Below are 57,671 nucleotides of genomic sequence, written 5' to 3' on the forward strand. Positions count from 1 at the left end.
CCGAGCCCCCCCCACCCGCCCCCCCCCCCCCCCCCCCCCCCCCCCCCCCCCCCCCCCCCCCCCCCCCCCCCCCCCCCCCCCCCCCCCCCCCCCCCCCCCCCCCCCCCCCCCCCCCCCCCCCCCCCGCCGACCTGCCCTGGCTGGTCGAGGCGGGCGACGCCGACTTCGACGCCGTCGTGACGGAGAGCCCGCTGCCCGTCCTGGTGGACGTCTGGGCGCCGTGGTGCGGGCCCTGCCGCGCCGTCACCCCGGTCGTGGAGCAGCTCGCGCGGGACCGGGCGGGGCGGCTCAAGGTCACGAAGGTCAACGCCGACACCGCGCCCGGCGCGAGCTCCCGTCTCGGGGTGCGCGGCATCCCGACGCTGGCGCTCTTCACCGACGGCCAGGAGCGGTCACGGCTGGTGGGCGCCCAGCCCGCGACCACCATCCAGCGCTGGGTCGACCAGCAGCTGGACTCGACCCAACAGGATCGCTGAAGGAGGACCGATGACGACCATGATGCCGACGCCGCTGCGCCCGGCCGGGATGCCGGATGACCTGCGTCGACGTCGGCCTGCCGAGTACCGCCTCGCGCCGGCTGCCCGGGCCCCGCGGCATCGCGCGCCCCACGCACCGCGGCGGCGGGCCTGGAACGGGGTCAGGACGGCGGTCCTGCTCTCGGGCATGGCCGGGCTGCTGGTGCTGCTCGGGTCGCTCTTCGGCCGGACCGGCGCGGTGATCGGCCTGGTCCTCGGCGTGGCCACGGTCGCCGGGTCCTACTGGTTCTCCGACCGCGTGGCGCTGCGTTCCGCGGGCGCGGTCCCCGTCGGGCCCGCGAGCGCACCGATGCTGCACCGGATCGTGGGAGAGCTCTCCGCCGAGGCGGGGCTGCCGATGCCCCGCCTGTACGTGACGCCGGATCGGCAGCCGAACGCCTTCGCCACCGGACGCGATCCGGCGCATGCGGCGGTCGCCGTGACGCAGGGGCTGCTCGACCTGCTCACACCCGCGGAGCTGCGGGCCGTGCTCGCCCACGAGCTGGCCCACGTCCGGAACCGGGACACACTGCTCACCTCGGTGGCCGCGGCGCTGGCGACCGGTATCAGCTTCGTCGCCCAGCTCGCCGGGTGGTTGCCGTTCGCGGGCAGCTCGGAGGAGGACGAGGCACCCGGCCCACTGGCCGCCCTCGTCGCCTTCCTGGTCGCTCCGCTCGCCGCGCTCCTGCTCCAGCTGGCCCTGTCCCGCAGCCGGGAGTACGAGGCCGACCGCACGGGCGCCTGGCTGTGCCGTGACGGACGATCCCTGGCGACGGCGCTGGCGAAGATCGAGCGGGTGGCGCAGCGCCTGCCCATGGAGGTGCAGCCGGCCCAGGCGCCCAAGTACGTCGTCAACCCGCTGTCGGGCTCCCCTGGCCGATCGTTGTCGGCGCTGTTCATGACGCACCCGCCGACGGCCGAGCGGATCGCCCGGCTGACCGGGTGGTGACGCACCCGGCGGCCGCACGTCGCAGAGATCCCGACCGGACAGGCGGCGGAATCTACAGCGACCGCTACAGGTCCACCCGTACGTAGTGATCGACCAGTCCGAGAGGAGGACGACAGATGACGTTGCCAGTGCTGAATCGGGAGTCGGCTGCGGATCGGTGGGATCCCTTCCGGGAGCTGTTCGAGCTGCACGACCGCCTGGCCAGGGTGTGGGACGCCGACCCTCTCCGCGCCCTGGACCGCTGGGTCCCGTCCGCCGACCTCGAGGAGACCGACGACGCCTACGTCGTCGAGCTGGAGGTGCCGGGCCTCGCCCGTGACGACGTCGACGTCCAGCTCGACGACCGGGTCCTGACCGTCTCCGGGGAGATCCGGGAGAAGAAGCGCACCGGCATCCTGCACCGGCGCACGCGCAAGGTGGGCAAGTTCCACTACGCGGTGTCGCTGCCGGCGGAGGTGGACGACGAACACGTCGAGGCCTCGCTGCGGGACGGCGTCCTGACCATCCGGGTGCCGAAGTCCGCGCGGACCCGCCGTCGCCGCATCGAGATCACGCGCTGATCCGCAGCCGGCCCCGGGCCGCCGACGCAGGAGGGGCGACGGAGACCGGCGCGCCGGTGCCGGTCACGTCGCCTGCTGCTGCGTCCGCTGTGTCATCGCGGCGGTCCTCGCCTCGAGGGCGTGGACGACGGCGGCCATGTCCGCCGCCCCGTGCCCCAGCCCTTCCGCCTCCCCGTAGAGGGCATGGCAGACGTCGAGCAGCGGCACGGCGGCCCGGATGCGCCGAGCCGCGCCGGCCACCAGCTCGTTGTTCATCAGGACATCGGTGAGCGCCGCCTGGACGGCGAAGTCCCTCTCGACGAGCTTGGCCGCCTTCACCCTCGACACCTCGCTGGCCATGGGCCCGGCGTCGAGCACCTCACGGAGCTGGTGGATGTCGAGGCCGTGCACGTCAGCGAAGTGGAACGCCTCGGCGAGCCCCGTGACCTGCGTGATCAGGAAGAGGTTGACCGCCAGCTTCATGAGCAGCGCGTTCGGGACGTCCCCGCAGACGAACGTGCGGCGGCACATCGGCTCCAGCAGTGGCCGCACGCCCGCGACGACGCCGGCGTCGCCCGCCAGCATGCCGACCAGCTGCCCCGCCTCCGCGGGGAGGCGGGATCCGGAGACCGGCGCCTCGACGTACTCCCCGCCCGCCGCGCGGACGTCCGCGCCGAGAGCGGCGGAGTACTCGGGCGACGTCGTCCCCATGGCGACGACCACGCGTCCACCGACAGTAGTGGCGAAGTGCCCCGCACCGCGGCCGAGGACGTCGTCGACGGCGGCCGCGTTCGCCAGCATGAGGATCACGATCCGTGCTCGCCGGAAGACCTCCGCCGGGTCCGCCGCGACCGTGGCACCGGCAGCACGCAGCGGCTCCGTCCGGTCGGGGGAACGGTTCCAGACGACCAGCGGCGTGCCCGCCCGGGCGAGGTTCAGCGCCATCGGCTGACCCATGACACCCAGACCGATGAATCCGACGTCCACACGTCCTCCCCTGCGTCGTCGACCGGCGCCGCACCGCCGCCTGCCGGGCGGCGACCCAGCCCTGGTCACGGAAGGCGTCGGAGACAACGAACCGGGCCCGGTGCTCCACGTCCCCGGCCGCGCCGCCGGCGAGATGGCGTCCCGCTCCGCCTGCTCGCCGTCACCCTGACCTCCCGTGCCGAGGATCACCGAGGTGTGCCGGCGCGGACAAGGGCCAGGTCGGCCACGAAGGGCTGGAGGGCTGCCAGGAGCAGCCGCTTCTCGGCCAGGTGTCTCCGGACGTCGGGCGCGTCCGGAGGCCCGGTGGACATGTGGGCGCCTCAGCGTGCCGCGGTCCCTTGCCTGCTCACCGGCGGCTCGCCAGACTGCCGGCCATGGCACCCCGACCCGTCGTCGTCGGCACCGGTCCTCGGCACGTCCTCGCTCTGCACGGCTGGTTCGGGTCCGCCGCCGGGTGGGGGCCGTTCGCCGAGCTGTTCGACGGCGACCGGTACTCCGTCGCCCTCCTCGACTACCGGGGCTACGGCGCCCGCAGGGGGCAGACCGGTTCCTTCACGCTCGCCGAGATCGCCGCCGACGCCCTGGCCGCGGCCGATGAGCTGGGCTGGTCGGAGTTCGTCGTGATGGGGCATTCGATGGGCGGCACCGCGATGCAGCGTGTGCTGGCCGACGCGCCGGACCGCGTGCAGGGCCTCCTCGGCATCAGCCCGGTCCCCTCCACCGGGGTGCCGTTCGACGACCAGGGCTGGCAGCTGTTCAGCAGCGCCGCCGAGGATCGCGGCAGCCGGTACGCGATCATCGACCTGACCACCGGCAACCGGCTCTCCCCCACCTGGGTCGACCGGATGGTGCAGCACTCGCTCGACCAGTCCGACGTCGCGGCCTTCGGCGGCCACCTCGAGGCGTGGGCGCGCACCGACTTCTCCACCGAGGTGCGCGGCAACCCCGTCCCGGTGCTGGTCGTGGTCGGCGAGCACGACCCGGCCCTGGGCGCGCCCGTCATGCAGCAGACGTTCCTCGAGCAGTACCCGAACGCGGCCCTCGAGGTGCTGCCCAACGCGGGGCACTACGCCATGTTCGAGACGCCGGTCGCGCTGTTCACCTGCGCCGAGCGGTTCCTCGACGGGCTCCCGTGAGCTCCCCCGCGTGGAGCCCCTCGGCCGGGTCAGCGGACACGGTGGCGCTGGTCGACCCGGTCACCTACGAGACCGGCCCGCCGTTCGAGCTGCTGCGTCGGCTGCGGGCCGAGGCGCCCGTCGCCTGGGTGGACGAGCCCGCTCTGCACGGCCGGCCGGCCGGCACCGGGTTCTGGCTGGTCCTGCGGCACGGCGACGTCGAACGCGTGCTGCGCGACCCGGCGACCTACTCCTCCTGGCTCGGCGCCACGCAGGTCAGCGAGGCCCGTGACCTCGAGTGGGTCCGGCAGATGATGCTCAACATGGACCCGCCCGACCACACGCGGCTGCGGCGGCTGCTGACCCGCTCGTTCACCCCACGGGCCGTGGCGGCGCTGACCGACGCGATCGAGGCGACGGCGGCGCGGCTGGTCGACGACATGATCTCCGGCGCCGGCGAGGGCACCTGCGACTTCGCCAAGGACGTCGCGGCCGATCTGCCGTTGCTCGTCCTCGCCGAGGTGCTGGGTGTACCGGCCGAGGACCGCTGGTTGATGTTCGACTGGTCCAACCGGGTCATCGGCTGGCAGGACGCCGACTACGCCACGTCGGCGGCCTTCGACGGCAGTGGAGGCACCGCCATGGCCCGCGAGGCGCTGGCCCTGCGCCCGGCGCCCGCTGACGACGGGACCATGCCCGATCCGCGGACCCGGGCGGGCATGCCCGACCTGTACGCGTACGCGCGCCTGCTCGCCGAGCAGAAGCGGGAGACGCCCGGTGCCGACGTCATGTCGATCCTGCTGGCGCAGGTCGAGGAGGACGGCGGCCGGCTGACCGACGCGGAGTTCGAGAACATGTTCTGGCTGTTCGCGGTCGCCGGCAACGAAACCCTGCGCAACGGTCTGCCGGGGGGCCTGATCGCGCTGCTGCAGCACCCGGACCAGCTGGCCGCCGTCCGGGCGGACCCCTCGCTGCTCCCCGGCGCGGTCGACGAGATGCTGCGCTGGTGGACGCCGGTGATGGTCTTCCGCCGCACCGCCACGCGGGACGTCGAGCTCGCCGGCACCCGCATCCGAGCCGGGGACAAGGTCGTGGTCTCGTTCACCTCGGCGAACCGGGACGAGGCGGTCTTCCCGGATCCCGACCGGTTCGACGTCCGCCGCGCGCCCAACCCGCACCTCTCCTTCGGGCACGGACCGCACTTCTGCCTCGGCGGGCAGCTGGCGCGGGCGCAGATGCGGGCGCTCTTCGGTGAGCTGCTGCGCCGCACCGCGGTGCTGGAGCCGGCCGGACCGCCCGCGCTGCTGCGGTCCAGCTTCCAGCGCGGGGTCAAGCGGCTCCCGGTCCGCTGGGTGGCCGCCTGAGGAGGCGATGGCCTCGGCCTGGGCGAGCCGCGCGTCCGACCTCAGGACCCGCTGGTCCCCCGGCGCCGGACCCGTCGGTCGAAGCGGTCCTGGCTGCCGCCCAGCGGCCGGCCGAAGAACCTGCCGAGCACGACGCCGGCGGCGAGGGCCAACCCGATCGCCGCGGCCCCCACGAGCGCGTTCATCCCGCCCGAGACGTCGGCCTCCACGACGACCGCGAAGAGGCCCCGGTAGATCGCGAGCCCGGGCAGCAACGGGACGATGCCGCAGACCGCGAGGAGCAGGGGCGGGATCCGCAGCCGATCGGTCAACGCCCCACCGCAGAAGCCGACGACCACGGCCGCCGCAGCACTCGCCACTGCTGGGCCGGCACCGAACACGGCAGCCGTGGACGCCGTGGTCCACGTCAGCGCGCCGGCCACCGTGGCCACTCCGACGGCGAGCGGGCGGGCGTGCGACGCCACCGCCCAGAACCCGGCCATCCCGGCTGCGGCGGCCACCGCCACGGCGAACGGCACGGTGGACGTCGACGGTTCGAGCACGCGCAGCGGGAACTCCGCCCGCCGCGCCAGATCGAGGACTGCGGCGATACCGACGACGATGCCGGTCGTCAGCATCAGCACCTCGAAGGCCCGCGCCGCGGCGGTGACCGGGAAGCCGCTGATCGCGTCCTCGGCCGCGCCCACGAACGAGAGGCCTGCCAGGAGCACCACGATCCCGGCGGCGACGACCAACGAGGTGCGGACCTCGACCTCCCACGCGAGGAGGAGGACGGCCGCCCCGGTGGCCACCGCAGCTCCGGCCACCTGCTGGAAGAACATCGGGAGCCCACGCCGATCGAGTGCGCGGAGCGTCTGCTCGATGACGGCCGTGGTGACCGCCGCGACGAGCGCCACGAGCCAGCCACCGCCGAGCTGGAAGGCGACGCAGCCCGCCACCCCCGACCAGCCGAGTGCGTGGATGGGCCGACGGTAGGGGTGCGGCGCAGACAGGACGTCGTCCAACCGACGGTGCGCGTCCTTCAGGTCCAGACCCTCCGCCTGGATCGCTGACACCAGGTCGGTGATCCCCTGCAGCCGGGTGTAGTCCAGTCCACGGGGGCGCACGATGCGCATCAGCACGAGCGGGGGCACGTCGTCCGGGTCGTAGCTGATCGTGAGCGACGTGAAGGTGACGTCGACCTGGCAATCGGTCAGTCCGTAGGCCGCCGCCACACGGAGCACCGTGGCGGTCACGTCAGCCGCCGACGCCCCGACCGCCATCATCGACTCGCCGATGCGGAGGGCCAGACCGAGCGCCGAGCGCGCGGTGCCCGCGTCGACCCGGCTGGGCTGGGCGCGCAGTGCGAAGGGCGCCGTCGGCGGGCCGGAGCCGGCGATCGCCTTCCGCGCCTGGTCCGGCAGGCGGGCGATCCGCCACCTGCGGTCCCGGCTCGTGGGGGGCACGACGCCCAGGCTACGGAGTGGTGACGGGGAACGCGGCCGGCGACGACTGGACGGCTCGTGACCATCCGCACAGGCGGCAGGCCATCGACGCACACCGGTCCGGAGCTCCCACGCCTGACCCTGCGCACCGTGCGGGTGGGAGGCGCTCCGGGTGCCTCGCCCTCGATACGGGTTCGCGTCGGCGATCAGCGCACGCCCTGGCCTCACCTGCATGCGAGGCGTGCAGATCACCCGGTTCAGCGGTCCCGAGGTCGTCGACGTCGACGACGTCCCCCAGCCGAGTCGACGGTCAGGACAGGGCCGGTTCGTCCGGCTGGGTGCCGGCCGGGGCGACCCCGGCGAACCGGGCGGACAGCGTGCGGAAGGCCTCGGCGAGGGCCGGCGGGCTGACAGCGAGGACGTCGGTGTCATAGCGGGCGACGGCAGCGGCGATGCCGACCCAGGACCAGGCACCGAGCGTGAGCCGGCAGCGATCGGTGCCCAGTGACTCGACGAGGCCGTCGTGGGCGAACGGTGCCACCCGGGCGGCGGGGAGACCCAGTTCGACGGTGCCGGTGCACGGCCAGGTGTCCACACCGCCGGCGCTGCCCTGGAAGGTCCCGTTCACGAAGGCGGCGAGATCGCCCCCAGGCAGCACACGTGGGGTGAAGCGTGGGCCGGTCGGAATGCGGGGCGTGATCCGGTCGCAGCGGTAGGTCCGCCAGTCGGCTCGGTCGAGGTCGAAGGCGACGAGATACCAGCGGCCGTTCCGGATGACCAGGTGGTGCGGTTCGGCTCGCCGAGGCGGGACGACCTCCTCGCTCCCCCCGCCCGCACCCCCACCCGCAGCGGCGTAGTCGAACCGCACGATCTCGCGGGCGCGGATCGCTGCCGTCAGCGCCACCAGCACTGCCGGGTCCACCTCGGCGGTCGCGCCGCGGGCGACAGGGGTGACCTGGACGGCGTCGATCCGGTGCCGCAACCGCGCCGGCATCACCTGGCGGACGGTGGTCAGCGCACGGGCGGCGGCCTCGCTGACACCCGCGCCACTGGTGATGGCCAGTTGCAGGGCGACGGCGAGGGCCACGGCCTGGTCGTCGTCGAACAGCAGCGGCGGCAGGTCGGTGCCGGCGTCGAGGCGGTAGCCACCGTCCGGGCCCTTGAACGCCTGCACGGGATAACCGAGTTCGCGCAGCCGGTCGATGTCGCGGCGCACGGTGCGGGGGTGGACCCCGAGCCGCTCGGCCAGGGTGGCGCCGGGCCAGTCGCGGCGGGCCTGCAGCAGTGACAGCAGGGTCAGCAACCTGGACGAGGTGCCGTTCCTCTCGGGCATGCCCGTCACGTTGGCCACAGTAGAGGACTGAACCTGTCCGCTACCGCTGCCACGCTCCTCTCGTCGCCACCAAGGGGGTGGCGGGACACCGAGGAGCCGACATGAGCATCACCACGACCACGCACCTCAACTTCCGCGGCCAGGCCCGCGAGGCACTGGACTTCTACGCGTCGGTGTTCGGCGGTGAGGTCATGGCCTTCACCTTCGCCCAGGGCGGCGACGAGCGGGACGGCGCCGACGGCGCGGTGGCCGAGCAGGTCAAGTGGGGCGGCGTCCAGGCCCCCAACGGCTTCGCGATCATGGCTTTCGACGTGCCGCCCGCGCGGGCGTACGACCCCGGCACCGACGCCGTCTACGTCTCGGTGCGCGGCACCGACACCGAGGAGATCACCGGGTACTGGAAGGCGCTCACCGAGGGTGGGACCGTCCGCGCGGAGCTCGCCCCCGTCGGCTACGCACCGCTGTACGGGATGGTCACCGACCGCTTCGGCGTGACCTGGGTCCTCGACGTCCTCCCGCCCTACGAGGCCTGATCGCCACGCCGGGGGCCGTCGGCCTCCTCCCCCGGCATCCCGCTGCACGGCCTGCCCCGGACCGGGCGCAGAAGGCCGACCCGGTCGCCGCGTTCTCCCGAGTGGTGGCTGCTCTAGCCTCCGACCATGCGTGCTGTGCAGATCACCCGCTTCGGCGGTCCCGAGGTCCTGGACATGTCGACATCCCCGAGCCGGAGGCCGGTCCCGGGCAGAAGCTCTACGACGTCTCCGCCGCCGGCGTGAACTTCGCCGACACCCACCACGGCCTGTCGTAGCGGATACCTCTGACTCGGCGGGTAGTGAAACGTCCCCGCCTTCTCGTCCACCACCCCAAGTGCTCACAGGCCGAGCGGCAAGCCGGCCGACGTGGTGGCCGGAGTGTCCAACATGAGCCGCAGCCGACTCGCGTCCCAATCCGAACGAGCGGTGGCGCGTCCCGCGCGTTCGAGCACCGCCGGCAGCGCCGCTTCCAGTACCCGCGCGAGAAGGGGGTCCGACGCCGCTTGGAGGTACAGGTGCCGCAGCAGCCAGAAGGGGGCCGTCTGGACGTTCCAGCCGTGCTCGTGCTCTCGGAGCTCCGGCGTCCACCCGCGACCGGTCGCCGCGAGCAGGCAGGCTTGATCGGTCGCCTCCGCGTCGGGCGTTCGCGTCGTCAGCCTGGCCGCCACCCGAGTGAGTGCGTCGCTCCCCCAGCCCGGTTGATCCACGCCGCTCGCGGCCCAGGCCACGACCGCGCCGTACACCGCGTTCGGCATCACCCGCGGGTCTTCGAGGTGGACGGGAGGCGAGCCGACCTCGCGCAGGATCCTGCAGGCGCGCCCGACCTGCAGCCAATGGCTGTACTCGTCCAGGACGACCGTGGACTGGAGCCTGGACTGCAGGGCTCGTCCCAGGGCGCCTGCGACCCGCGGGACGCCGTCCGGCATCTCCACACGCAGGACGTCCAGCCACTCGCACAGGGAGCTCAGGGCGAGCGGGTTCCCCGTGCGCGCCACGTCGAGGTCGTGGAGCTCTTCGAGGATTTGGCGCGCGCCGGTCGGCTCGTCCAGCGCGGCGAGGGTGCGGGCGAGCGCGACCCCCTCCGCGACATCGGTGACCACGCCCTTCCGCAACCTCGTCCGTACCCGCGACACGGAGACCTGTCCGGCTGCAGCCGAACCCCAGCCGGCGTCCCACGCGGACAGCATGCGCAGGAGGGCGGTCAGAGGCCGCGGCCCCGTGTAGCGCGGCAGGGCCTGGACGCGCGCCCGGTAGACCTGCTCGATCCAATCACTCGAGGCCCCGCCACGCGTGATGCCGGCCCGGACCAGGTTCCGCACCGCAGCTGACTGGGCCACGGGATCCTGCAACTGCTGGATCTCCTGCCGGAACACGAACATCGCCTGCCGGTCACGTGCGACCTCCGCCAGCAGGTCGGCAGCAAGCTGTGGGCGGACGTCGTGGATGGCGCGGAGGAACTCGGGGGCCACAGTGGCCCCGTCGAACAGGGCATGCCGCAGACGCGCCACCAGAGCGCTCACGTGGCTGCCACCGATCATGCTTCGGCTCTCCGCAGCGTGCAGCAGGTCGAGCACCTCCCCCGCCGTGGGCCGGTGCAGGGCGGTCAGGTGTCGGACGGCGTGCGTGAACGCCTCCTGCCGGCGTCCGTACCGGAGCCGGTATGCCCACTGCTCCGCCCCGCGTGTCGCAGCGAGGATGTCCGCGCCCACCTCGGGGACGTCGGCGTCGGTGAGGGTCCGAGCCGCCTCGGCGCAGACCTCGAGCGCGGCGGCGGGACTGGACGACGTCAGACCTTCCACGAAGGGCTCGAGCTGCCACTGCTCCCGGAAGCGAGCGGGCAGCTCTGCATGCAGAGCGCGACCGAGCCGGTGGAACTGCGCTCTGGCATGCGCGGTCACTGCCGACGTCATGCCGGCGAGCAGGGCGTCCGGCGGGATCTGTGCGCGCATCCGGGAGACGGCTTCGGCACCCAGCTCCGGGTCCGTGGCCAGCCGCAGCGCGATCTCCGGCCCCCAGTGCTTCCGGCCACGCCGGACGGCGTCGATCACCACGGAGAGCGCGGCGTCGAGGATCTCACCCCGGTAGCTCGCCCGCGCGTCCCAGATCCCGCGGATCACGAAGTAGCTGACCGAGGTCCGGGGGTCGTACCGGATCAACGACCGGACCGTGTCCTCGGTCAGCGCTTCGGCGAGCTCGGTCGAGAACCCCCCGTCACCCGACCCGAACAGGTCGTCGACCGCACGGGTCGCCGACAGCAGGTGTCCGAGCCCCTTGGCGTCCCTGGCGTCCACAGCCCGCTTGGCGAGGATGGCGGCCAGCCGCTCCTCCGGGCGCTCCTGGAGAACCCTGTGCGCCGCGAAGACGTTCGTCCGGCTGATGGCTCGCAACAGCAGAGCAGCGTCCGCGGCACCTGCGCGACGACGCAGGACCTCACGGGCCTGGACCGGGAAGTGGACCCAGTTCGACAGCAACCACGTGGCGAGGGGAGGCGCCGCGTTGCGCAGCTCCTGCAGGGCCTGGGCCAGTTCGGCCGCGTGCGCGAACCTCATGGCTCTGTCGAGCGGGAGCTTGTACTGCTGGAGCAGCGTCTCCCATGTGCGCTCCGCACCGAACTGCTGTTGGAGGTGCAGCGCCTCGAACAGGACCCCGATGCCGTCGTCTCCGTGCGGCTCGTGCTCCAGCAACTGCTGGACCGAGCTCTCCTGATCGACCGGGTACAGGGCGACATCGGATTCGGCCCGCCGCGCGACCCGACGCTGGAGCTGGTCGACCCGCCGGACGAGGCGGTAGTCGTCCACGCGGACCGTGAGACCGGCGAGCACGTCGAGCGTTCGGTCGGCCAGGACCCGGGCGACCCCCTCGCGATTGAATCGCTCGAGCGCGACGAGCAACGAGAAGCGCTCATCCGGCCGACCGGCACCGACAGTGATCGCACTGTCCACGGCATCGACGAACCAGCCCTCGAGATCGTCGAGGTCGCCCCCGTCGAGCAGCGACTCGGCGTCATGGCAGGCGCGGATCAACGTGAGCAGCTGGGCCGGGGCGGGGTGCGGCGCCGTCCGGCTCAGGCGCCCCACCAACTGCTTGGCGAACTTCGCCGCCGCCTTCTCACTCATGAGGTCGATCAGCGACACCATCCGGGCGACGCTCATCAGCGGGGCGGACGCTGTCCACTCCGCCAGCGCATCGTCGTCGGAAGCCCCGCGCAGGAGCCGCCAGCACACCGTCTGGTTGAACAGTCGAACGCCCAGAAGGCGGTCGACCGCGGCGGGATCTCCGGCCGTCAGGAGGCGACCCAGCTCCGGGCCGAGCAGCGCCAGCAGCGCGTCCGTCAGTACCGGCCAGGTCAGCCGTCGTCGGGTCGCCGATGTCTCGCCTGCGTGCAGCAGCAGTACGGCGTGGCAGTCGTCAGCACTCATCAACCGCAGCGTCGAGGGCGCCCGCCCCGCCGTGACACCGAAGAGCTCACGGTCGGGGTCATCGACGAGGGCCAGGACGTCCTCCGGGACCTCGCCGAAGACAAGGCTCACCGCGGCCGCGACGGCGAGCGCGGCCTGTTCGGGGTCGGACAGCTGCGCGAACCGTTCGGAGCGCCCGGTGGAGGCGTCGGTGGCTCCGGCCATCAACTCGGTGAGCGTGCGCAGCTCGATGTGGGAGTCCGAGGCGATGGCCGCGAGCGCCGGCTCCGTGTCGAGGTCCTCGTCGTCCATCGCCAGGTCCGCGACGAACCGGCGACGAGCTTCGGCGCCGACGACCGCGGTGGCGACGAACGCGTCGTCGGTGTCCCAGTCCACGGGAGAGTTCTCCTCGTACTGCAGCACCCCGAGCACGACGATCTGCATCTTTAGGGCAACGAACCGCAGGACCTCCGAGGCGTTGCCCGCGCCGATCGGCTGCAGGTCCTCGAAGACCAACAGCGTCCGGCCGGCCCCCTTGCTCGCCGCCGACGTGGCCCCCGCCGCGTGGGTCGCGACCTCGAGGGCTGTGTAGCGATCCGGGAGTCCGCGGTCCGGTCCCGTCACCACCTGCACGTTCCACGGCCGTCGCGCACCGCTGAGGCTCGCAGCCAGCTGCCGGACGATCGCGCTCCGGCCGCTACGAGCGGTCCCGCCGAGAACCATGATCGACCCCGGCGCGGCGGTCAACGTGCAGTGGGCCTGCAGTTGGCGCACCTGACTCACTGGATGGTCCGGGATCGGTTGTCCCGCCGGTTGCCGTCCCCAGTCGACCAGGTGCCATCCCAGACGAGCCAGGTCCTGAGCATGGGCCTGGCGCTTCCAGCGCGCCCACTCCTCGCCCCAGACCAAGGTCGCCGCTCCGTCCAGGGTCAACGGCTCACGGAGCACCCGAGGCGGACCGTCGGCAGGCGAGTGGGCCCATCCCGTCGTCGTGGGCGCCAGAAAGTCGCGGCGGAGCGCCCGTGCCGTGGCTCGACACGAGTCCAGCCGGGCCGACTCCATCGGTCGGAAGCCGGCACCGGACGACTCCCCCGCGCTGAGCATCCCCGCCAGAGGCAGACCGGTGATCTCGCTCAGCCGCCAGAGGGCCAAGGGCAGGACGGTCGCTCCCGCCTCCAGCGGAATCCCCGGGGGCCAGGCGACGCCCAGCTCATCCGCCCGCTCGGCCGTCGTCAGCCGGTCCGGGAACGCCGAGAGCACGGTCCGTGCGGCGTCGACCGCTGCAGCTCCCACCGTCTCCGGCAGCGGCGTCCACCACGGTTCCCGGGCCGAGTCGCCCACCGTCAGGACGACGCAGTCCCCCGCGGGGACGTCGATCAGAACCTCGGGCCACTCGCTCGGGGCCCGGTCTCCCCCGGGCACCGAACTCACCGCCGGAGCCGCCTCGATGCGGTCGGCCAGCTCCCAGAGCGAATAGACCCCCTCGTCCGTGAACTGGCCGTCGGCCCAGAGGCCGGGTGGTTGCTCCTCCCCTACTAGGTCGCCGAGCCCCCTCAACGAGGGCTCGCCCCCCATCGCCCGTGCCGCGCTGAGGACGTCGTGTTGCGCGTCGCTGCCTGCAGGGGACGCATCCAGCAGGGGTCGGACGACCTGAGCGCAGAAGGCTCGGAGCGAGGGCCAGCCGGCGTCGCGCCGGCTCGGATCCGCGAGCAGCATGCGGGCCAGGACGACACCGGCGGTCAGCATGTCCGGGTGGACCCCTGGGTCGGAGGCGGGCTCATTCATGGCTGGTGCCCGCCACCGTTCCGCATCGGCTCGGTCGAACGGCCGGCTCCCACGCGCTTCATCGCCAGGACACCTGACTCCCTGGCCACGAGCACCACGTCCTCTCCGTGCAACGCGAGTCCCACGACGCCTTGATCCACAGGCACGATCGGCCCGACGGCGCCTCCCTCGAGGTCATGGACCGTCAGCCACCCGGGCTGTCCGTTCGGTCCTCCACCGATGATCGCCGTGGACCGGCCGACTGCGACGGCCCGGAGGGCGGTGGTCCCGTTCACCGCAGGGAGCGAGCCCCCTGGCGTGGTGCCGCGCAGGTGGAGCGCACCCGCGACGTCGAGGATCAGTGCCCGGTTCCCGTCCGAGGAGACCGCAGCCGCGAGCGGACGACGCGGCACCGGGAAGGGCGTCATCGATCGACTCGCGCCGTCCAGATCGAGACGGCGGAGGCGGCCCGATTCCGGTACGACCCAGACGACCGGTTCCTCGTCGTCCTCCGACATGCGGACGGCGAGGACGTCGGAGTCCAGCGTCGTCCAGCGGCGCAGTGGTCTGTCGGACCCCAGGTGGCCGGTCCACAGCTCGGTGCCCGAGGCCACCACGACACGACCTCGCGGATCCACCGCCACGAGCAGCGATGACCATGGCGCCGTGGGCCCGACGGTTGGCCGGGGCGTCAGGTGCGGCAGGTGCGTCGGCCCGGCCTCCCCGCGGCACGGGACAAGCCAGATCTCGTGTCGCCAGGTCGAGATCAGCGCGAGAGCGGTCCCCGCCACCACCGCCACCGCGACGTCACGGGGCGCCCCGGGGATCGAGACAGGACTCCGGGTCGGGGCTCCGTCCGTGGGATCCCAGAAGGCGACGGTGTCGTCGTCGTGCACCGCGACGACAGCGGCCTGCTCACACGGAGGGGTCGCGACCATGTGCACGAGCCGTCTCGGGAGCGACTGATCCGGCTGTACCCAGTCCACCGCGTAGTCGTGTCCGCCCAGTCGTGCGATCGGGGTCAGGCGACGGGCCCCGAACGCGGAGACCAGCGGATGGACCTGGAACCGCTGCGCGCCGATTCTCAGCAGCAGGGCGCGGTCCGCGGCGGATGCGTGCCGAGGGACGACTCGCCACGCGCTGGACCGTCGGGCTCGTTCGGCTCGATCGGCGGTCATGGTCTGCAGCGCTTGCGACACGAGAGCGGGCGGGGCGCCGAGCAGGAATGCCGGATCGTCGAGAAGCCGACCCGGGATGAGCCTCGAGGCGGCAGCCCTGGCGACGAGCGCCTGGATGCCGGGGTCGACCGTCGTCCAGTCCACCGCGTCCCACTTGGACACCTGGGGCAGGCGGCGCAGGAAGTCCTCGGGTTCCCTCTGGACGCCTCCGGTCGGGAGCTGGAAGCGCGCGCGCCATCGGGACGTGCCGTCGGCACCCGGCCGGTGTTCGACGAGCGACCGCAGCAGCCGTGCGGAGGTCACGACGTCGTGCTCCTCAACCGGTGGCCCCTCGGGGGCCGTGGCCGCCGCTGCCCACTCGACTGCGTCGAGGGCCACCCCCGCGTCGTAGGCGCAGAGCGCCGATAGCGACGAGACGACGGCTGCGCCCGCCCGGTGGTCGAGCGCTCCGGCAAGGCGACGATGCGCGACACGCCGGGCGGCCGCACCGATCACCCGGGACGCCCGAGCCACGTAGTCGTCGGCCTCGAGGCGGGCCGTGGACAGGACGGAGAGCTCGACGGCCACCTCGAACGTGTCCCCGGCCCGCTCGGCGAGGAGGTCGGCCATGCCCTCGTGGACGCCGCTGGGGGCATCCGGCAGCGCCAGCCGTACCTGGAGCCCGACGTAGTCGCGCACGTCCTGCGGCGGGCTCAGTTCCGGAGCGTCCAGGTCGAGCGTGGGCGGCGACTCCGCCGGCCACAGGGCCGAGGACGTGGGCAGGCCGACCACCAGGCGGACGCCTGCCACCGAGCCGATCGCGTCGAAGAAGTGCGTCCACGGCTCCGGTCCGTCAGCCTCGTCGAGGTCGTCGAGCACGATGGCCAGCGGCTTGGGCGCCGAGCGCAACACGTCGACCAATTCACCGGCGTCCTCAGAGGGGGCGAGCAGTCGCCTCAGGGCGCCGGTGACCTGACCGGGGTCACCGGTTGCTGCGGCGATCGTGACAGCCGGGGCGGGCCAGGCAGACCGCGCCTCGGCGGGCATGGCGCCACGCCCATCGGGGTGCGTGGTGAGGACCAGCTGTCCGAGCAGGGCACTCCGGCCGGAGCCCGGGCCGCCGGTCACCACTGCGATGCGGTTGCCGTCCTCTCCCACCAAGTGCTCCCGCAAGGCGTGCAGGGCAGGGACACGTCCGGTGAAGAAGAACCCTGGCAGGTCGGCCGACGCGACACCGCGCGCGCGGGCTGCCCACTCCGTGGGCAGCGGAAGGCGCGTCGGTCGAGTGGGCGTCTGGTGCCGCGGGTTCGGAAGGGCTCTGCACGGCTGGGCCGGATGTCCCCCGGTCAGCCACACGTTCTGGGAGGAGCCGAGCTCCCTGTCGACCCCGGCAGCCACGCGGCCTGGATCGAGGTGGGAGACCGTCCATGAGGGCACCGAGCGCGCGGCCAACCGTGCGGCGAAGCCGGTCGCGAACGCACCCTGCCGAGCCTCCTCCAGTCGGCGGCTCGCACCGATGCCCCAGAAGCCCATCCGGGCCGTGCGCGTGGTGGCCGTCCGCGCTTCCTGGAGAGCCGCATCGACACCCTGCTCTGCGTAGCAGGCATCGATGATCAGCAGCACCTCCCGGAGGTTCGTCCAGTTCTCGAGCCGTTGAATCAGCAGCCCCGGCGGGAACGGCGCCCGCTCGCCTTGCACGAGTCCGTACCGTCCCCCACCGATCCCATGTCCGGTGCAGTAGATGACCAGCGTCTCTGCCTCCGGGACGACGTCCCGCCACAGACCTTCCGCTAGCTCCTCGTGGCTGCGCTCCTCCTCGTCGAAGGGGAGGTGCTCGACGAGACCGAGGGACGCGAGCGCCCGGCGCATGGTCCGGAGCTCGTCCGGGACGCCGATCAGGTCGGTGTCACCGTCGCCGTACGTGCGGACTCCGGAGAGGCAGAAGAGCTGCCGTGCGCTCATCCCAACGACTTGTCGAGCGCTCGAGCGGTACGGAGGTTCATCAGATAGCTCGTCGCCGCGTGCGCCGTCCGGCGGGGATTGTCACAGGAAAGGTCGTGGATGCGGGAGTCGATGAGCGGAGCCAGGCACTTCACCATCGCGACCGCGTCCTGTCTCGCTGCGACGTTCGTCCACACGGGCACCCCTCCCGGCCAACCGGGCCGCCTGTCCGCTGGCGCCAGCCGCCGCCGGATCGCCGCGAGTCCCAGAGGTGACCCGATGGTGAGCAGATGCGGCGGATCGTCCAGCTGGTGCGCGCGGAGCCACTCGTAGGCGATGACACTGCCGAGCGAATGCCCGATCACCACACGTGGCAGCCGCTCCATGGCGGTGGCCACCTCGTCGTTCACGCGCCCGCGGAGCTCGTCGTCGGTCAGGTAGCGCCGGACCTGCTTGACGAAGGAGATGAGGAGACCGTCCCGGCCTTCGAAGAGGCCGCTCCGTTCGATGCGGACCAGTGAGCGCTGCACGGTTCGAGGCAGGTACGCCTTGGTCTCGGCGGCGGATCCGGCGTCGGATTCTTCGTCGCTCACAGCGTCAGCGATGGCGGTCAGGAGTTCCGTCTCGAAGCCGGGCTCGACGTCGGCTGAGGAGTACTGGGGACCTGCGCCGGCCTTGCCGTCGTTGTACTCGTGCCCGTAGAAGGCGCACTCCAAGGTGAGCGACCCGGCGTGACGACTCCGGATGTTGCTCAGGCCCTCCACCAGGGCCTCGTGCCAGCTCTGACTCATCGCCCCCCGGGATGCGCGATGCATGCCGATCCCGTGAATGGCGACGACGTCGACCATCCGCCCCCCCCAGCGTCGATCCAGCCTGGGCAGACTATGGCGACGACTGACAGATGTCGACTGAACGACCGACCCCGGCCCGTGCAGCATTGTTGACCAGCTGTCCGTCCGGTTCACGGACCACCTCGGGCGCAGCGTCGGCTTCCATGAGCTGCCGAGATGTGGGATGCCGTGCTGCATGTGGTCAGTCACTGGGGTGAGAATCCTGCTGCCGATCATCAGTAGTCGTAGCCGTTGCGCCTCTGGGAGGCTGGTGACGGACAGGGTGAGCACCAGGCAGCACCCAACGGCTGCCCAGGGCAGGCGGCCCAGTGGAGCAGCATGTCCCAGCTGATCTCGCCCCAACTCAAGGGACTTCGCGCCTGGGCCAGCCTCATTGCGCCACGCGCTTCGTCCGCTGCGCGAGGCTCTGGCGGCACTCCAACGCCTCCGGGAAGTCTTCTAAGCGCAGAAGATCTCCGGCGAGCTCCGCCAGCAGCGCCTTGACCTCGGCCGGGGTGGCGTGGAAAGGCTCCCGTCGCGGGTTGACCGCGTGGACACGCTTCGCGACGAGACGCTGGTGCAAGGTCGTCTCGATGCCTACGGCGTCCTGCGAGAAGAATAGGGCGTGGACGTCGTACCGGAATGAGACCGAGGCGTCGCCCAGTTCGCGGACGCGGTCGAGGGGGTCGAGCCGCCGGGTCATACCGACCTTCACCATTTCGTCGCCGAACGCGCCAACCGTGAGCCGCACCAGCACGTCCGCATCGCAGCCGCACTTCGAGCCTGGCTCAAGGGCCGCGAGCCGGGTATGGCTGATCGCCGCCGCGGGCGACGACGACGCTTCTCATCCGGTTTCACCTTCCACGAGTACTAGAAGAGCGAAGCTCCATCGGCGGCCAACCAGGCCCGATCGGCCGGTGGAACGCCCGCGCTCGGCGCGGTCTCGAACGATGCAGGACGAACCTGCGCGGCCAAGCTCTAGCCTCGCTTCCATGCGCGCTGTCCAGATCACCCGCTTCGGCGGCCCAGAAGTGCTCGACATCGTCGACCTCCCTGACCCTGTGCCTGGCGAAGGCCAGAAGCTCTACGACGTCTCCGCCGCCGGCGTGAACTTCGCCGACACCCACCACCGGCTGCCTCGCAACTGACCTGAACGACCCCGCATGCGCGATACAGCCCGCGCGCATCCGCCATCGACGGGCGCCGCCCCTGCCGCTTCCCGAGACATTTTCCGGCGCCACGGAGGCATCGGGCGGCGACCGCGCGTCCCGTTGTTCCGAGCACCCAGGGCCGGCACGGGTCAGGTGCGCATCCGCGTCGTCGCGACGACGTGCAGGTCGGCGATTCGTCCACCCGGAGAACGGGCCGGCCGGTGGAACGGCGCTCATCCGAGCGACCTCGGGCGGACCGTCACACGCACGCACCATGCAGATCCCGCGGGACGAGCCCCGACGCGGTGTGGGGCAGGGCAAGCTGACCCCGTGCAGCACATCGGGATCGACCTCGCCTGGGGGCTCAAGCAACCCACCGGCCTCGCCGTGCTGGACGACGCCGGCCGGCTGGTGCACGTCAGCGCGGTGCGCACCGACGAGCAGATCGAGACCGCGCTGGCCCCGTTCACCGCCGGCCCGTGCATCGTGGCGATCGACGCCCCGCTGGTGGTCACCAACGCCACCGGGAACCGGGCCGCCGAGCGGGCGCTCAACGCCGACTTCGCGAGGTTCCAGGCCGGGGCGCACCCGACGAACACCGGCAAACCCGAGTTCACCGATGGTGACACCCGCGGTGGGCGGATCGGCCGGCGCCTGCGGCTGGACCTCGACCCCCGCTCGGGCCGCGACCGCCGGGCGATCGAGGTGTACCCGCACGCGGCGACGGTGGCGCTGTTCCGGCTGGGCCGCACGCTGAAGTACAAGAACAAGCCGGGCCGGGTGCTCGAGGAGATGCGTGCGGAGCTGCTGCTACTCGTCGACCTGCTGGGCGCGGTGGTGGAGCTCGACCTCGGTGCACGGTTCGCCGCGCTGCGCCAGCAGGTGCAGTCCGCCACCCGCAAGAGCGAGCTGCGGGTGGCGGAGGACCAGGTCGACGCCGTGGTGTGCGCCTACGTGGGATGGATCGCCGTCCGGCGCCCGGACGAGGTGACCACCTACGGGGACGCGGCCGGCGGCGCCATCGTGACCCCGACCTTGCCGCCGGACCTGAAGCCCGGCCCCCGGGTTGCCGCACCCCTGCGCGACCCGGTGCAGCAGGCCATCCAGGCGTACGCCGACGGCCGGCCCGAGACCCTGGTCGCCGGGGCGCAGGCGCTCGCGCTCGTCACCGGGTTGCTCGATGACGCCGGGATCAACTACCTGTCGGTGACCGGGCGGACCAAGACCGTCGCCTCGTTCGCGGAGAAGGCGGCGCGCACGGTCGATGGCGTGCCTGCCTATCCGGACCCGGCGCGGGACATCACCGACCAGATCGGCGTGCGGGTGATCACCTACGTGCAGAGCGACGTGGAGGCGGTCGCCGAGCTGTTGGCCGCGCAGGTGCGGGTGATCGACGACCGCGACATGGGTCGGCGGACCGCGCAGCAGGGCCGGTTCGGTTACTCCAGCCGGCACCTGCTGATCGGCCTGGACCCGGGTCGGGCGGCCGAGCTGCCGGAGCTGGTCGGGCGCGTGGTGCAGGTCCAGGTGCGGACGGTGCTGCAGCACGCGTGGGCCGAGTTCGAGCACGACATCCGCTACAAGGGCACGGTGCCGGACGAGCACGCCTCCGAGTTCGACCGCCGGTTCACCCTGGCCGCCGGGCTGCTGGAGCTGGCCGACCAGCAGTTCACCGCGATCCGCGAGCGCCTCCGGGCACCGGTTCCCGGCGACGAGGCCGACGCCGACCCCGACGACCCTCGGATCGCGCCCCGGGAGCTGGCTGCGTTCCTGGCCGGGCAGTACGCCGACGCCGGCTGGTCGCGCCCGGATCACTACACCTGGATCTCCGGCCTGCTGCTGGAGCTGGGCGTGACCAGCCTGGTGGAGCTGGGCGAGGTGCTCCGCGGCGCCGACGACAGCGGCATCACCGCCCGGATGGACTACCGCTATCCCCCGGGTGCCGTGCGTCGGCTGGACGACACGCTGCTGGCCGGTTTCGGGCAGCGGTACGTGGACCTGCACGGCAACGCCGACCGGCGGACCGCGTTGACCACCCGGCTACAGCGGCTCACCGGCAGCTGACCACCGCGCCGCGGCCGAGCACCCGGCAAGCGACGGGACTGGCCGGAACGACGACCGGGGGTGAGCAGGTCATAGCCTCACCCCCATGCGCGCAGTCCAGATCACCGAGTTCGGTGGCCCCCAGGTCCTCGACGTTGTCGACCTGCCGGATCCCACCCCAGGGCCTGGTCAGCAGCTCTACGAGGTGAGCTCCGCCGGAGTCAACTTTGCCGACACCCCACCACCACCTGTCGTGAGAGCCGGCTGAGCGCCCCTCGCCGATCACCGACCGGCCGTCGGCTCGGAACCCGTTGACGACAGGAGCGGCTGGTGCGCTGGTCCCTATCGCGATAACCCACGCGAACATCGACCTCGGCATCGGCTGGACTCGTCGGGCGACTTCCTTCCGCACGAGCATCCCTCCCGTAGAGGGGGCGCGTCTCGGACAACGTATCCGCCAATGCAGAGGTTCTGTCAACGGAACGTAGTTTTTTGGCTACTGTCAGTTTGCGAGCCTCCGCGCTTCCGCCCACACTGGAGGCATGCTGAAGCCGGTCCTGCGCCAGGTGCTCCCCGCTCTGCAAGGCGCCACTCCGGTCGCCTTCCCCGGCCTCGGAGACCCGCTGGTCCGTCTCGTGGTCCTCCAGGGAGGTGCCTGCGCAGCGACGGACTGTCTCCGCCCGTTGGACGAGAGCGCCAAGATCGGGTGGGACATGGACCACACGCGTATCGCCGGGGTCTACTGCCACGGATGCGTGCGGCGCCGCCGACCGTTGGGTCCTCCCCCGGTCGAACAAGCACCGCCGCTGCTGCGACTGCAACTGACGTTGGGGCCGCCGCCGAGGTGGGACCGTGCTGTGACAGCCACCGACCGCCGAGCGCTGCGACGCAAGGCCTTCGACGTTTTCCGGAATGCGCTGGACGCCCTCTGGGTGGAACAGGGCGGATGTGCGTTGGACGATCCCGAGCTCAATCCGCACTCTGCCACGGTGCCCCGAATGATCTACCCCGACCATGATCATCGTGATGCCTTCGGGCTCCTGCGTGGTCTGCTCTGTCAGTCCTGCAACTCCCGTGAGGGCGGACTCGAGTGGCCGGAGAACAAGGGGATGCGGATCTTGATCGACCGATACCGGAAACAGCCGCCAGCGCAGCAGTTCGTCGTGACCCGGGGATTCACGTACAAGTACGTGACTGCCTGGTCCGGATATGAACACAATCGCGATCTGGAGCGACGGGCCGCCAGCTAGGCTCGTGCTGTATCGCCGATCCACCACGACGACGAGGCGCACCTCCGTGGACTACGAGACGTACCTCCAACAGATCGACCGGGCGGCCGAGGCGACCGGTGGCACGGCGGTGTCTCTCGCAGGCGGCTACTTTGGAGTTCAGCTGGTCGCCGACGGAACGAACGTGCTTCTCGCCCTGGACCTTGACTCGGACCTGGGTTGGGTCGCATGGGCTGAGGACCAGTACGGAGAGCGTTGCTGCGACTTCGGCGAGGAAGTCCTCGGTTCGTACGCATTCGATCAGCTGCGGGCCAGGGCTCTTTCAGCCGTCGCCGGTCACGTGCACCGCTGACTTCGCGGGCGCGTCCGCACCTGGACTATCTCTGGTGCAGAGACGTCTCCTAGGAAGCCTGGCGTGCACAGTCGACCGGCCACCCCCATGAGGCCCTACCGGTCAGTCCTACTTCAAGCTCTTCTGACGTACGAGCCCTGCGATCTGGTCGGCCGCGACCCCAGGATCGTCGTGCTCCCACACGGTGATCACCTCCCAGCCGGCTTCCTCCAGGTGATGACGGGTCAGCTCATCCCTCTTCACGTTGGCCGTGAGCTTCTCTGCCCACCAGGCCGCATTGGCTCGTGGCTGAGTGCCGTGAACGGGACAGGCGTGCCAGAAGCAGCCGTGAACGAACACGGCGACCTTCGCCTTGACGAAGACGATGTCTGCCCGTTGCCGCAATCCAGGCAAGACCTTGTAGTCGATGCGGTAACGCAGTCCCTTGGCGAACAGGAACTTTCGCAGCGCGATCTCGGGCGTGGTGTCTCTCCGAGCCTGCCGTCTCATCCGAGCGAGCGCCGCGGCTGACGATGCTGGCGGTCCGTCAGCCATGACCCCGGATCCGACGCCGATGCCGACGGGCCAGCCTCATCTCACACCGTCGAGGCTGTGAAGTACCCGTGCTCACCGAAGAGCGCCTTGCGGCTCAGGTGCATGTTGAACGCTCGGCACGAGGGTTCGCCGACGTGCAGGCAGGCGCTGCATGCACCTGCCCCGCGACTGCACCCCGGGTCAAGTGGGCAGCGAGACTCGCTACGGACCACGGAGGTCAACAAGTCGTCGAGGTCCGTCTCGAATACGGCCTGCAGTCCGCCGAGGACGAAGTCGCCCTTCGCGGCTGCGTACATGAAGAAGCCAAGGTGCGTCGGCACCAGGTACTCGCTGAGAGCGTCCCGGTCGATGCCGGCGAAGACGGCGGTCTGCCGGAGGAAGCGGTGGGCGACGCTGTGGACGAGCTCGAAGACGTCTCCGCCAACGGTCGGCTGCGTACGAGGGTCGCCCGGCAGCGGCATGCGGGTGGCCCGAAGCAGTTCAGCGCGAGCGGCCGCGGGACCCGCGCTCGCGTCGAAGCCGGGCAGGTGGTGACCGCGCTGCAGCAGCCACGCGGCCACCCGTACCGGATCGAGCCTGAGGAGATAGGCCTCCGTTTCGGCGAGGTCGCCATGGAGCCTGTATCCGTTCCCGCGGCGGGAGCGGAACGGAACCAGGTGCGTCGCCCCGGCCTCACCCCCTCCTCGCGTGTAGCCGTACATGATGTTGAGGACGGGAAAGCGCTCGATCAGTTCGACGTCCACGAGACCGGCCGCCCTGAGTGCGGCCGGATAGTCGTCGGCATAGCGACGAGCGAGAACGCTGTCGACGGGGGCTCCGACGAGATCGCCGGTGGTTATGCGCGACTCGGACAACGCCGTTGCGATGTCGAGGGCCTCGTTCTCGGCCTCGGCGCGCTGAGCATCGTCCAGGCCGGTGACGGACTCCGGTGCGTCGTCCGCTGCCAGCTGTCCTCCGGCCTCGGCTAGGTCAGCTGCCTGCTGAGCGAACGTCTCGTCGAAGTTGTCCCTGAGCAGCTTCGCGATGAAAGCCTCGCGAGTCGGGCGGCCCTGCATCGTCTCGGGGCTCCGAGCGGTCATGCCCTCGACCACCCACTCCAGGGACTTGCGGGCGCCCCCGACCGCGAGGAGCTCCCGCATGCGCTCGGGGCGTGGCGGGTTGACGAGCACGGCGCCGCGAGGTGCGTAGACGCTGCGTGCCTTGTGGACATTCCAGGAGACGGCGCCCTGTCCACATCCAGGGCACGAACGATTGAATCCCAGGCCCCGCATGAGCTCCTGCTGGCACGTGGGGCAGACGAACCGGATGTCGGATGCCTTGGCGCTGCGAGGGGCGACGAGCTTGACGTCGTCGTGGGCAGGACATCGCCGGATGAAGGGCTCGACGACTGCCCCACAGGAGTGGAATCCGACGAAGTGCAACTGCCCCCACCTCTGGGCGCCGCACTTGCAGGGGCGGTCGGCGCGCTTGCCGATGCGCTTGCAAGTGTCACAGACCCAGACGTTGGGATACCGCTCGACGGTGACCCCGCGACGCTCGTCGAGTTCGACGACCTCTATTCGCGCGCCGCTGCGGAGGTCCGCGGCGACTCCGTTGTCGAGGCCGGCCTGCTCCCACGGCCGCACCTCTCGGAGGAGACGGCGGCGGATGACATCGGGATCGACCGCCAGCGGCTGAGCGCTGGTCCACTCGACGACGCGGTAGATGCCTCGACGTAGGTCGGCGGTCTGCTGGGGCAGGAAGGTGCGAAGGATCTGCGATCCGGATCGCGTTCCCAAGTCGGTCATGATCGGCTCTCAGTCGTGGATCGGAGCGCTGGCTTCTACGTCGCGCAGGGAGATCATGGGGCGGTCGGGCAGGACGTCGGGCGACAACTTCGACGCGAGAGCCGGGTCCTGCATGTTGGTGAAGTAGCCGCCCAGCCAGATGCGGATCTCGTCCCGCAACAACTCGTCGACGGGTCCCTCGAAGCCGAGTGCCGCCGCGATGACCTGTGTCTCCGACGCAGCGGAGAGTCCGTTGTCGCGCACGAAGTCACGCAGAGCCCGCACGGTGGTCAGTCGCTGGTTGACCGCGCGGGGCTCCTGAAGGGCAAGGCGTCGCGCCTCGACGATCCCCGGCAGCGTCAGACGCAGCACCCTCCGGCTCCGGCGTGTGATCGGGATCGGCTCGATGAAGCGGTCCCCTTGGGTGACGAACGCCCCGAACTGTCTGAACACCTGAGCGTCCCGCTCGCGTCCGATCTTGTGCAGCACGTGGACGAGCCCTGGATAACGGCGACCCACGCGGGCGGAGGTCTGGATGAACTCCGCTGTTCCGAGTGGCAGGCCGAGCATCACCATGGTGTTCAAGCGACTGACGTCCACGCCGTGGGACAACATGCTGCTTGCCGCGACCACGTGGATGCGGTCGAAGAAGTCGTCCTGGGGCTTCTCCAGTTCGTCGAGGATCTGTCGGACTTCGTCGAAGTCGGTCTGTCCCGTGAGCTGAACGCTGTTGAGGGCGCCCTCGACCGTGCTGTTGCTGCTCAGGCTTCGCTCGGCGGCCTCTACGTCGTAGAGGGTGGATCCATAGATCACGTCGGTGCCGTAGAGGTCGAGTAGTGCGGCCGCGTGGACTGGTTCGATTTCGGCTTCCGCGCACACCACGGCAGGTTCGGTGACGAGGCGCCGCACCGCCTTCTGCATGACGTCGACCGTGCGGTCGGTGACGTGCTCGAGGGTGACGCCTCGAGGGGCCACGGCGACGAATCGTCGGAGCGGTTGCGGCGTGGGTCGACTCCAGAACGACTCGCCCGTCCTGGGGCCGGGTTGCGGGAACACTCTGCCGCGGCGGCGGTAGAGGACCTCCACTTGTCGCTGGTAACCGGTGAGAGTCGCACTGGATGCGATCACCTTGCTCGGTGGCCCCTGGAGATCTTGCTGGAGGTGATCCAGAAGGCTCTCGTAGTGGCTGTCGACCGCTCCCAGGCTGTCCCGCAACAAGTGCAGTTCGTCCTGCAGTCGGAGGGTGGGAGCGAAGCGGCGCCTCGGCATGGGCAGCTCGCGTCGTTGTCCAGTGCAGCCGGGGACCAGACAGCCGTTGGGACGGGCACTGCGAGGCGCGTAACAGTAGCCGTGCCCCGGCTCGCTGCAGATGCCCAGCGGTGGCCCGACAAGACCCCGCATGGCGGCCTGGAGACCGAGACTGGCGGCCTTGTCCAGCGTGCCGAGGACCACGGTCGGTAGGAAGCGGAAGACTTCCTGGTCGACGACGTAGACGGGCAGGGAGCGCTCAGGCCACGGGCAGTCGTCATTGGGGCACTCGTGAGCGAGGCGCCAGAACCTGCGGTCGAACCGCATCTTCAGGTCCCCCCGGCAGAAGGGGCAGTGCATCAGCACTTGGTATCGGTCGGGCATCCCCGGGCTGTCCGGGTCGGGGTCGTCGTCCGATGCCTGCGGCACAACCTTGTTCGGCGTGCCACCCTTGCCGACGAGAAATCCGAGGCTGATGGGGGCGCCGCGGATTCCCTCTCGCCGGCGCACCAACTCGGCGCCGGCGAGTGCGTCTGCGAACCGCTGGGTCTGCTGGAGCGAAAGCAGCCGCAGGGGGAAGCGTGACCAGGCGGTCAGACCGCTCGACTTGCCGGTGATCCGGTCGTGGAGCGCGGCCGTTACCAGCAGCCCCAGGTAGGTCTCCGTCTTTCCGCCACCGGTCGCGAACCAGACCGTGTCGACGACGTCTGCGTCATGGTCGACGTCTACGAGGCTCCCGATGGTCTGCAGGAGGAAGCCGATCTGGAACGGGCGCCAGTCGATGTATCCACGGCCCTGGGCGCTGAGCCCGATGGCGACGTTCATGAGCTCGAAGGCTCTGCGTAGGTCGGGGTCCTCTTCGAGCAGTCGGAGTCCGCCTTCCAGTCGAGACAACTCGGCGAAGACCTCGGCGGCTGCCTCGCGTGCTTCCGCGAGGGTCTCCGCGTTCCAGTCGCTGTCTCGGGCGCGGGTCTCTAGCGCCTCATCTGACCAGTGCTCCTCGTCGTACTCGCGTAGGGCGCTGACCAGGTCTCGCATCGGGGGAAGGCAGTCCTCGGCGAGAGTGGAGAACTTGAGGTCCGGCTTGGGGCGGCGGCTGTTCCAGAACGCCGGCCGATACGTGGTGACGGTGACGGTGTCAGTGGTCTTGAACCCCTGCGGGGTCTCGTCCGTCAGTGCGATGCCGACGTTGATGCCGTATGCCGGGATCCGGCGGTCGTAGCGGAACGAGTCGGGAAGCTGCTCGAGCTCGAATGGCGTCGTGTCCAGGCCGCGAACCTCCAGCCCGGTCTCGTACAGGTGTGTGTCCTTGAGGACGGGATGCTGTTCCGGGCTGGTGTTGACGAACTGAACGACCAGCTCCACGACACCGTCACGGTCCTCGACGTCCACTCTGACCTCGGCGGTCAACCCGTCTACTCCGGCGTCCGTCAGTGCCTCGGCAAGCTGTCGCCGGCCTTCGACGGTCTGCCCTGTCGGCTGGACCTTCACCGGCAGGCTGACCGTGACCTCGTCGCTGCGCGTCCAGGGACCACGCGGGTCGGCGACCGCGCCTGGAACGTCGCGCAGCCAGGCGCGCATCCGGAGCGTGACGTCCATGCTCCAAGGGCCGGCACCCACCGGCCGAAGCCTCATGCCGATGGCGCAGGGGTCGAGCCTTTCCCCACGATCGCCGAGAGGGCTGTTCTGCACCTCTTCCTCGCTGGCGAGTCGCCCCAGCCAGAAGGTGGCGCCGGGATCCACGTCGAGACGTTCCAGCCCGTCGCCGCGGCCAGCTGCGGTGACGGCCTGGTCGAGCCAGTCGAGGAAGCGATCGGCCGCGACGTCGAGCGGCTGGTCCTCGGGTGTTGCCATCAAGTGCTCCCTACCTCGCCAGCGTTCGACTGCTGGACCGTTCGTCTCGACGGGCTCGCTTGCGCTTGCCCTCACCCTCGGTCTCGTCCTTCGATGCCGGTGGGGGCAGCGGCCTCGTCCGTGAGTGATCGATCAAGTACTCGTACAGAGGCAGGCACTTCGGATGGCCGCGAAGGCTCGTGAAGGCCTTGCTTTGGATCTGACGGATCCGTTCTCGGGTCACTCCCAGGTCAGCCCCGATCTCGTCCAGGGTTCGTCCTTCTTCCCCGGTGTCCAACCCGAAGCGTTCGGCGAGGACCCACCGCGCCCGGGGTGAGAGGCCGGCGGTGAGCAGCGCGGCCACCTCCTTCTTCAGCGCCAGGACAAGCAGACGCTCCTGGGGATCCCCCCGCCCGTCCTGGTCGGCCTCGTCGGCGAGCAGGTCCCCCAGGGTGATGTCCTCGTCCCCTACTGGCCGGTCCAGGCTCGCGAGCCCGTGTCTCCAGAAGAGGAGGTCCTTCGCCAGTTCGACAGTGCACCCGAGCTCCGTGGCGAGTTCGACCGGCTCGGGTTCGCGCCCGAGCTCCAGGCGGAGTTCGGGAAGGACGCGGCGAAGACGGACGAGCTTCTCGTGGGCATGCACGGGGATGCGGACCAGCCCACCGCGGTCTGCGATCCCCCGCTCGATGGACTGCCTGATCCACCACGTGGCGTACGTGGAGAACTTGTTGCCCATGCCGGGATCGAATTTGTCGGCGGCACGCATCAGACCCATGTTGCCGTCCTGGATGCGGTCCTCCAGGTCGACGCCCGACAGTGAGTAGCGCCTGTGCTTCGCGATGGAGACCACCAGCCGCAGGTTGGCCCGAACGAGATCTCCGTGGGCCCGCTCTCCCGCGGCAACGAGGCGGCGGAGATGAGGTTGTTCACGTCGGGTGACGTCGGCGGCGGCCAGGCGCGCCTGCGCTTCCTGCCCCGCACGAATGGCGTTCCCGAGTTGGACTTCCTCCTGGGCGTAGATCAGGCGGTGCCGGCCGACTTCGCGCAGGTAGACCTTCAGAGCACTGTCACCGGTCGCCGTCCCCTCCGCGGCCTCACCCACCTCATTCGCGGGCCGGGGCTTCCTCGGACTGACGATCTCGACGCCGAGCTCGTCGAGCTGGAGGAGCACCTCGCTCGCCTGCGCCCCAGTGAGTTGTCGACGGACGACGAGTTGCTGCACCGTCGCTTCGTCGAGCTGCCCGCCCATGCGCAGCCAGTCGTCGTGGAGGTCCTCGACCGCCTGGGCAACGACGGCGTCGTCGTGCGACCCCGAGGTGCTGGTCGGCTCGGGAGGGATCGCGAAGGGATCCCCACCGTCGTCCCAGACATCCAGATCACCACCGGTCTCGGGTGCGCCGGGGCCCTTCGCGGTGCCAGCTCCACTACCTACGACCGCCGAGCCGCGAGACCTTTCCGACGGCAGGGCGCTACGCGAGGTCGTCGGAGCGGTCGACCGCTGGTCACGGGCGGCGGGAGTAACGCCAACCTGCCCTGGCGCTCCTGCAGGCTCGGCCTGTATGCCGACCGGCCTTCCCATGCGCCCCGCTGGAGCGGTCGCGACCGAGAGGGCCTCGATCAACGTCTCGGCGTCAACCGATTGACCGCGTAGGAGCCGATGCAACTCCGCCGGGGTTGGGGGCCGACCCAGCACACCGGCCAGTCGGACGATCTCTGCGCGCAGCTGCTCGGCGGCATGAGGCAGCTGCGGGCTGCTTCCAGCCTTCATCCCGCCACCCCCCGCTCACGACACCGACACTGGGGAGGACCATAAGTCCGCCCACCGACAAAATCGGCAGTCCCAAGGCCGAGATGACTCGGCGGCCGCCCGACGCCCGGCAGCTTCACCGGGTCGGGTGAACGTCGCGCCAGGTCGTGTCGGGCGCTCATGCCAGACCTCGCAAGCGAATGACCTGGGCGAGCTAGGTCGTCAGGACACCGACGAGTGGTAGAGCGCCGCCTTGATCTGCTTTAGGGGTCACGTGCAGTTGAATCTGTCCGGACGGGGCGAATCGGCACTCCGACGTCCAGCGCAACCGGTGCCGCCTATTGGGCTCACGCGCCCTCAGTGGCGGACCGAACGCGCAGCCGACCGACCGCGAGATCAACGGAGACGATGCAGCGTGACGGCACCGAAGTCGGTGGGCCACACCGCCCAAGCCATGCTCGACGAACTGGTCAGCGCAGTCGACCTTGCCGCTCCCAGCACAACGAAGTTTTCACGGCTCGAGACCTGGCTTGCCAGCTTGATGGGCCTGAGCGCCGACGACGTCGTGGTCGCCACCATCAGCAAGGCCGGGAACTTCAGCGTGCGAGCGAACCAGTCGCAGCGAGCTCGCTCGGCGGCGGTCTTCGTCGGTGTCGTCCCGGAGGCGGGCGAGGTACCCGCTACCCGAAGGGCGGCCACCGCCCGGGTCGAGGCCGGCCTCTCCCCCTCGGTCCTGCTCATCGTTCGTGGCTCGGGCGGTACCTGGGATGCCTCGTGGGGAGTCATGGAAAGGCACGCCGATTCGCAACCGTTCGAAGCGCTCCACGACGCCTTGGGAACCGAGGCGGAGAAGGTAGAAGGCCGCGTCGTAGACCAGTCGATCGCCGGGAGTGTGCCCCCTCCGACCCTTCCCGGCTCGGTCCCGGTCACACGCTTGGCGCTGGATCCTCGTACGAGGCGGATGCTCCGGCGCGCGGTCGCGAGCCGGCCTGCAGTGATGCTCGTCGGACCGCCGGGAACGGGGAAGAGTCAACTGGTCAGCGAGCTCCTCGCCGACGTGGCGGCCGACCCCTCGGTAGTGGGCATGGTGACGGGACACGAGGCCACGCTGGTCACTCCGGACGAATCCTGGACAGCACGTGAGCTGGTAGGTGGCGAGACGATCGACGACCAGGGGCGGTTGCGTTTCGTCCCGGGAGCGGTGCTGCGCGCCATCACCGAGGACCGGTGGCTGGTCTTGGACGAGGCGAACCGGGCCGATCTCGACCGCGTCTTCGGTCCGCTGTTGACATGGCTTTCGGGCCAACCTGTGCAGGTTGGCCGCACGAGTGGAGAACCTGATGCCGGCCCGATCACCCTGGGCTGGGGCGAGGCGGCGCAATGCGCCGTCTTGGGCGCGGAGAACCTCCGATCGGACAGCCCGGGCCCCGAGCCGGTGCAGTACCTCGCCGGGAGCGACTGGCGCCTGCTAGGCACCTACAACGCTCTGGACGCTCATCGAGTCTTCAAGTTCGGGCTGGCGCTGGGACGGCGCTTCGCCCACGTACCAGTCGGGGCACCGGACACGGAGGGCTTCCGTGCAGCTCTCGCCGGGCGGTTGTCAGTACTGCCCGAGCGTCTGCAGGAACAGGTCTCGGAAAGCCTGACTGCCATCTACGACGCCCATCGTGAGATCGAGGGAGCCGTCCTCGGGCCTGCCGCGTTCCTGGAGATTCCCACGTACCTGGCAGGCGAGGAGCCCGGATCCCCGAACGGCACGGAGCTACTGGCCGAGGGCTACGTGTCAGCGGTGGGGACGTGGTTGGCGCGGCTGGAGGAGGAGCAGCTGGACGCGCTCGGTGTCCGGCTCGCCGCGGAGGACGTGCTGGGCGCCCAGTGGGAATGGGTTCGCTCGCAACTGACAGCGCTGCGTTGACCGAGGCCCGGAACGGCCGCGGTGGCGAATCAGGGGCGAGAGCACCGCTGCCCTGGCACGGGCTACTGGAAGTTCTGAGTAGCTACACGGGTAAGGGGCAGCTGTACTCGGCGGTCGCCGCTGCACCCGGACCAGACGAATGGACCCCCGACGACGTCCGCCGCCGGGCTCGACGGCACCTGTTCGAGGACTGCATTCCTCTGCTGCGCCGGCTGCCAACAGCATCGACCTCGTGGCTGGAGGCGCTTCCGGCAGAGGTCCTCACCGCTCGGAGCGTCACGGCTGCCCTCTCTGGTCGCGTCGACTGGGCACGCACCCGCGTTCGCGGTTGGCCGGCGACGGGCTTCGTCACCCGGGAACGACGCCGGGTGCCCGACCGGAACCTCGTCGAAGTGCTCTGCTGGACGGCGGACAGGCTAGAGCGAGTGCGCATGGATGCATGCACCGTCTCGCCCCAGATGGATGCGGCCGTAGCCCGTCAGATCGACGCGCTGCAAGGAGCTCGCCTGCACCTGCCGTCGGGGGCGGACGTCCCTCCCGACCGCAGCACGCTGGCATCCCTTCGTGGTGCCGGAGCGCCGTGGAGCGCCCTCGCTCACCTGGCTGAAGCGCTCCGACAGGAGGATCGAGACCTCGAGCAGTTGGCGAGACGCATGCTGCTTCCCGATCCCACCGTCCGAGGGCGGCTGTTCCAGCTGGGATGTCTGGGAGTGGTCCTCCTCGCGCTGCGGTCGGCCGGCTGCCTGGTGAGGAGCCGTCGCCCCCTGGGTCTGGGCAGCGGGCCCAGTCATCAGGCTGTCGACCGACAAGGCAGGACCTGGGACATCTGGTTCGAGGGCGCGGGCGTATGGACGTATTACGGCTGGTCCAGCCCATATCGCCGTTTGACGCGTCCCTTGCCGTCGGCTTCGCAGCCCGTGGGCGCGGACTTGGCAATCGTGCTCCCCGGACAGATCGCACTCGCTGTGGAGTGCAAGTACACAGATGACCTGACCTACGTCGTCAGAGACGGATACCACCAAGGGATGACCTACCTGGCCGAGCTGGCCGAGGTGAATCACCTGGCCGCAGTTGCCGTGGTCGGTCCAGACGGAGTGGTGCCCATGAGCACCAGCACGTCGACGGCTCTAGGTTCCGCCAGCCTGATGCCCAGCGCGGCGCTCGCGAGCTGGGTCGTCTCCGCTGGATCCCTCGACGCCGTCTGAACGGGCGCAGAACTCCAGCGCGCTGTCGCGGCATCGCGAGTTAGCGTCCACCACGCCGCCAGCATCGTGCGCCACAGGCTCACCGCCCACCTCGCCAACCCGCCTCCTACCGAGATCTGTCGGTGGGGTGGGCGATGATGACGACGTGAGCGCATCGATGACCGCTGTCGGACTATTCGCGGGCATCGGTGGCGTGGAGGAAGGGCTACGACGCTCGGGTGCCGCAGAGGCAGAGCTGCTCGTGGACAACTGGGAACCCGCTCAAGAGGTTCTACGTGTCCGGTTCCCCGACGCCAAGCTCGAGGGCGATGTCGCTGACCTGAAGTCGCTGCCGAAGGTGGACCTCCTGTCAGCGGGATTCCCCTGCACCGACCTCTCACAGGCCGGCCGGACCGCCGGCATCACTGGCAAGGCGAGCGGCCTGGTGGCGCACGTCTTTCCCCTCCTCAAGCAGGCCGATCCGACCTGGCTGGTCTTCGAGAACGTCCGCAACATGCTCGTGCTCGACGGCGGCACGGCGATGCGCTACCTCGTCGGCGAGCTGGAGAAGCTGAACTACCGATGGGCTTACCGCCTGATCGACAGCCGCAGCGCCGGCGTCGCACAGCGTCGCCAACGAGTCATCATGGTCGCGAGCAAGACCGAGAACCCTGCAGACGTGCTGCTCGTCGACGACGCGGGGGAACCGGCCGAGGAGTCGTTCTCGACCGAGGCTTACGGCTTCTACTGGACCGAGGGACTACGAGGGCTCGGCTGGGCGCGGGATGCCGTCCCCACCCTCAAGGGCGGAAGCGCTCTCGGCATCCCGAGTCCGCCGGCCATCTGGATCCCCTCAGCTCCCAGCGGTCGTCGGATCGTCCTTCCGACCATCGAGGAAGCAGAAGCGCTTCAAGGTTTCGACCGGGGGTGGACCGACCCCGCTGAGCGGGGGCGCTCCAACGGGCCCCGCTGGAAGCTGGTCGGCAACGCCGTCACGGTCGGAGTCAGCGAATGGCTCGGAAGGCGACTACTGGAGCCGGGTTCGCACGACGTAACAGGGGCGGCCCGCGTCACCGGCGGGCGCTGGCCCAAGGCAGCCTGGGGCGCAAACGGCGAGGTCTACGCTTCCCCCGCCTCGATGTGGCCGATTCGCGCTCCGTACACCGGCCTCCTCGACACGGTCGACGTCGGGACAGCGCGTCCGTTGAGCCTGAAGGCGAGCAGCGGCTTCTTCAGTCGCATGCAGAAGGCGAAGCTGCGGTTCGACGAGCGATTCCGCGCGGATATCGCCGACCACGTCCGATCTTTCACCTGACAAGACCTCGTGTCGCGATCCTGAAAGCTGGCTGTCCAGTCGAGCGCAGCGCATCCTGACTATGTGCGCACCGCATGGACGCGAGGAAAGCGATGACCGACGGGCAAGGACCTACCCGAGCGACCGGCCTCACTGCGTGGTTGCGCAACGAAGAGCTGTTTTTCGAGCAACTAGATGCCGGGCACCAGTACGCGCTCTTCGTCGGCTTGACCCTCATTACTCGCGGTTTCACCGTGCAAGTCCCTCCGAGTCGTAGGCGAGAGAGGGTGGAAGACCGCCACGCCTGGGCGCAGGAGATCGACCTGTACGTCGGTCGCACCTGCATGGATCCCGACCATCACCACCATTACGGGCGTATCCCGCTCGAGGTGAAGTCGCGCAAGCTGGAGTTCACCTCGGTCGAGGACTACCCGCGTCCCCCGGCCTTTGTGGATACCAAGTCAGGGTGGGACAAGAAGGACCCGAAGCCCAATGCGGTAATCTTGGTGTCGCAGGTCACCAAGGCGATGCTGGTGATCCGCAGCTCGACGTCGGACAGATGGGGGACAGTACAAACGACGGACCGAGTTCGGCACATCACGGACGTTTGGCTCACGTGTCCGCAGGACGCAATGCAGAGCTTCGACGACTTCTGCGCGGAGCTACGCCAATACCTGGGGACGTGCCGCTTGTAGCGCGCGGCCTGAGGACGCTGGTGCACGATGACTGCACGCGCGGGAACACCCTGGCCGCCGTCGCAACTGCCTTGCGCTCAGCTGGTGCCGATTCAGAGCTCGTGGCTGCCACCGCCGGTCAGATGACCGTTCAGCGGGCCGTCGCAGACCACCGAGCGCTACTCCGGCCGTCCGTGACCGAGATGGCGAACTAGCTGTCGACCGCCATCTCCTACAGCAACCGCGGGCAGCGCGACGCTCTGCACTGCGACAGCGGGCCCGCCCCGGAAGGGTGCGGGCTTCGGCTCTGCCGGCAGGGTGCGCCCCGAACCGAGGAAGATCAGTGCCAGTTGGGGTCAAGGGTGAGGGTGGCGAGAGGGTCGCGCATCCATGCGTCGAATTCCGCCATGGTGCCGAACACCGGTTTGCCGGCGAACTGCCGGGTCACCGCGGTCAGCTGGCGGAGAGCATCGTCGGTGCCGGCAACGGCCAACGACTCAAGCGCGCCCGCCACCTGCGGCAGCACGGTCGTTGTCACGAACGCATTGCGCTCTGCGCCGAGAGCCTCGACCGCGTCGCCGAGAGCAGACGCGGTGAACACCGCCGCGGCGGTCTCAGCCTCCAGAACAGCGATGCGCTCCTCGGCCAGCCCTCTCTCCCGCGCCGCCGCCAGCGCGAACTGCGTCCCCTGAACGATGACCGTGGCCGAGAACTGGCCGACCAGGCCGCCGACGAGCGCGCCGACCACCGGCACCGGGATCACCGTCTGCCCCGCGGAGCCACAGGCCCATACCAGTCCAACCGTCAGCGTCGACTCGCAGCTCCGCGCGGCGAACTGGCCGGAGTCGATGTCACCGCGAGCGAACGCGACCCCAGCCTCGGCGACCCCGTACACCGCACGGGCCAAAGCCAGCGGCAGCGTGCCCCCGCCAAGCGCGTCCGGCAGGAGATCGGCCTGGGCCGCGACCCGCACCGCCTCACCGAGCGCGGCGACCGTTCCGCCGCGGACCGCCCCACGCGCGGCAGCTGCGGCCGCGGTGGCTGCCGCACGCGCCGCCGACGTCTCCCCCGCGCGAACCTGGGCAACCGACTGCGCCGCCGACAGCACCCCGGCGACCGCGGCACCACCAGCCGCGCCGATCCCCGCCGCGGTGAGCAACTGGTGCCCGACCGCCCCGGCGACCTGGGCGTCAGCCCAACCGACCGGATGCTCGGCGGCCCGGTGCACCGCGTCGCTCGCCAGCGGCTGGCTGTGGACGCTCCCGGCATGCAGCTGGTCGGTCAGATGAGCGCGGGCGTCCTGGTAGTCGGCATAGCGCAGCCCGTCCGGATCCATCTTCAGCCGCCGGTCGATCAAGTCCGAAACCGCCTGCAGCTTGTCCTCGGCGACCAGGCGCTGCATGCCGTCATAGGAGCCGCGGGCCACCCCGTTCGCGAGCTTCGCGGTGCCCTCCACCAGCTTCGCCTGCGCCTCCGCCACCTGATGCCCACGGTCGAGCAGCAGGACGTCCGCGGCCGCGGTGCGCGATCCGCCGGACATCCACTCGGTGACCGCGGCCCGGATGCTGGCGCCCTGCGCGATCGCATTCCGATTGAACGAAGACGCGTGCATCACCTCGAACAGGTGACCGGCCCGCTGCGCGGTACCGACGTTGACGTACCGCGCGGCTAGGTCCACCACGATCTCGCGGGTGCGCAGCGTCTCCACTGTCTCCGCGGCCAGGCGCCGCGTGCCCTCGTCGGCAAGCTCCCACAAAGCCGCGTCGGCGCCACCAGGAAGCAACGGTCGGCGCCGGGCGTCAGCCGCGGACAAGGGTGGCGGGACGCTCACGCGGCCAGCCCGATCAGACGGCGCTCCGCGTCCTCAACGATCCGCGCAGACAGATCGGTGACCAGACCGTCTTCGTCGATGAGCGGCGCGGCGAACACGTCCACGGTCGTGCTGACCAGTGCAACCATCACCGCCACCTGCTCGCGCTGCTCGGCGGTGTAGGTCGCGTACTCGCCGTTGCCGTCGATGAGCTCGGCGAATCCAGGCAGACACCGGTTGATTTCCCGCTGCAGCCTTCGCAGCACGCCACGCACCTGCTCGCTGCGGGCACGCGCCGCAGCGCTGGACTTCTCCGCGATCTCCAACTGGTCGAGGCCAGCGGCGACCTCACGCTGCTCGCGCAGCATCACGCGACCCTGCAACTCCATGAACACCCCCATTGCGACCAGCGCCGGCAGCGGCCGCAGGCTGGCGGGCACTCGCGCGGCCGCAAGGACGCGGCCGCCACGGGCGGTGGTTGCAGTGGCGCGGGAGAGCGCGGAGATCGCCGTACGGGTGGAGACCGCGGCGAGTTTGCCCACGGTGGCGGCGGCCGCCGAATCCGTGCCGGACTCGGCGGTCAGCCCACCGGCCATCGACGCCATGACGCCCAGCACGTCGATGCGCACCTCCCGCAGCTCCACGATCGGCTTGACCGCAGCCAGGGCCGGCTCGATGCTCACAAGTTCGGCCAGGTCCACGTTTTTCAACCGCGAGAACGCATCCCGGAAAGGCACCAGAGCGAACCGGTAGACCTGAGCCCGACACCTGTCGAGTCGGGCGAACTCGACCTGAGCCAAGCGCTCCAACTCGGGCGCCCGAAGCGACAGCTGCTCGTGACGACGCTGGTTCTCCTTCGCCAGCCCCGCGGCGTCGAAAATCGCGATCCCCACCCAGGCCTCCCCCGTGTCCGATCCAACGGCCCCAGTCTCGCCGTGACCCCCGACAGGTATCGGCACCTCCGGGACCCGCTTCACTCAGTGGAGCTGCCGGCCCTCGGCGAACGGCACGAAAGTCCGATCGTCAGCGCGGCGCCGCCGTGGCCCGTAGTGAAACCAGGTCCGCCCACCGGCATCGCCAGACTTGACCGGGCCGGTGACCTCAAGGGTGTCCCAGTCCGGAAGCTCGCCCGCAGCCATTTGCGCCCGAAGCTGAGCGCAGCCCGGCCGTGGCGCGCTCCAGACGTGGCCTGTCGTCCACGAGATCAGACGCCGTGGAGCTTAACGCCCACGTGGTCGACGACCCAGCGCATCTTCTGCTCGTCGATGCCGAAGTAGATCCGGCCCACTCTGTCGGGCGTGACGTTGTCGTCGATCTTGATGTGAGGGAGGCGGCTGAGCTGCTGGCCCTCGAAGTCGAACTTGTCGATCTTGAGACGACGCATGCCCTCGTCGTCGGGGGCGTAGCGGAGCCCGTACTCATCCCCGAGCCAGCTCATCAGGCTCTTCCCGAGCCGAGCCGAGAGTTCCCGCCACGCCGTGGCCGCTTGGCCAGCGTCTGAAGCATGTCGCGCATCCGGTCGGGATACGGGTATCCGGAGCGGATCCATGAGTCCTTCGCCGCGTCCGTGAAGACAAGGGCACCGCCCGTCTCCTGCTCCAACGCCGGCCACAGCTCCCGGAAGTCAGCCGACACCTGCAAGTCCTCAAGCCGCGGCTCGGAGTCGGTGGTCCCTGCGCCCGAGCCCTGCCATTGCGTAAGGGCCTCGAAGTTCTCCCGATAGGCCCGCAGTCCCACGTTCTCGGCCTCGAGCTCCTCGTTCATCTGCAACAGCTCGAGCACCTGGTCCCGTTCGGCGTCGAGCTGGCTGCGCAGCTCGCCCACGAGCACGTCCAAGTTCCCAGCGTCTGTCGCCTCGGCGACGCGGCGGTCCGCCACCTCCCGCGCTACCCGCCGTTCCTCTGCGCGGACCTGCTCAACAAGGCCGGTTCCCCGGGCGTTGGCCACCACGGACAACCGGGAGAGCATGCCGAAGATCTGATCGCTGACCCCTCGAGCGTCGCGCAGCTGGCCGCTCGTCCACCAGGGGTCCCGACTGGCGTGCGCGGACTTAGGCCAGAACAGCCGGGCGCCACGAAGCGGCACGCGCATTGCGACCTCGGCGTTGAAGGAGTCGAGCGCGAGCCAGGTCTCCAGTAGCACAACATGTGCCAGGCCGGCCAGCCGGTCAGCGAGCGCGGCGCCCAGACGATCCTCGGGGCTGCCGTTCGAGGTGCTGCTGACGACGATCACAGGTAGGCGGCGATCTGATGCGTCCAGGAATGCCAGGATGTCCGGGACGGCAGCGACCCTCACGAGTTGAGGCACCGCGCCGACCCGATCGCTTCCGTAGAAGCACTCGAAGGAGTTCAGCACCCAGGGCACGACCCGGGGACGGTCGACGAAGTTCAATGGGGCCGGCGCGAGGCGGGCCACGGTCGCGCGCCGCCCGAGCTCGACGCCGAACGCCGTTTCGTCGGCAGTCTGTGCGATTACGACGTCGCAGACGAACTCGGCGCCGTCGGCATCCGCAAGCGGGGTGCAGAGTTCCAGTCGGCAGGAGCGGTGCGGCCGACCCGCGACCGTTACGACATCCCGGCGCAGGCGCTTGCCCGCGATCTCAGATTCGCCGCGCAGCGTCAGGAAGTTTTCGGGAGCGGGCTCCCCCGCCAATGCCCAGTCGGAAACTCCGGTGACGACGCGGTCGTAGGTCGCCGAAGGCTCGCCCGTTATCCGGACCGCCACCGAGTAGATCGTCTGCATGCCGCGGCACCCCCGTGTCCATGAATGGCCAACGTGGGTGGAGCCCGGTTGGCCAGCCGGGCAACCGGGCCCGGCTGGGCCACCTAACCAGGAGAGGCCGACAGACTGCGTAGCGACATCAAGACGGACCAGCTATCCCCCGGCACCCCGCGCCGCGGTTGCGGTGACGACCTCGACCTGGACAACGGCCCGAGCGGGTCGTCGCCAACCTCAGACGCATGGCAACTCACCGCACGACGGTGACTTGCCTAAGCCGGGCGATTCGGGCCAGGTGCGCCTCTCGCTACCTCAGGTTGATCGACTCGTCAGAGGGGCCAGGCAAGCGGAGCAAGCCCCGCGAGGTCTCGCGCGCGCTTGTCGACATCCGCCTTGGTCCACGTCTGCTGGTCTACCAGGGCGGAGGTCACGCGGAATGCAGATGTGGCGTAGGTGGACGTCTTTTCGGCGAACGGCTTGTCTTCCAAGCCCTTGTTCAGCTGCTTTTCCAGGAGAGCCATGTTTCCCAAGGTCTCCACATAGGTCAGCTTCAGCGCGTCGCTCTTCGCTTCCGACCGCGGCATCAGGTGCTCGAGGGTGACCGTCCGGCTGCTCCAGTCGGGCAGCCCGTCCAGCGTCTCGCCCAACTTGGACCGCGCAGCGCGCTCGAGCATGGCCAGTAGGTACTTCGCTTTGGGGAGTGCCATGTTGCCGAACGCCCGGAAGTCGTCCATGAACTCCCGGTCTCCAACGATGATTGTGGAGAGGGCGCTGCGTACGTCGTCCTGATTCTTGGCCGTGCCATTGCTGACCAGCTGTGCCGCTCGGCTGAATGCCTTCTCGGCGACGCTGCCACCCAGGCGGCCGGCGAAGAGCGCTCGGATCGACCAGTTGGTCACCTTGGTGAAGAGCTTGGCTGCCTTGACCTTGTCGTCTCCCCATGTGGCGAACGCAGCCATGATCAGGGGGTAGCTGCTCTCGAGGCCGAATCGCCTCATGGCGAGCACCGAATCCCGCATGTCGAAGTCGAGAGAGTCCCACAGGGTGCTGTCCACGTCCTTGAGCGCCAGGTACGTGGCGCGGGCGTTGTCGAGCTGCTGGACGTACTGCTTGGCCTTGGTGTGGCCGGTGCCGATGTCCTCCTGGATGGCCTTGTACAGCTTCCGGGTGGTCACGTGCCCATGGCGGGACATGTAGTCGTAGCGGAGGAACTTGACGAACTCTTCGGGCTTCTCGAAGTCCCCGCTGATCTTGGTCCACGCCGCCTGCACGAACGCGAAGTTGTGCTTGGCCTGGCTGAACAGGTAGTTCTTCAGCAGGTCTGCTGTCGTGAGATCCGCGCCGCGGTCGTTCAGGGTCTCGAAGATGACGTAGGCCTCGGGGAGGTCGGACGCCACCGCGACGAGGACCTGGACCTCCTCGTCGAGTTGGGTCGTGATCTCGATGAGGCGCCGGTAGTCGCTCTCGCTCGGAGCGAGCTCCTTGAGGTAGGCGGTGCACTGCCGGTACGCGTCCGCGATGGGGGAAACGCCCTCGGCCGGCAGGGGCGCCCGCGCGAGCAGAAGGTCGTACACCGGCTGGTCGTCAGGGTTGAGGACGATGCGCTCGACCGAGTCCTCCGAGTCCAGGTCGTAGCCACGCAGGTACGTCTCGTCGATGTGGGCGGCGGACTTGTCCTTCTTGAAGTCCCGCAGAGCATCCCGGATAGCGACCAACAGAATCGCCGTCGTCGCAAGCCGCTGCTGACCATCGACGATCTGCTGGCGGGGACCATCCCCGGAGTTGGCAAACACGACCGTTCCAAGGAAGTAGCTCGTGGTCTTCCGCCGAGCCGTCTCAAGGTCGGACAGGAAGTCCGCCACGTTGCCCTCGTCCCACGAGTAGCTCCGCTGGAAGGCCGGAACCTCCAGGAGGCGATCCGCAAGGAGGTGGCTGATGCGGTCGTGGTCGAACTGCGTCGGGTCTGCCATGTCTCCCCCGTGATCCATGTCCTGGCTCGACGGCAGCGTAGTTGGGCGAATGCGCACGGTGCTGCGACTGCCTACTGGGCGTTGTCTAACCCCGGGGCGACAGGAAACCTGGGCGGCAGGTGCGCGCCTTGCCCGCCGGACGCCAGGTGCGTCGGCGCGTTGAGTCCAGCTGCGGGGAGCACGTGGCCAAAACCCTCCGCTTCGATGGGCGCGTCGGCCGAGCGCGCGCATCTCCTTCGGTCGGCTCCTCGATCACGGCCCCGTCAAGGCCGACCTCGGAGACCGCAAGGACGACTGTCACCATCCGAGGTTCTGTCCCTCACGGCACGTAGGAAAGGTTCTCCCCTCGGCCTGGCGATGGCCGCATCAGGAGCCACCGGGTACATCGGGCTGCGCCCTACGTGCGACAACTTCGATCACCAGCCAACGGAAGGTCCCGTTCGGCCCCTCGACGCTGCTGTGGTCGTGCCACCGGACGGGATAGGTGCCACTCAGCGTGCGGGCGTTACCCGGATACATGTCCCTGGCCCAGCGCAGGGTCCCGGAGAGCGTCCTGCCGTCGTTGATGTGGAACTCCCGATCGTTGCTGGCCAGGCGCTTGGACGGCCGCCACAGGTTGGGGTCGTTAGTCAGCATGATCGCCAGTCCGTTGTCGGCCAGCCCCGCCCGACAGAACTGCTCCAGCCGGGCGATGTCGAAGACGACGTTTCGCCGAGCCAAATCGGTAGCCGAGTGATGGCGCAGAACGAACTCTTCTCCGGTGATGTCATCTTTCCCGGTCCAGGCTCGCGTGAAGTACTTGAGTTCGACCGCTGTCCGCGCATCGGGACGGCGGCACATGAGGTCGAGGTACTGAGAACCCTTGAGGCCCTCTACCTGCCGTAGCGGCAGCTCCAACCGGATCTGTATGTCCGGATCGAGGGTTCGGACCGCTTGAGCGAACGCGAACTGGAAGTCCGCCTCGGAATGGAACACCGGCCTCGTGCGGGCCAGTTCCGCCATGACTGAAGCGACTGCGACGCTGCGGGCAATCTCGTTCATGGCGGGAGGATCGCATGGCCTCGGCTCACGCCCCTCGACAGCTCGAAACTGTCGGTGGTCCCCCCTAGCGTGCTCGGCGATGACTTACGCACGACACGAACGGGCCAGGGCGATCGCCTGGAAGAAGCGGACCGACAGTCTCCCGCCGGAGGCCAAGTTGCCGGCCCCCTATGTCGGGAAGAGTGGGGTCCCGAACGGCCCCGCATACGAATTCTGCCTGCCTCCCGGCCACGAAAAGCTGAATCTTCTCGCAGACGTCCGTCCCCAGGCGCTGACGTTGTTCGCCGAGCTAGGGGTCCCATGGCATGCCGGGGTGAACGGCGGGCCGAGCAACCACCTGCTGTCGTCGCAGGTGCAGTGCGTCAACGCCCTGGCGCGGATGATGACGGACCCCGAGCGCATTCGTCGCGCCTTCGGCGACCTCCTGGACATCGGGCACGTGCTCGAGATCGAGCCCGGCCGGCACCTGACGTTCGAGTACATCGGCCCAACGGACTACTTCGGTGAGGCTCCGGGGCGGCAGCGAGTGCGTGGCTCGCAGTGCACCAGCGTCGACGCGGCCTTCCTGCACGTCGCGCGGGACGGCGTCCGGGAGCTCGTCCTCGTGGAGTGGAAGTACACGGAGTCCTATGGCGCACGCCGCGTTGATCCCCGAAAGGACGCCGTACGTGCCGCCCGCTACGGGCCGGCGCTCGCGGACACCACCGGCCCCGTCCGGGGCGATCTGCTGCCGCTCGACCGCCTCTTCTACGAGCCGCTCTACCAGCTGATGCGGCAGCAGCTGCTGGCCCATCAGCTAGAGGTTCACGGGGCGGAAGGAGCTTCGCGGGTCCGCGTGCTGCACGTCCTGCCGTCGGCGAACGACGCCTATCAGCGGTCCCTGCAACGGCCCGAGCACCGACAGCTCGGCGCGAACGTCTCTGACGTGTGGCGCGTACTGCTGCGCCACCGGGATCGCTTCACGTCCGTGGACAGCTCGCTGTTCCTCGATGAGTCAATCACCTTGAGCGAGTACGTCGCTCGTTACGGCGGGAAGGTCATCAAGGACCCGGCGGAGCTGCTCGCGGTCTTCGAAGTCTCGGATGCGGACCACCTGGAGGACCTGCTGCAGTTCCACGGAAACGTCGTCCTCGACGACCACGGAATCGAGCTGCAGGTCGGCACCGAGGGATTCGGGCTGGAGTTTCCGTTCACAGCCGAGGACCTGACCGCTCTGGCTGACGAACTGATCGCCAAGGACTGAGTGCCAAGCGGAAGCATCACCCTTCGGGAGTGCCTCCGGCCTCGCTTCCTCAGTCGCCGGCCCCCACCGACCTACGGTTTGGATCGTGAGCGCAACCCAGGACGACGCCAGCCTGGCTCCAACCACCGCCGCACGTCGGCGCGAGGAGTTCGCAAGGCAGCGCGCCGACGCCTTGGCCGAGCAGGTAGGCGCGGCCACCAGCTCGCGACTGTTCCCGGGACAGGGCCGCAGCCCGCGCTACGCGTGGTTCAGCGAGGACGGCGTCCTCACGCTGGTCGTGGGAGATCAGGAGGGCGACGACGTCGACACGGCCCTGGCGATCGGGCTCGCAGAGCGAGGGGATCGCGCGCTCCGCCTGGTCCTCCCCCACGGTTGGCACGAACCCACGCTGCACCGGTGGCCTTGGTTGCGAGACGACTTGCCGCTGGAGGTCTGGACGCACGCCGAAGGCACGACGACGCGACACACCCGCCCCACCCGGGACGCCACGCTGCCGTTGGTCACCAGCGTTGAAGACCCCGCCCTGCACCTCGGCGATCGCACGGGTTGGGTCGAGGACCTCATGCGTTGGGCCGGCACCCAGGAGAACCTCGACCCGGCCCACCGGCGGGGCATCCGGGCGTGGCAGTGCCGCGGCCAGCGCGTGCTGCGCATCGAGCGATCGCGTCGAGGACTGACCATCGTGGCCGGCATCGACTGGGGCGCGACGTCTCCTCACGAGACGCCCGAGCCGCTGACCATCACTGGACCGCTCACCCCCGCCGAGCTCTCCGCCGTCACCGAGCGCGTGCAGGCAGGCTGCGAGCAGCGACTAGCCGGCGTGGCGCGCAAGCCTGACGAACACTGGCTACAGGCCGTGCTCCGCCGGCAGCCCGAGGCGCTCGGCCTGGAACAGCCCGTTCTGCGAGAGCTCCCCGCCTGGCGCCCGCGAGGCAGTTCGGGGTCGCGGGGTGAGCAATCCCGCGGCCGCGGCTACGTCGACCTCGTCGGGCTCGATGCCACCGGCACGCTTGTCCTTGTCGAGACCAAGCTCGGGGGCGACAACATGCTCGTCCTCCAGGGGCTGGACTACCGGATCTGGGCCGAGGCAAACCGCTCGCGCCTCACCGCCCGACTCGACTGCCGCCGGGACGTGCCGTTCGAGATCGCCTACTGCGTGGGCGGTAAGGACGGCGGGGCGCCCACGTGGAGCCGGCACGCCGTCGCACAGCTACAAGCCCTTGCTCCTGACCTTCGCTGGCACGTTCAGGAGGTCACCCACTGGTTCGATGACCGGCCGTCATGTCGCCGCGGGCCGCTGCGCACCTTCCCGCTGCCCGAGCTCTGACCGGGCGGCGCGTGCAGCTGCGGTGCCGGGCCGCGCCGGGTGCACGACGCCGTTTGTCTCCCCGTCCCCGAGCGGGCGAGAGCCCCTGGTTCTCGGCAGGCGCCCATAGCGTGATCGGTATGCGTCGTCGCGCGCCGCGCTGCCCGGATTGGACGGAAGCAGCCTCGCCGGCGACAGCGCGTGCTCAAGACCGACGCGCGCTGAACATCGCGAGACTGCTCATCACGCACATCCTGCGGCTATCAGCGCGCGACAAACACCTATCACGTCTCATTGGGCGACGACATCGACAAAGAGCGATCGAGCCAGCCGACCGCAGTGCGCCACCGAATGGTAGCGGCGCGTCTAGGCGGCCTCCGAGGGCTCAAGGCGTCCAGTTGACGAAGCGATGCGCTTGCTGAAGGGGTCAAGGGCTTCCCTGCGATGACCAGCCGACGCTTCAGGAATTTGTTGCGCGCAACTCGCGACAGCACGAACATCTTCCCGTTGTCGTCGTAGCGGATGATCGGCCACGCCCCCATGCAAATGCCCTCAGAGCTGACGGCGAATAGCAGTACGTCATCCCCCGCTCGCAGCTTTTGACGCAGAGCCGGCTGGGCCCTTACGCCCAAGTGTCATGCGCGTTGTGAGTTGTACCGGCGGAGTCGTTCACTGGCCTCCCACGGCACGACCCCCGCTGGCAGCGGCTTGTGCACGAACTGACAGGGGACCAAGATGCCCTGCTCTGCTACCTCGATGTCGGCAGCCCCCAACTCGGCTCTGAGAAGAGCGAGGTCTCGACCGATCCGATCCACTCCGAATCCTCGGTTCCTATTCGTCAACTTGATGCCAGCCCGCTTATACGTAGCAATGAGAGCCGCTTCCACGTTACGGGCGGCCTCTTTGTCGGGCAATCCGTATACCGCAATGCGTACGCCTGGCTCCAACTTGGCGCCACGGATCTTTCGAATACGGGCGAGTCTGGCTTGACGCTCGTCCTCATTCGCGGACGGCAGGAGTTCGGGCTTCATTGGATAGCCCGCGGGATCGACGAGGTGTGAGAGAACGCGACCCCCAACGCCTTCGCCAACGTAGAAGACCTGATGAGGACTGAGCGTTGGATCGAGAAGCTCGTACACGTAGTGCATTAGCTTCTGGCCGAGTAGCGCGTCAATCGAAAACAGTCGTAGAAGTTGTGCTCCGTTCGCTAAGCGCTCTGTCTTCGCAGGGAGTTGCTCATGGCTGGGCTAATGCAGGAATCGCCGCACGCTGGCCGCCGCGTGGACGTCATCCTCGTTGTATGCAGTGGTCCGCAGCTGGCCTCCACCCGCCCGCGGCCATCGCGCCGGGCCGACCGCGGCGACCACCGGCTCGCCGTCGACGGCGGCCAGCACGTGCTCGGTCTGAGGGACCGCGGGAACCGTCACCCGGGTGACGACGACGTTCGCGCCCTGGATGAGGTATCCACGTGCGCGGTGGTCAGCGACCAGCCCGCATCGACCACCAGCAGCCGATGGGTGTCGTCGGTCTCCGGTGGCGGCGGGAGCTCGCCGTCGCCTGAGCGGGCGAGGCGGACCACGTCCAGTCGGCCGCGCCGGCCGTGTCACCACCCGGCGCCGTCCGTGCCCAGTTCGATGGTCGAGGCCGTCATCAGCCCGACCGGACCGGTTCGGCGTAGTCGATCAGCTGGACCGCCGGCTCACCGCCAGCACTTCGGCGACCGCCAACGCGACCGTCGAGGCGCCGGCCCCGGCGTGACAGGCCACCACCAGGACGACTGGGCTGGCATCGCCTGTCGCCCAGGGGGCCCTACCAGCAGCTGACCGGTAGGTGCGGCCGGCGACCGCGGCACCGGGCGCCTGGCCAGAGTAGGGGACGTCGTTGTTGACGTCGTCGAAGATCCCCGCGCGGATCGCGATGACGGCGGCGCGCATCGCCTCGACCCTCATCGGCCGGTCCCCCTGGGGACGCACGGGGCTGGCGATCACCAACGACGCCAACGGCGGCGACTGCGGTTCGCCCGCCCGGTCCTCAGATTCCGACGCGGGGTTGCGGTCTTCATGCGCCAACCGTGTCGCTCAGGCCTCCCGTAATCCTCCCTCCCGCGACGCCACAGAGGTCTTCTGCCGCGGTCAGGTGCGTGCCGGTGCAGCGAGCGACGACGGAGCCTGCACCGGCGAGCCACGGGAGACTTTCGGCAGACAAACGCGACGCCGATCAGGCGGCCAGCGTGATGCCCGTCGCGCTAGGCTCCGGTTCCGCGGCGGGCAGCAGACCGCCGATTGCGTAGACAGGGGTACGCAGGATGGGGTTATTCGGTAACAAGAAGCCGAAGCTGGCGAGCTTCACTGGCTACGGGCTTGAGGCTCTCCTGCAGGATCCAGAGTGGGCCTACCCGATCAGTCAGGCCGGTATCAACCCGCGCAATTGCGAAGTTGTCCTGCGTATCTCGGACGCAACCATCGGCCTGGGACGGCTGGGCGGCGGTGTAACAGTCAACGCCGCGCCTGTGATCCTTTTCGGCCAGGGAAATGTCCTGGCCATGGCCTACCCCGACGAGCGCGAAGTGAAGGTGGCTCGCCGAGACGTTTCCCGCGCCGAGTTGCAGACTCAGCGGTCCGGCTGGTTTCAGATCCTCTTCGGTCCGCCGCAGAACCTCGACGGCTTCATGTTCTGGGGTGCTCCCGACAACCTTCAGCTCGGCAGTCCTGAGGGTGAGGCATTCGGCCAGCTCATGTCAGCCTTCCTGCGGGGTCAGTTGCAGCCGCAGCAGGCCTTCGGCACGCCTCAGAGCTTGGTTGAAGCCTCTGGCCCTAGCTTCGGTGCCACCCAGGGTCCCCCTCCGGACTTCGAGGACCCGGACGACAGATTGCGCTGGGAGATGCTGCACTCCCTGCACAGTGCGCTTGGGGAGATGATGGACCAGTACCAGCAGTGCTTCGAGCAGGCGGAGAAGGTCGAGCGAGCATTCGGGATGGCCGACGCCGAGTACGTGAATGGTGTGCGGCAGCATCCCATCTCGAGGGAAAACTTCCGCACGATGGCTGTCCAGATGGAGAAGGAGCTTGGCGCTCCGCTCGCTGCGCTTCGTGCGAAGACCGCCGCAGCTGCAGCTCAGTGGAGGGACTTGGTATTCCTGCTCCCTGGGGACGACGCCGACGTCATGAAGATCAGCAACTGGGCCGCCTCAAACGGGGTCGACAGTGAGGTGTTCAGCTACGTGATCAGCCACGGCGTCTTCATCTACACCGACTACGGCCTCACGAGGGACTCGTTCTGGACTGAGAACGAGCGGGTGATCTCCGTGCTCGAGGGGTCTGGCCACTAGTCAATCCCCCACTGAGCCGGATGGAGTTCGCCCGTGAGCGTAGATGAGCTGCTTCGATGGGCGTCAGCCTGCGCCGCGTCCGGTGATGCCGACGGGGAGCTAGAGGCATACCGCAAAGCAGACGAACTCGGGGACGCGGAAGCGGCTGTACTTCTTGGCAACGCTCTCCGGCAACGCGGGCAAACGGACCCCGCGCGGGTTGCGTACGAACGCGCCGAGGCCCGGGGGCATCGTGAAGCTGCGATGAGCCTGGGCAACCTCTTGAGCGATCTTGGTGACAAGAGCGGAGCTAAAGCGGCGTATCTCCGTTCCATCGACTTAGGCAGCACCATCGCGTCTCTCAACCTTGGGCTGATGCTTGCCCAGGACGGGCAGACCGAGGAGGCGTTGATACATCTTCGGCGTGCTGCTGATGACGGTGACCCAGCCGGGTTCTGGGGCATTGGAAAGATTCACCAACAGGACGAGAACTGGTCGGCAGCAGTGGAGGCCTACCGGAGCGGCTCGAACCTGGGGCACGCGGCGTGCGCCTACGAGCTGGGAATCTCGCTGTACCAACTTGGCGACTTGGCCGGTTCCAAAGCTGCGTTCACGCGGGCTCAAGAGCTTGGAGACGACCGAGCCGCGAGTCTGCTCGAGGCGCTCGGCAACGAAGAGGACGCTCCGACTGCTGGAACCCAGGGCACGAGCGTCGGTGAGTTGTGGTCGAACGTTTGCGGCGTCTACAACGCGCTCGCTACCGAGCGGAAGGCACTCGGCCGGCAGTGGATTGCAGCCACCCTCAAGATTCAAGGCGCTCAGGCGCGGCTCGCGGCGCTCAAGACCGCTGAGAGCGATGTCTGGGAGCGCTTCACCACCGTCTCTGGCCGGTTCAAGGAACAAATCGACCGTGGCGGGAACCAACAGCCGCGGACGCCCATCCCGTCGTCTGATCCGAAGGCATGGCTCAGTTCGAAGTCCGCGCAGAACGGGCCGTGGACGCTCTCGCCCGCGCAGGCACAAGCCTTCGACACAGACCTCGAGGAAGCACGCTCCTCGCTGCAGCAGGCGGAGAACAAGACCTTCGGAGGTGGCCTCCGGAGGAGAGGCAGTGACGCACTCGGACGTGTGGCGACACGATTGGACGCACTCGCGGACGCGATCGACACAGCAAGGGCCGAGGTCGCCGAGGCTGAGCAAGCGCGTGAGCGTGAAGCACGTGCTGGTGCGGAGCAGGCAAAAAACTCCTTCGACCCTGTGGTGTCACTGGCGGCACGCTCGGCAATGGATCTCCCGACCATCATGCAACCGTGGTCGGACGCCGCTTGGAACTCGTGGAGCCTTGAGGACGGAACAAGCCTCGGTCTGCGGCTTGCCTACGGTGGCGTCCTGATCCCGGAGCCGGATGATCACCTCGGCTCGAACGCACGCTTCGGGACGGAACTGCGCGTGCCCTGGGGCTTTGCGCTCCACGACAGCTGGTACCTGATGCACGATGCGCTGGGCCGAGCTGCCGCCCACGGCTTCATGCGTTCGATGATGCTTCGTCAACTGCTCTCCGTTTCACCGGGCGAGGTCAGGTTCTGCATCTTCGACCCCATCGGTCTCGGACATTCGGCTGGCGACCTGCTCGACCTCGCGGAGTACGACGCCGACCTCATCAGCGGAAAGGTCTGGTCGTCGCCTCAGGACCTCGACGCTCGCTTGATCGAGCTGAGTTCACACATCGAGCGCGTCATCCAGAAGTACCTGCGCACGACCTACCAGACCATTGACGATTTCAACGATGCTGCCGGTGAGGTAGCGGAGCCGTACCGAGTGTTGGTTCTCTTCGACGCCCCAACTGGCCTCACCGCCGAGTCCACGGCCCGGTTGAAGAGCATCGTTGAGAACGGCCCACGCTGCGGCGTCTTCACGTGGATAGCAGCAGACTCGAGCGCCCAAGCTCCCTATGGAGCCAATGTGGAGCAGCTCGCGACCTCGATGCGGAAACTCAACCTCCAGGGTGGGTTCTCAGACACGATCAATGGCTATCAACTCGAAACCTCCTTCGAGCATGACGTACTGCCCGAGCAGAGCGCCGCCGCGAAGCGCGTAATCGACAGTGTTGGTCGAGCCAGCATCAACCGCACTGAAGCAGCAGTCAAGTTCGACAAGGTGCTGGGGATGTACAGCACCGTCGCGGCGCGTGGCCTCCGGCCTGAGCTGGGTACCGCAGCAACTCACGTGAAGGCTACAGACCCGAAGACGTGGTGGCGCGATGACAGCACCCGTGGCCTCTTCGCTCCTATCGGACAGAAAGGAGCGCGTGACGTCGCAGTTCTTGGGTTCGACTCAAGTGACCACGCAGGCGCGCTGCTGGTGGGTAGGCCCGGTTCCGGAAAGTCCACGCTGCTCCACGCCTACATCGGTGGCCTGACGACTCTATACGGGCCGGCCGAGGTAGAGCTCTACCTGATCGACTTCAAAGAGGGCGTCGAGTTCAAGTCATACGCCGAGGAGAACCTGCCCCACGCGAAGGTCATCGCGATTGAATCTGACCGCGAATTCGGGCTGAGCGTGTTGGAGTCTTTGCAAGCAGAGATCGCTCAACGCGCCGCGATTCTCCGGGCAACTGGTGGACGCCAAGTCGGTATGCAGGGTCTCAGGGAGGCAACTGGCGAAAAGCTGCCACGCATCCTGCTGGTCTTCGACGAGTTTCAGGTGCTGTTCGCTCGCAATGACAAGGTCGGCCTGGCGGCGGCCGACCTACTCGAGTCGATTATCCGGCAGGGGCGCGGCTTCGGTGTCCACGTTCTGCTTGGGTCACAGAGTCTCGCTGGATTGGATGCTCTTGGAGCGCACGTCCCACAGCTTCTCCCCGTCCGCATCCTGCTGCCTGCAGCCGAGTCCGATGCACGCAAGGTTCTCGGCGACACGAACAACGCAGGCGACTTCCTCGCAACACGCGGCGAGGGCATCTTGAACGCCGCGGGTGGCCTGGTCGAAGCCAACGAGCGATTCAAAGGCGCGCTGCTCGAGGAAGCGGAGCGCGTGGCGCGCCTCCAGGTAATGCGAGACATGGCCAACGAGGCAGGCTTCAGCCGCGTGCCGATGGTTTTCGAGGGCAACGCCTTGATCCCCTTGGACACCCAGAACGCCCTTCAGTTCCGCGAGGAACTCACCGCCTCCGGCAGCTACCCCGTCCGAATCCGTTCTGGTGCGCCCATGACTGTCGGCGACATCGGCGATCTGGTCCTCTCTCGTGAGGGCGGAGCGAATGTCCTGAGCATCGTGCGAAGTGGTGACAACGAGAACACCGGCATCGAGCCAAGAGGACCGGCCTACGGACTCCTTGCCGCTGCGGTGGCATCGGCTGCCATGACCAACTCGACGGTCGATGTCATCGACTTCATGTCCAACGACGATGGCTTGGACGACCTGCTGGAGCCTCTGCTGGACGTTCAACGCATCACGCTCAAGAGGCGGCGAGCGTTTCCTGATGTTCTGGACGCATACCTCGCTGAGGTTGAGGACCGCGTTAACCAGGACGATTCTGGCCGACCCGCCAAACTGCTCTTCCTCTTCGGCGTCCACCGGGCCCGAGACTTGGACGCCGAGATGGGCAGTCTCGACGTGGATGGCGACCTCGTTGAGAAGTTGGAGCGAGTGATGCGTGACGGCCCGGAAGTCGGGGTGCACGTGTGGCTATGGGCAGACAGTGTGGCCGGAGCACACCGGCGGCTTACACCTCGCATGATGCGTGAACTCGGCTGGCGCGTCGCTGGAAAGATGAGTAGAGATGATTCACAGACCTTTATCGGCACGGGGCAAGCCTTCGACCTTCGCGAGAGCCAGTTGTTGATCTCAAATGAGGACATAGGAGTCTTGACTAGAGTGACCGCCTACGCCCCCCCTTCGCGGGAATGGGTCACGCAAATCGTTGCAGCCGCCTCGAGTGAATGAGGATCGAGCCATGCCAGAGGTTCATGCTGACCCAGAGAAGCTGAAGCAGTTGGCAAAGTCGCTGACCAAGTCGGCGGACCAGTTGCAAGAGGTGGCTCGAGGACTCTCGCGCGCCCTTGAGAGTTCCGGCTGGCAGGACTCCGAACGCCAGAAGTTCGAGCAAGACTTCAAACAAACCGTAAAGTCACTCAGCCAGTTCACCGACAAGCTCAGGGGCCAGTACGCACCCGTCTTGCAGAAGAAGGCGGCTGCGCTGGAGCAGTACCGCGGGCGCTGACGTATGGCCGAGGTTCGTACGCGCGATGAGGCCATCGCCTTGGTCGACCAGGCCCTCGAGAAGTGGTCGACAGACGTCGCAGGTCTCCTCGCCCGGGCCCAGAGCGTGGCTCGTGCCGCATGTGACGAAGTAGAGAGTGCCGTGCGCAAGCGTGCGAACGAAGTAGCGGCGCTTTCGGCATTCCTGGAGTCAGCGTCGCCCGAAGCAAGGCGTGGAATACAGGCCAAGCTCATTCGTGCTCAAGAAGCAAGCGAACAAGCGAGGCGAGCAAGCGTTCGAGTCAAGGACGTCCAAGCTGCGGTAGCAAGATTGGGTAAGAGCTACACGACGTCCACCACCTCGCAGGTGGCGGGCGCCCGCTCACAACTTGCAGCGATGAATAGAGCCCTCGAAGGCTACCGCGTCGGTGGTGGGTCCTTCGGCGGAGGCGATTCAAGGCCGGCAAGTCCACCACAGTCGCTAGGTGGCTCCATCAAAAGCAGCGCGCTTTCGAGCCTTGACGTGAGCGCTGCCGACCTCGAGGAGAATCCAATCTTAGACGACCACGGTACACAAGGAGGATTCGGCAAGGGCGGTCTAAGTCGAGCGGACTACCGCTGGGCCGTCCAGACGTGGAACGACACTGTAGGACCCGGAGTCGCCAGCGGCAAGACGCGGGATTACTACGCGGAGCGCGATATGCTGTCGAATGCCCGACCATTGCGCCGAACCGCCGATGTCTTCGACATGTTTCTTGGCAGCGATCGTATCCGCGCTGAGCGCCGCGGCGATGGGTCGCTCAACATCATCAACGGGCGGCACCGTCTCCTGATCGCCAGGGAGTTGGGCATCAAGCACCTTCCCGGGGAGGTGCGCTGATGGCGCAGTCCCTTGGTTCCCGGGCGACTCAAGCACAGGAAGCCATCCGGACGCTTGAGCGCACCCTTGCCTCGACCCGGCCGCAGTGGAGTGATGCCACGCGTCAGTCGTTCGACCAACGTCACGCGGACGTGATCGTGTCCTCCGGCAGGAAACTGGCCGATGAACTGGCCTTCCTCGCTCAGGAATTGGCAGCTGCACTTGGCTCTTTGGAAAAGTGAGACTGCTGTGCCAGCCCTTGAGGCGGATCGTCGTACCACTGCCCAGCCCGGTGCAGTCGCCGGCCGGGCGGTCAAGGCGTCCTGCGGAACGTTGCCTAGCACGACGTCGACGTTGGCCGGCCTGCTCGTTGCCGCCGTCGTGCCGAACCGACGACCGCGACGCCTCCGACGTCGCGGCGGGGTGTCGCTGACATCGCATGGCTCGCACGCGATGACGCTGTCGGCCACGCGTCGCTGTCCGCCTGTCCGGTGAACTCGTTCGCGTCGCCCGACCGTTCAGCGCCGGCTCGACAGCGCGAACGGCGATCCGGCTCAGCTCAGAAGAAGCCGTGTGCGTATGTAGCGTGTCGCCCCTCGGACGCAGGAAGGGCTCCGCGGTCGGCGATCGCGGAGCCTTGATCGTCCTCACCGGAATGTCCGCTGGCAGGCGCATGGATCTGCGGGCTGCGCGCTGCACCTCAATCCCACAGTTCGTGACGACTCGGGCGGCGAGACAGCGGAACGGGTACTCCGCATCTCCCGCTCTGGATCGGGCCGCCGGTCGTCGACGTCCGTGGCCGCGTCGTCGCCCATGAAGCGGAGCAGGTCGGCGTCCGGCGACTCCGGAACGACTGGCCGACGCCCTGCGCGCGGTGTCCCGCCTGTGACGTCGAAGGCTCACAGGTCTGAGTGACGGGGCGTCGTGATCGTCACTTGCTCGGTGCTTGACGCTGACTCGGCGCTGGTAGCCAGACGCAGACCTAACCCGGATGCGACAGACAACGAGTCGAGGACGTCATCGTGACCGTCCCGAACTCAGCCGCTCACTTGCCGAGGAGGACGGGGGCAAGCCGGACAACTCGTCACGAGCCCCGGCGCTCCTCGGCACACTCGTCACCGCGGTGGGCAGGCGCAGTTGAACTACACGGCGGGAGTGAAGGGGGCACCGTCCCTGTACTGGATTCGCCACTCTCCCGCCGACCGCCTAAGTGAGATGACGGTCAGTGCGGCCGCGCGAAGTCGCGTGCTCACGCGCGTCTCGTCGAGTGTGAGGACCGTGAGGTAGCCAGCGTCAGCAACACGCGAGAAGCCGCCGTCGTTGCTGACCACCCAGAAATGCCGGGCGCCCCGCTTCGCCTGCCTGGAGGCGTGGCGCAGCAGCTGGCGGTCTGCGCCCTGCGGTCTACGACCTCCGTTCAGTACCTCGAAGCCCCTCTTCCTTGCGGTCGCCCCATGGGCTCTGCAGGTGACGAAGTGTCCCGCTGCGACGCGTCGGACCTCTGGGCTGCCGAAGTCGCCCAGCAGTCGAGCCAATCCGGGCACGTCCTGGCGGCCCGTCAGGACGTTGTCCATATCCCAGAGCATCACCACGGGTCCCGGCGTCCACTGGATCAGGCTCGAGTTAGCCATGTCCGGATCTTCCATCGCCCCTCCGACACTTCGTCCAGTTCGACGAGGGGGTGTACGACTGACCCCGTCAGGCCCTCCGACAGCGCGAGGAGGTGGTCAGACTTCGGTGCCGGGAAGGTCCGCGGCAATCAACGCCTCTAGCGCCGCTTCGCCGAGGCCCATTGAGACGACGAAGTCGACCAGAGAGGACTTGGGCAGGCGCATCAACTGGACGTCGACCGGCGCCCCGACCCGACGACACGTTCGCGCAGGCCATGGTCGGGTGGTGCGCTCGGGCGATCTGTTGAACCGCGCGGGCGGTGCGAGCATCGTCAGGACGAAATCCCCAACCCGAAGATCACGCGCTGCGGTCTCCACCAGGGTCTTGATTCGTGCGCTCTCGCAGACGTAGAGGACGTGCCGGTAGCGGCCGCCTCGAGGCACCGAGATCACCGGTAGGGCCTCGATCTGCGGCAGGTTCAGTCCCGCGAGGGTCCGCCGTGCAGCAGCCGCGGCCTCCGGGGGTGCGGTGCGCCGAGTGGTGTCGACGTACGCACGGATAATGGCCCTGTACTCGGCGAGGGGCTTCTCGCTGCGCTCGTACTCGACGGCGATGGCGTCAGCGTATGGCTGCCCCATCTCCCATTCCGTCGGGTCGATCGGCAGGACCAAGGCGTCCGGGAAGCCTCGACGCGTCCCGTCGTCGGAGAGGTAGCCGTACACCGGCTGGTACTCCCCTGCGTCGGTTCGGTCGCCGGCGGGGTAACGCATCTTCGGTGGGGCCTTGTCTTCTGCAGTGATCTCCCGCTCCGTCAGCACGGTCACCGACGTGGGGTAGCCGGCGGGAAGTTCCTGGCGACCGGTCTCCAGTTCGACGATGAGATCCGTCAGGCGCAAGGTGTGCTCCATTGTTCCCATGGATGGAGAAGGGAGGTAGCGGGTGCCCTCCCCCACCTCGTTGTAGGCCCGGAGGGTGGGCTGGTAGATCGGGTACCCCCCGATGCCGGGGTGCTTCGCGAGCCACCCCCCTGCCTGCAACGAAGCGAGGCGCGCTGCCACGGCCTGGCGGGTGGGCATCTGGTCGAGGGGGTAGCAGCGCTCCTGAATCTGCGCGCGCGTCGCATAGCGCACGCGGCACAGCCACGTGACCAGTACCCGGTTCCGGCCGGTCAGGAGGGAGGGACCCCGCGTCCGTCGTCCCTTCCGCGTCCCCCGGGGGTCCGTGTGCGTACTGGCAGGGGTGACTTCGGGTAGGCCCGTGAAGATGTCGATGCTCTGGGCGGAGTGAGCGAAAGGGCTGTCGTCCTCAGCGTGGGCGGGGATGGTCATCGAGGGCTCCTCGGGTAGGCGACTTCGCTCGGATGTCTCGACGCTGCGGACGCCCCACTTGAGGTTGCACAAGAACTTGCTTTCAACGGGATTCGCAAATCACCAAGCAAGGCCAAAGCCCCTCACGCAGGGCCTCACGCAAGCGGTTGCTCGGGTGCAACTGCGGGCGTCAGGGCCTGGGATGCTTGAATTCGCAGGTCACGGCGGCATTCGGCACCTACAGCATTGCGCCCGTACACCGTCGGCTGAAGGCGCGATTCGCGACCTCCACGAAGTGCGAACTGATGCTCCGGTCGGGCGGTCCACCGGACTTTCGCTGCATCTGCGATCGGACCGAGTGGCTGGGACGGCCTTGCCGCACTCCCCGCTGCCCGGTCGCTGCGCTCCCATCGCATGCGGTCGTGCGCCCTCGGCCTCGCGAGACCGATCCGCCACGAAGGCGACGCGGGTCCCGGTGCGCCGGGTAGCCCACCGGTTGAGCGGAGGACTCCCCCGCCCCCTCCCTCCGTGCGCGTTCCACATTCCTTCGGATCGCGCCTACGTCCCCTTCGGCAGAGGATCGCCATCCCCCGTTCGCGAGGAGGTTCCCCGCCGACGCACGACCTGGATACCCCTCTTCCCTCGTGCGCGAGGAGGTTCCCTCCCTATGCGCCACCGGGGTACCCGGTACCCCCGGCGACCGTGGTCGGGGTACCCCCAACACCGTGATGGGAGGGGGTTCCCCCTCCCCAGGTCGAGGAGAGCAGCCCCTCCCCGGGCCCCTGACTCATGCGGAGACGGTGGGACGAGGGTCGACCGTTCTGTTGCCGCTCGCGGGCGCAGCGTCCCTCCCCTCTCGCGCTACAAGTCGACGCGTGACTTCTCACCACTACTGCGCTCGCTTCGCTCGACCGGTGCTCGCTGCGCTCGCGCTCAACAGCGCAACCCGCTGCGCGGATCGCGCTGCTCCTTGTTCTTCCCCCGACGGGCCGAAGGCCCAGAAACCGCACCGGACTCGTAGAGGCTCGGCGCGTTGCGCGGCCGCCCGACAACCACCTGGTCCCGGTCTCACTCCGGTCCTAGGTTCGACTGGACTCCGCATCCGGTCCTCTGTATGGCGGCCGGTGTCTACGTCTGTGGACGAAGCGATCGGGGTTCCGCTCGGTCGCCGAAACTCGCCGTGGGCATCCGGTCGATGCTCGTTTGTCGCGAAGGCAGACCCACTTCTTGCGGGCCTGGGCGGGGAGGTCAGCGCGGCGACCGTTGCGCGTCCCGCTCTTGGACTCGTTGACGGGAGCCCCTGGATCGCCGGGGCCACACCCGTCCGGACGGGTGCTCGAGAACGGGGCACAGCCCGAAGGGGGCGGCGCCAGGCTTCTGCCGCAGAGGTGAGGGCTCCGGGAACCGTAGGTTCCCGAACGGCGCAGGCCGACCGGGGCGCCGGGAGGCGCGACCCGTCATTGGCCGCCGCAACCAGTTG

The 57,671-nt window shown here is 68.9% G+C and carries 43 protein-coding genes; 22 read left to right on the plus strand and 21 right to left on the minus strand.

Going from position 1 to position 57,671, the window contains the following annotated elements:
* Positions 1–140 precede the first annotated feature (140 nt).
* From trxA to ACI79K_RS01680, 3 genes are all read left to right on the plus strand, one after another.
* Complete coding sequence (gene trxA / locus ACI79K_RS01670) at positions 141–476, plus strand: thioredoxin (protein WP_456598882.1); 336 nt, start codon at positions 141–143, stop codon at positions 474–476.
* A 10-nt stretch (positions 477–486) separates the two neighbouring features.
* Complete coding sequence (locus ACI79K_RS01675; RefSeq protein ID WP_456590377.1) at positions 487–1,464, plus strand: M48 family metalloprotease; 978 nt, start codon at positions 487–489, stop codon at positions 1,462–1,464.
* A gap of 116 nt (positions 1,465–1,580) precedes the next feature.
* The gene (locus tag ACI79K_RS01680) at positions 1,581–2,024 is read left to right on the plus strand and encodes an Hsp20/alpha crystallin family protein (protein WP_456598776.1); all 444 of its coding nucleotides are present in this window, start codon (positions 1,581–1,583) and stop codon (positions 2,022–2,024) included.
* 63 nt (positions 2,025–2,087) lie between these two features.
* Here ACI79K_RS01680 and ACI79K_RS01685 read toward each other — a convergent pair whose 3' ends face one another.
* Together ACI79K_RS01685 and ACI79K_RS01690 are read right to left on the minus strand one after the other, a co-directional pair.
* Positions 2,088–2,990, minus strand: a complete 903-nt coding sequence (locus ACI79K_RS01685; RefSeq protein ID WP_456598777.1) for an NAD(P)-dependent oxidoreductase — start codon at positions 2,988–2,990, stop codon at positions 2,088–2,090.
* 185 nt (positions 2,991–3,175) lie between these two features.
* The gene (locus tag ACI79K_RS01690; protein ID WP_456598778.1) at positions 3,176–3,301 is read right to left on the minus strand and encodes a hypothetical protein; all 126 of its coding nucleotides are present in this window, start codon (positions 3,299–3,301) and stop codon (positions 3,176–3,178) included.
* Positions 3,302–3,364: 63 nt separating this feature from the next.
* Between ACI79K_RS01690 and ACI79K_RS01695 the strand changes: the two genes are divergently transcribed.
* Positions 3,365–4,126 carry an alpha/beta fold hydrolase gene (locus ACI79K_RS01695; RefSeq protein ID WP_456598779.1) on the plus strand — a complete coding sequence of 254 codons (762 nt, stop codon included), beginning with the start codon at positions 3,365–3,367 and terminating at the stop codon, positions 4,124–4,126.
* Positions 4,123–5,469, plus strand: coding sequence for a cytochrome P450 (locus ACI79K_RS01700; protein WP_456598780.1), 1,347 nt, complete (start codon positions 4,123–4,125; stop codon positions 5,467–5,469). Before ACI79K_RS01695 ends, ACI79K_RS01700 begins: the two co-directional genes overlap by 4 nt.
* A 41-nt stretch (positions 5,470–5,510) precedes the next feature.
* On the opposite strand, the gene ACI79K_RS01705 is transcribed toward ACI79K_RS01700, so the two are convergent.
* Positions 5,511–6,914 (minus strand): threonine/serine ThrE exporter family protein, encoded by a 1,404-nt coding sequence (locus ACI79K_RS01705; RefSeq protein WP_456590372.1) that lies wholly within the window; start codon positions 6,912–6,914, stop codon positions 5,511–5,513.
* A 289-nt stretch (positions 6,915–7,203) separates the two neighbouring features.
* Positions 7,204–8,226, minus strand: a complete 1,023-nt coding sequence (locus tag ACI79K_RS01710) for a helix-turn-helix transcriptional regulator (RefSeq protein WP_456598781.1) — start codon at positions 8,224–8,226, stop codon at positions 7,204–7,206.
* 101 nt (positions 8,227–8,327) lie between these two features.
* On the opposite strand from ACI79K_RS01710, the gene ACI79K_RS01715 reads away from it, so the two are divergent.
* A complete protein-coding gene (locus tag ACI79K_RS01715; protein WP_456590370.1) occupies positions 8,328–8,759 on the plus strand; it encodes a VOC family protein in 432 nt (143 codons plus the stop codon).
* Between the two features lie 338 nt (positions 8,760–9,097).
* Here ACI79K_RS01715 and ACI79K_RS01720 read toward each other — a convergent pair whose 3' ends face one another.
* From ACI79K_RS01720 to ACI79K_RS01735, 4 genes are all read right to left on the minus strand, one after another.
* Positions 9,098–13,066: a hypothetical protein gene (locus tag ACI79K_RS01720; protein ID WP_456598782.1), complete on the minus strand. Its 3,969-nt coding sequence runs from the start codon at positions 13,064–13,066 to the stop codon at positions 9,098–9,100.
* 872 nt (positions 13,067–13,938) lie between these two features.
* Positions 13,939–17,040, minus strand: coding sequence for a hypothetical protein (locus tag ACI79K_RS01725; RefSeq protein ID WP_456598783.1), 3,102 nt, complete (start codon positions 17,038–17,040; stop codon positions 13,939–13,941).
* The gene (locus ACI79K_RS01730; RefSeq protein WP_456598784.1) at positions 17,037–17,867 is read right to left on the minus strand and encodes a hypothetical protein; all 831 of its coding nucleotides are present in this window, start codon (positions 17,865–17,867) and stop codon (positions 17,037–17,039) included. The genes ACI79K_RS01725 and ACI79K_RS01730 overlap by 4 nt, the downstream gene beginning before the upstream one ends.
* A gap of 373 nt (positions 17,868–18,240) precedes the next feature.
* Positions 18,241–18,606 (minus strand): GIY-YIG nuclease family protein, encoded by a 366-nt coding sequence (locus ACI79K_RS01735; RefSeq protein WP_456598785.1) that lies wholly within the window; start codon positions 18,604–18,606, stop codon positions 18,241–18,243.
* 235 nt (positions 18,607–18,841) lie between these two features.
* Here ACI79K_RS01735 and ACI79K_RS01740 point away from each other — a divergent pair, with 235 nt between their 5' ends.
* From ACI79K_RS01740 to ACI79K_RS01755, 4 genes are all read left to right on the plus strand, one after another.
* Positions 18,842–18,997 (plus strand): Zn-dependent oxidoreductase, encoded by a 156-nt coding sequence (locus tag ACI79K_RS01740; protein WP_456598786.1) that lies wholly within the window; start codon positions 18,842–18,844, stop codon positions 18,995–18,997.
* Between the two features lie 333 nt (positions 18,998–19,330).
* On the plus strand, positions 19,331–21,064 hold the full coding sequence (locus ACI79K_RS01745; RefSeq protein ID WP_456598787.1) for a DUF429 domain-containing protein: 1,734 nt from the start codon (positions 19,331–19,333) through the stop codon (positions 21,062–21,064).
* A gap of 521 nt (positions 21,065–21,585) precedes the next feature.
* Positions 21,586–22,293, plus strand: a complete 708-nt coding sequence (locus ACI79K_RS01750) for an endonuclease domain-containing protein (RefSeq protein ID WP_456598788.1) — start codon at positions 21,586–21,588, stop codon at positions 22,291–22,293.
* A 46-nt stretch (positions 22,294–22,339) separates the two neighbouring features.
* Positions 22,340–22,624, plus strand: a complete 285-nt coding sequence (locus ACI79K_RS01755) for a hypothetical protein (RefSeq protein ID WP_456598789.1) — start codon at positions 22,340–22,342, stop codon at positions 22,622–22,624.
* Between the two features lie 108 nt (positions 22,625–22,732).
* Here the strand turns inward: ACI79K_RS01755 and ACI79K_RS01760 are convergent, their stop codons facing one another.
* From ACI79K_RS01760 to ACI79K_RS01775, 4 genes are read right to left on the minus strand one after another with little or no spacing between them, the layout of a single operon-like run.
* Positions 22,733–23,158, minus strand: coding sequence for a very short patch repair endonuclease (locus ACI79K_RS01760; protein WP_456598790.1), 426 nt, complete (start codon positions 23,156–23,158; stop codon positions 22,733–22,735).
* A gap of 41 nt (positions 23,159–23,199) precedes the next feature.
* Positions 23,200–24,945: a hypothetical protein gene (locus ACI79K_RS01765; RefSeq protein WP_456598791.1), complete on the minus strand. Its 1,746-nt coding sequence runs from the start codon at positions 24,943–24,945 to the stop codon at positions 23,200–23,202.
* 9 nt (positions 24,946–24,954) lie between these two features.
* A complete protein-coding gene (locus ACI79K_RS01770; RefSeq protein ID WP_456598792.1) occupies positions 24,955–28,026 on the minus strand; it encodes a helicase-related protein in 3,072 nt (1,023 codons plus the stop codon).
* 10 nt (positions 28,027–28,036) lie between these two features.
* Positions 28,037–29,773 carry a sigma-70 family RNA polymerase sigma factor gene (locus ACI79K_RS01775; protein WP_456598793.1) on the minus strand — a complete coding sequence of 579 codons (1,737 nt, stop codon included), beginning with the start codon at positions 29,771–29,773 and terminating at the stop codon, positions 28,037–28,039.
* Positions 29,774–30,167: 394 nt separating this feature from the next.
* Here ACI79K_RS01775 and ACI79K_RS01780 point away from each other — a divergent pair, with 394 nt between their 5' ends.
* The 4 genes from ACI79K_RS01780 to ACI79K_RS01795 all read left to right on the plus strand — a co-directional run bounded on the left by ACI79K_RS01780 (position 30,168) and on the right by ACI79K_RS01795 (position 34,840).
* Entirely contained in the window at positions 30,168–31,667 is a 1,500-nt protein-coding gene (locus ACI79K_RS01780; protein WP_456598794.1) for an AAA family ATPase, read from the plus strand.
* 368 nt (positions 31,668–32,035) lie between these two features.
* Complete coding sequence (locus tag ACI79K_RS01785; protein WP_456598795.1) at positions 32,036–32,872, plus strand: hypothetical protein; 837 nt, start codon at positions 32,036–32,038, stop codon at positions 32,870–32,872.
* 145 nt (positions 32,873–33,017) lie between these two features.
* Positions 33,018–34,166 carry a DNA cytosine methyltransferase gene (locus ACI79K_RS01790; protein ID WP_456598796.1) on the plus strand — a complete coding sequence of 383 codons (1,149 nt, stop codon included), beginning with the start codon at positions 33,018–33,020 and terminating at the stop codon, positions 34,164–34,166.
* Between the two features lie 140 nt (positions 34,167–34,306).
* On the plus strand, positions 34,307–34,840 hold the full coding sequence (locus ACI79K_RS01795; protein ID WP_456598797.1) for a hypothetical protein: 534 nt from the start codon (positions 34,307–34,309) through the stop codon (positions 34,838–34,840).
* 319 nt (positions 34,841–35,159) lie between these two features.
* Here ACI79K_RS01795 and ACI79K_RS01800 read toward each other — a convergent pair whose 3' ends face one another.
* The 6 genes from ACI79K_RS01800 to ACI79K_RS01825 form a co-directional block, all read right to left on the minus strand.
* A complete protein-coding gene (locus ACI79K_RS01800; RefSeq protein ID WP_456598798.1) occupies positions 35,160–36,527 on the minus strand; it encodes a hypothetical protein in 1,368 nt (455 codons plus the stop codon).
* Positions 36,528–36,646: 119 nt separating this feature from the next.
* Complete coding sequence (locus ACI79K_RS01805; RefSeq protein ID WP_456598799.1) at positions 36,647–37,522, minus strand: hypothetical protein; 876 nt, start codon at positions 37,520–37,522, stop codon at positions 36,647–36,649.
* A 311-nt stretch (positions 37,523–37,833) separates the two neighbouring features.
* Positions 37,834–38,067, minus strand: coding sequence for a hypothetical protein (locus ACI79K_RS01810; RefSeq protein WP_456598800.1), 234 nt, complete (start codon positions 38,065–38,067; stop codon positions 37,834–37,836).
* On the minus strand, positions 38,067–39,371 hold the full coding sequence (locus ACI79K_RS01815; protein ID WP_456598801.1) for a hypothetical protein: 1,305 nt from the start codon (positions 39,369–39,371) through the stop codon (positions 38,067–38,069). The genes ACI79K_RS01810 and ACI79K_RS01815 overlap by 1 nt, the downstream gene beginning before the upstream one ends.
* A 305-nt stretch (positions 39,372–39,676) precedes the next feature.
* A complete protein-coding gene (locus ACI79K_RS01820) occupies positions 39,677–41,317 on the minus strand; it encodes a DUF262 domain-containing protein (RefSeq protein WP_456598802.1) in 1,641 nt (546 codons plus the stop codon).
* 366 nt (positions 41,318–41,683) lie between these two features.
* Positions 41,684–42,358: a hypothetical protein gene (locus ACI79K_RS01825; RefSeq protein WP_456598803.1), complete on the minus strand. Its 675-nt coding sequence runs from the start codon at positions 42,356–42,358 to the stop codon at positions 41,684–41,686.
* 79 nt (positions 42,359–42,437) lie between these two features.
* Between ACI79K_RS01825 and ACI79K_RS01830 the strand changes: the two genes are divergently transcribed.
* From ACI79K_RS01830 to ACI79K_RS01840, 3 genes are all read left to right on the plus strand, one after another.
* Positions 42,438–43,601, plus strand: a complete 1,164-nt coding sequence (locus ACI79K_RS01830; RefSeq protein ID WP_456598804.1) for a PGN_0703 family putative restriction endonuclease — start codon at positions 42,438–42,440, stop codon at positions 43,599–43,601.
* An 85-nt stretch (positions 43,602–43,686) separates the two neighbouring features.
* Positions 43,687–44,928 carry a hypothetical protein gene (locus ACI79K_RS01835; RefSeq protein ID WP_456598805.1) on the plus strand — a complete coding sequence of 414 codons (1,242 nt, stop codon included), beginning with the start codon at positions 43,687–43,689 and terminating at the stop codon, positions 44,926–44,928.
* A gap of 689 nt (positions 44,929–45,617) precedes the next feature.
* Positions 45,618–45,968 carry a hypothetical protein gene (locus ACI79K_RS01840; protein WP_456598806.1) on the plus strand — a complete coding sequence of 117 codons (351 nt, stop codon included), beginning with the start codon at positions 45,618–45,620 and terminating at the stop codon, positions 45,966–45,968.
* A 621-nt stretch (positions 45,969–46,589) separates the two neighbouring features.
* Here the strand turns inward: ACI79K_RS01840 and ACI79K_RS01845 are convergent.
* Positions 46,590–46,856: a hypothetical protein gene (locus tag ACI79K_RS01845; protein WP_456598807.1), complete on the minus strand. Its 267-nt coding sequence runs from the start codon at positions 46,854–46,856 to the stop codon at positions 46,590–46,592.
* 356 nt (positions 46,857–47,212) lie between these two features.
* Between ACI79K_RS01845 and ACI79K_RS01850 the strand changes: the two genes are divergently transcribed.
* The 5 genes from ACI79K_RS01850 (at position 47,213) to ACI79K_RS01870 (ending at position 53,515) form a co-directional block, all read left to right on the plus strand.
* On the plus strand, positions 47,213–48,235 hold the full coding sequence (locus tag ACI79K_RS01850) for a hypothetical protein (protein WP_456598808.1): 1,023 nt from the start codon (positions 47,213–47,215) through the stop codon (positions 48,233–48,235).
* Between the two features lie 243 nt (positions 48,236–48,478).
* Positions 48,479–52,159, plus strand: coding sequence for an FtsK/SpoIIIE domain-containing protein (locus ACI79K_RS01855; protein WP_456598809.1), 3,681 nt, complete (start codon positions 48,479–48,481; stop codon positions 52,157–52,159).
* 10 nt (positions 52,160–52,169) lie between these two features.
* Positions 52,170–52,436, plus strand: a complete 267-nt coding sequence (locus ACI79K_RS01860; RefSeq protein WP_456598810.1) for a WXG100 family type VII secretion target — start codon at positions 52,170–52,172, stop codon at positions 52,434–52,436.
* A 501-nt stretch (positions 52,437–52,937) separates the two neighbouring features.
* Positions 52,938–53,294 (plus strand): hypothetical protein, encoded by a 357-nt coding sequence (locus ACI79K_RS01865; protein ID WP_456598811.1) that lies wholly within the window; start codon positions 52,938–52,940, stop codon positions 53,292–53,294.
* Positions 53,294–53,515, plus strand: coding sequence for a hypothetical protein (locus ACI79K_RS01870; RefSeq protein WP_456598812.1), 222 nt, complete (start codon positions 53,294–53,296; stop codon positions 53,513–53,515). Before ACI79K_RS01865 ends, ACI79K_RS01870 begins: the two co-directional genes overlap by 1 nt.
* A gap of 900 nt (positions 53,516–54,415) precedes the next feature.
* Here the strand turns inward: ACI79K_RS01870 and ACI79K_RS01875 are convergent.
* A complete protein-coding gene (locus tag ACI79K_RS01875; protein ID WP_456598813.1) occupies positions 54,416–54,919 on the minus strand; it encodes a hypothetical protein in 504 nt (167 codons plus the stop codon).
* Positions 54,920–55,000: 81 nt separating this feature from the next.
* Positions 55,001–56,212, minus strand: coding sequence for a hypothetical protein (locus ACI79K_RS01880; RefSeq protein ID WP_456598814.1), 1,212 nt, complete (start codon positions 56,210–56,212; stop codon positions 55,001–55,003).
* Positions 56,213–57,671: the final 1,459 nt, after the last annotated feature.

Source organism: Blastococcus sp. SYSU DS0616, from assembly GCF_054051015.1.

Excerpts from the sequence above, each read along its gene's own strand:
- ACI79K_RS01675 (WP_456590377.1), top strand. The coding sequence starts at position 487 with ATGACGACCATGATGCCGACGCCGCTGCGCCCGGCCGGGATGCCGGAT.
- ACI79K_RS01680 (WP_456598776.1), top strand. The coding sequence starts at position 1,581 with ATGACGTTGCCAGTGCTGAATCGGGAGTCGGCTGCGGATCGGTGGGAT.
- ACI79K_RS01690 (WP_456598778.1), bottom strand. The coding sequence starts at position 3,301 with ATGTCCACCGGGCCTCCGGACGCGCCCGACGTCCGGAGACACCTGGCC.
- ACI79K_RS01695 (WP_456598779.1), top strand. The coding sequence starts at position 3,365 with ATGGCACCCCGACCCGTCGTCGTCGGCACCGGTCCTCGGCACGTCCTC.
- ACI79K_RS01710 (WP_456598781.1), bottom strand. The coding sequence starts at position 8,226 with ATGCCCGAGAGGAACGGCACCTCGTCCAGGTTGCTGACCCTGCTGTCA.
- ACI79K_RS01715 (WP_456590370.1), top strand. The coding sequence starts at position 8,328 with ATGAGCATCACCACGACCACGCACCTCAACTTCCGCGGCCAGGCCCGC.
- ACI79K_RS01725 (WP_456598783.1), bottom strand. The coding sequence starts at position 17,040 with ATGAGCGCACGGCAGCTCTTCTGCCTCTCCGGAGTCCGCACGTACGGC.
- ACI79K_RS01730 (WP_456598784.1), bottom strand. The coding sequence starts at position 17,867 with ATGGTCGACGTCGTCGCCATTCACGGGATCGGCATGCATCGCGCATCC.
- ACI79K_RS01740 (WP_456598786.1), top strand. The coding sequence starts at position 18,842 with ATGCGCGCTGTCCAGATCACCCGCTTCGGCGGCCCAGAAGTGCTCGAC.
- ACI79K_RS01750 (WP_456598788.1), top strand. The coding sequence starts at position 21,586 with ATGCTGAAGCCGGTCCTGCGCCAGGTGCTCCCCGCTCTGCAAGGCGCC.
- ACI79K_RS01760 (WP_456598790.1), bottom strand. The coding sequence starts at position 23,158 with ATGGCTGACGGACCGCCAGCATCGTCAGCCGCGGCGCTCGCTCGGATG.
- ACI79K_RS01765 (WP_456598791.1), bottom strand. The coding sequence starts at position 24,945 with ATGACCGACTTGGGAACGCGATCCGGATCGCAGATCCTTCGCACCTTC.
- ACI79K_RS01770 (WP_456598792.1), bottom strand. The coding sequence starts at position 28,026 with ATGGCAACACCCGAGGACCAGCCGCTCGACGTCGCGGCCGATCGCTTC.
- ACI79K_RS01775 (WP_456598793.1), bottom strand. The coding sequence starts at position 29,773 with ATGAAGGCTGGAAGCAGCCCGCAGCTGCCTCATGCCGCCGAGCAGCTG.
- ACI79K_RS01810 (WP_456598800.1), bottom strand. The coding sequence starts at position 38,067 with ATGAGCTGGCTCGGGGATGAGTACGGGCTCCGCTACGCCCCCGACGAC.
- ACI79K_RS01815 (WP_456598801.1), bottom strand. The coding sequence starts at position 39,371 with ATGCAGACGATCTACTCGGTGGCGGTCCGGATAACGGGCGAGCCTTCG.
- ACI79K_RS01820 (WP_456598802.1), bottom strand. The coding sequence starts at position 41,317 with ATGGCAGACCCGACGCAGTTCGACCACGACCGCATCAGCCACCTCCTT.
- ACI79K_RS01825 (WP_456598803.1), bottom strand. The coding sequence starts at position 42,358 with ATGAACGAGATTGCCCGCAGCGTCGCAGTCGCTTCAGTCATGGCGGAA.
- ACI79K_RS01830 (WP_456598804.1), top strand. The coding sequence starts at position 42,438 with ATGACTTACGCACGACACGAACGGGCCAGGGCGATCGCCTGGAAGAAG.
- ACI79K_RS01845 (WP_456598807.1), bottom strand. The coding sequence starts at position 46,856 with ATGAGGGTCGAGGCGATGCGCGCCGCCGTCATCGCGATCCGCGCGGGG.
- ACI79K_RS01850 (WP_456598808.1), top strand. The coding sequence starts at position 47,213 with ATGGGGTTATTCGGTAACAAGAAGCCGAAGCTGGCGAGCTTCACTGGC.
- ACI79K_RS01855 (WP_456598809.1), top strand. The coding sequence starts at position 48,479 with ATGAGCCTGGGCAACCTCTTGAGCGATCTTGGTGACAAGAGCGGAGCT.
- ACI79K_RS01860 (WP_456598810.1), top strand. The coding sequence starts at position 52,170 with ATGCCAGAGGTTCATGCTGACCCAGAGAAGCTGAAGCAGTTGGCAAAG.
- ACI79K_RS01870 (WP_456598812.1), top strand. The coding sequence starts at position 53,294 with ATGGCGCAGTCCCTTGGTTCCCGGGCGACTCAAGCACAGGAAGCCATC.
- ACI79K_RS01875 (WP_456598813.1), bottom strand. The coding sequence starts at position 54,919 with ATGGAAGATCCGGACATGGCTAACTCGAGCCTGATCCAGTGGACGCCG.
- ACI79K_RS01880 (WP_456598814.1), bottom strand. The coding sequence starts at position 56,212 with ATGACCATCCCCGCCCACGCTGAGGACGACAGCCCTTTCGCTCACTCC.